Origin of the sequence: Kibdelosporangium aridum (genome assembly GCF_900176515.1) — a bacterium.
In the GTDB taxonomy this organism is placed as follows: Bacteria; Actinomycetota; Actinomycetes; order Mycobacteriales; family Pseudonocardiaceae; genus Kibdelosporangium; species Kibdelosporangium aridum.
Window position 1 is genome coordinate 303,703 of the sequence record NZ_FWXV01000005.1, and the last position, 57,671, is coordinate 361,373.

Below are 57,671 nucleotides of genomic sequence, written 5' to 3' on the forward strand. Positions count from 1 at the left end.
CGTCACCAGGGGAGTCGAGGGCGTGGCGGCGGTCGAGCAGCGGCCCAAGGTCGTCGACGGCATGGTTGTGCTGGAAGCGACGCTGCACGACGACCCGTCGTCGAACACGGCCCAGCAGGCCATCGAACGCCTGCGAACCGCCGTGCACGCCGTGCCCGGCGCGCAAGCCCTGGTCGGCGGGATGACCGCGGAATTCCTGGACATCCACGACACGTCGGTCCGCGACTTGCAGGTGATCATCCCGGTGGTGCTCGTGGTGATCCTGTTCGTACTGGCCCTGCTGTTGCGGTCGCTGGTCGCGCCGGTCCTGCTGACGTTGACGGTGGCGGTGTCGTACGCGGCCACGATCGGCGTCGGCGCGTTGGTGTTCAACAACGTGTTCGACTTCGCCAACTCGGATCCGAGCCTGCCGATGCTCGCGTTCGTGTTCCTGGTCGCCCTGGGCATCGACTACAACATCTTCCTGATGACCCGAGTCCGTGAGGAAGCGCTGCGGATCGGCACCAGACGCGGCACGCTCAAGGGCCTCGCGGTCACCGGTGGGGTGATCACGTCGGCCGGTGTCGTGCTCGCGGCGACGTTCGGGGCGCTGGCGCTGCTGCCGATGGTGACGCTCGTGCAGATGGCGTTCCTGGTGGCGTTCGGTGTGTTGCTTGACACGTTGATCGTCCGATCGCTGCTGGTCCCGGCGATGACGTTGCAGATCGGCCGCAAGATCTGGTGGCCGAGCGCTTTGTCGCGAGGTACGCCCTAGTTGGGTATCGGGCACGCGGGATGCGACGATGACCTGTAGTGCGATCGCGGAGGAAGCCGGTGCGAGTCCGGCGCGGTCCCGCCACTGTGACCTGGCCTGACGGCTGGGGAGCCAGATACTCCGCCCGCACTCGGGTACGCGCCCGCGTGCCCGTGGCCTCGACTTCGGGCGTGGACACCCGGGGAAGGATCTCGCCGTGCGCTTCCCGTTCTCCGCCATCGTCGGACACGACGACCTGCGGATGGCCCTTCTGCTCAACGCGGTGCATCCGGGCATCGGGGGAGTGCTGGTCAGAGGCGAGAAAGGCACCGCGAAGTCGACGATCGTCCGAGCGCTGGCGGCCTTGCTGCCCGCTGTGGACGTGGTCCCGGGCTGCCGCTTCGCCTGCGATCCAGCCAACCCAGACCCCGCGTGCCCGGACGCCCCGCACACCGGCGCCGACCAGCGCCCGGCGCGTCTGGTGGAACTGCCGGTCGGCGCGACGGAGGACCGTCTGGTCGGGTCGCTTGACCTGGAGCGAGCGCTGACCGAGGGCGTGCGCGCGTACCAGCCCGGTCTGCTCGCCGCTGCCCATCGTGGGGTTTTGTACGTCGACGAGGTCAACCTCCTGCACGACCACCTGGTGGACCTGCTGCTCGACGCGGCCGCGATGGGCCGCGCCCACGTCGAGCGGGAAGGCGTCTCGGTCTCCCACGCGGCGAGCTTCCTGCTGGTCGGGACGATGAACCCGGAAGAGGGCGAGTTGCGGCCGCAGCTGCTGGACCGGTTCGGGCTGACCGTGCACGTGGTGTCGTCGCGGGACGTGGCGATCCGGACCGAGGTGATCCGCCGCCGCCTCGCGTTCGAGGCCGACCCATCAGGTTTCGCCGCCAAGTGGACCGCGGCCGACGCGGAGCTGGCGGCGCAGATTGTCAAGGCACGTACGGCTTTGCCTGGTGTCGCGTTGCCTGACTCAGAGCTCCGCCGGATCGCTTCGGTGTGTGCTTCGTTCGAAGTGGACGGTATGCGGGCCGACCTTGTCGTGGCTCGGACGGCAGTCGCGCACGCTGCCTGGCGTGGCGGCGACGCCGTCAACGCCGATGACGTCGAAGTCGCCGTGCGGCTTGCGTTGCCGCACCGCCGCCGTCGGGATCCCTTTGACGAGCCAGGAATTGACGAACAGCAGCTCCAGGACGCTCTGCAGAACGCGGCGGAGCAAGAGAACGAAGGGCCCGACGACGACCCGGACGGTCCAGACGGTCCAGATGATGGTGGTGGTGAGCTGCCTCGTAACGCCGAGCAGCCACAGGGTTCCCCCGGCGGCGGTGACCAGCCGCCAGTGCCGCCCGCGCCCGCGTTCAAAGCCAGGCTGTTGCAGGTCCCGGGCATCGGTGAAGGTGCTCCCGGCCGTCGATCCCGTGCGACGGCCCGTAACGGTTACATAGTCCGACCATCCACTGTGGAGGGCAACGGGCTGCATCTCGTGGGGACGTTGTCGGCCGCCGCGCCGCACCAGTCCGCACGTGGCCGCGATGGCGCCGGATTGGTGTTGCGCGGGCAGGACCTGCGGTTGGCTGTCCGTGAGGGCAAGGAAAGCAACCTCGTTCTGTTTTGTGTGGACGCTTCCGGGTCGATGGCTGCTCGCAAGCGAATGTCCGCGGTGACTGGTGCTGTGTTGTCCTTGTTGCGTGACGCCTACCAGCGGCGTGACAAGGTTGGTGTGGTCACGTTCCGCGGGAACTCCGCTGAGGTGACGTTGCCGCCGACGTCCTCTGTGGACGCGGCTGCCGCACGGCTCAAAGGGCTGCGGACCGGTGGTCGTACGCCGCTCGCCGACGGATTGTTGAGGGTACGCCGAGTGCTTGCGGCCGAACGGCTCCGCGACCCGCGCAGGCGCCCTCTGCTCGTGCTGCTGACCGACGGCAGGGCCACGCAGAGCGCGGGCGGGCGTGACCCGATGGACGACGCGATGCGCGCGGCCGGAATGCTTGCCGCGGACGGTATCCCGAACATCGTGGTCGACTGCGAGCAGGGCTACGTCAAGCTCGGGCTGGCATCCCGGCTGGCCGCGGTGCTGGGCGGGACCTGCCTGCGGCTGGCCGAGCTGTCGGCCGACCAGGTCACCGGCGTGGTCCGGGCAGCGCGAGCGGCATAAGGAGAAACGGCGTGCCACAAGGAAAACCGGTCGCGGTTCCGCAAGACGGCCTGACCACGCGGCAGCGCCGCAACCGGCCGCTGCTGATGCTGCACACCGGTGAGATGAAGGGCAAGTCCACGGCGGCGTTCGGGCTGGCGCTGCGGGCGTGGAACCAGGGCTGGCCGATCGGCGTGTTCCAGTTCGTCAAGTCCGCCAAGTGGAAAGTCGGCGAGGAGAACGCGTTCAAGGCCCTCGGCAGGCTGCACGACGAGACCGGCGAGGGCGCGCCGGTCGAATGGCACAAGATGGGCGAAGGCTGGTCCTGGAGCCGCAAACAGGGCACCGAGGAGGACCACGCCGCGGCTGCGCTGGAAGGCTGGCGGGAGATCGCGCGCCGCCTCGCCGCCGAGCAGCACGGGTTGTACGTCCTTGACGAGTTCACGTATCCCATGCACTGGGGCTGGGTCGATGTCGAGGAGGTCGTGGCGACCTTGCGCGACCGGCCAGGACACCAGCACGTCGTGATCACCGGGCGGCACGCCCCGCAGGCTCTGATCGACGCCGCCGACCTCGTGGTGGCCATGACGAAGGTGAAGCACCCGATGGACGCGGGGCAAAAGGGCCAGCGAGGCATCGAGTGGTGATTCCGCGGGTGGTCATCGCGGCCCCGGCGTCCGGCAGCGGCAAGACCACGGTGGCGACCGGGCTGATGGCGGCGTTGCGGCGGCGTGGCGACAAGGTCGCACCGTTCAAGGTCGGCCCTGACTACATCGACCCCGGTTATCACACGCTCGCGGCCGGCAGGCCCGGCCGGAACCTCGACCCGGTCCTGGTCGGCGAGTCCACGATCGAGCCGCTGTTCCTGCGTGGGGCGCAGGGCGCGGACATCGCGGTGATCGAGGGCGTGATGGGCATGTTCGACGGCCGTGACCCGGCCTCGGACTTCGGCTCGACCGCGCACATCGCCAAGCTCCTGCACGCGCCGGTGATCCTGGTGGTCGACGCGTGGGGCCAGGCCCGCAGCATGGCCGCGCTGGTGCATGGGTTCCGGGCCTTCGACACCTCGATCCGGCTGGCCGGCGTGATCGCCAACCGGGTGGGCTCGTCGTACCACGCCTCGATCCTGGAGCGCGCCTGCGAGGAAGTCGGCTTGCCGCTGCTCGGTGCGTTGCGGCGGGCGGAGAGCCTGCAGGTCCCGTCCCGGCATCTCGGCTTGGTGACCGCTGCCGAGCACGGCCCGGAGGCCACCCGGGTGATCGACTCGATGGCTCATCTCGTGGCAGGTGGAGTCGACCTGGATGCCGTGACCGCGGTGGCCCGTTCCGCTGGGCCGCTTGACGGGAGTGCGTGGCAGCCGGACATCGAAGAGGCAGGCCGGCCGGTGATCGGGGTGGCCGGGGGACCAGCGTTCACCTTCGGATACGCCGAGCACGCCGAGTTGCTGGCCGCGGCCGGAGCCGATGTGGCCGTGTTCGACCCCCTGCACGACTCTGCCTTGCCTGACGGGGCCCGTGGCCTGGTGTTGCCGGGCGGTTTTCCCGAGCAGCACGCGGAGGCGCTGTCGGCCAACTCGGGACTCCGCCGTGCGGTCGCGGAGTTCCGCGGTCCGGTGCACGCCGAGTGCGGCGGGCTGTTGTTCCTGGTCAAAAGCCTGGACGGGCACCCGATGTGCGGAGTTCTGGACGCTACCGCCGAGATGACCCCGTCGCTGTCGCTGGGCTACCGCGATGCCGTCGCCGCTGCTGATTCGCCTCTGGGCACTGAAGGCATGCGGTGGACCGGGCACGAGTTCCACCGGACAGTCGTGCAGCCGGTGCACGGCGCGAAAGCCGCGTGGATCTGGCGTGACCGGGAGGCGAACGTGGTCCGCGAGGGCTTCGTGTCGGGCCGGGTGCACGCCTCCTACCTGCACACTCACCCCGTCGCAAACCCCGCGGCGATCGCCCGTTTCGTCGCTTGCGCCTCTGCTTGAACAAGATGTGGCAGGGTATGGCTCGGCTCTCATGAAACGGGGTGAGCTGACCGATGACGGTGACGGTGATCGGGGTCGACGGCAAGACCCTGCCCGCAGGTGCCTCGGCCGCGTTGGATGAGGCCGACCTGGTGGTCGGCACCCGGCGGCAGCTGGACGCGCACGCGCCGGACCGGGCCAGGACCATCGAACTGGGGTCGATCGAGTCGATGGTGACCGACTTGACCGTCGCGGCGCACGCCGTGGTGCTCGCGGACGGTGATCCCGGATTCTTCGGCGTGGTCCGATCGCTGCGGGAGAACAACGTCCGGCTGACCGTACTGCCCGCGGTGTCGAGCGTGCAGCGGGTGCTGGCCGCGATCGGGCGCCCCTCCGACGACGTGGTCGTCGTCAACGCCGTCGACGAGGACACCGTGCGCGCCTTGAACGTCTGCCGAGCACGTCCCGCGGTGGCTGTCTTGGGTCTCGGACCCGCTGCCCTGGCGCTTGCTCTGCGCGGCTGGCGGCGGACCCTGGTCGTGGCCGAGGACCTGGGCGGCCCGGACGAGAAGGTGTCCACTGTGGACCTCGCCGAGGCCGCCGCGCGGCCGTGGGGCGAGGTGAACGTCGTGGTATGCCTCGCCGAGGCCGAGCGGGTGCCGCCGCGCGGCTGGATCGCTGGTGCGCAACCAATTTCCGGCGGATGGGCGCTGCCGGAGGACGATTTCTCGCACCGCGACGGCATGGTGACGTCGGCCGAACTGCGTGCCCTTGCCCTGGCCCGTGTCGCTCCCGCACCGGGAACGTTGGTGTGGGACGTCGGCGCCGGATCGGGTGCGCTGGGCGTGGAGTGCGCGCGGCTGGGCGCGGCCGTGCTGGCGGTGGAACGGGATCCCATGCAGTGCCTGCGGATTCTCGCCAACGCCAGCAAGTACGGTGTGGACGTCCGCGTGGTGGAGGCCGAGTTGCTGGCCGCGATCAGCGGCCTGCCGGCGCCGGACGCGGTGTTCATCGGCGGTGGCGGCGAGGCCGTGATCCGCGCGTGCACGACCGTTGGCGCGTCGCGCATTGTGGTCGCACTGGCGTCGATTGACCGTGTGGGCCCTACCCATGCAGCCCTGAAGGCGGCCGACTATCGTGTTGACGGCTGCCAATTGAGCGTGGCGCGGATGACAGAACACTCCGACGGCTCGACCCGGCTGGCAGCGGATGATCCGGTGACACTGGTTTGGGGCGTTAGGTGATCGGTCTTTTCACGGCGACAGCGCAAGGGAAGAAAGCTGCCGCCTCGCTGTCCCTGGGGCCCGACGCGGTTCTGGTGGACGGTCCCGTCAAGCCTGCGCTGCAACGCTTGTGGCCCTCCTTGGGAACAGCGGTGTTCTTCATGGGCGCGGGTGCGGTCACGCGGCTTGTGGCTCCACTGCTGGAAAATCGGCGTGACGACCCAGGCATCGTCTGCGTGCACGACGGTTTCGTGATCGCGTTGACGAGTGCCGGAAACGTCCTCGCCACGGAAATCGCCGACACACTGAACATCACGGCCGTGCCCACATCGGACTACGTCGGCGAATCACCGCTCGACGAGATCGTGGAGTCCCTCGACACCGCGATCGACGGCGACATCGCGGCCTGCGGCGCGGCGGTCCTCGCAGGTGACCCCATCCGCCTGCTCAACCCTCTTGGCTTCGTACTGCCGGACATGCCCGCCAACCTGCAGCCGGACAACTACGGTACAGAGTGGACAGTCCTGATCGACGACCGGCTGCCCGCGTTGCGGCCCAAGGGAAAACTGCTCCGGCTGATCCCGAAGACCCTGGTCGTCGGGGTCGGATCGAGCCGTGGCGTGACACAGGAAGCAGTCCAGGCGGCGTTCGCCCTGCTCGAATCGGAGCACGACCTCGACCCTCGTGCGGTCAAATCCTTCGCCACGATCGACGTGAAGGCCGACGAAGCCGGAATCCAGGACGCCGTGGCAGACTGGGGCTTCTGGCACGGCGAGGACGACGGCTGCACACCGCCGATCACCATTCACACCGCCGCTGAACTGGCCGCCGTGGAGGTGCCGAACCCGTCGGCCACGGTCGCCGATGAACTCGGCACCGCCAGCGTCGCCGAGGCCGCGGCCCTGCTGACCGCCCGCGAGCTCGGCGGTCGTGTCGAGCTGGCCGCGCCGAAGACGAACAGCGCCAACGTCACCATCGCGGCCGCCCGGATCCTGCCGGACTGAACCGGAAATGTCGGTGGGTGCCGATAACGTGTCCGCATGGCGCTGTTGGGGACCTACCACGAAGACGAATACCTGCCCGAGTACGGGCTGATCGTCCTCAGGGACACACCGGTCGAGGGTTCGTGGCCGGAGTGGCCCGAGTCCGTGTTGAACGAGGGCGCGTCGGCGGCCGCCCGGTGCGGCACGTTCGCCGGCGGTGGAAATGCCTGGTTCGAGGCGTCGGCGGGCGACGGCTACCACGTGATCACCATGGAGAGCCACGACTCGGAGCCACCGGAGGACGGCGAGTGGGACGACGTCGCGGAGACGCTGTACCGGTCGTGGTCCGGAATCGTGGGACTGACGATCCTCACCGGCGCCCAAATGCGGCCAGACCTTCGGCTCGGCGGTCGCGGCCTGTACCGAGTCCGGGTGGCGCGCCAGAAAGGCGAGGACTTCGGGGACACATGGCGACTGCAGTTCTGGCCACAGCCCGAGCCAGTGGCACCGCCGAGATGGCTGAAGCGCGGCACTCCACCCGTTCCCAGCCCAGATCCGGGATGGGACACCGTGATCGGCTCGCATGCCTGGGAACTGCCGTACATCGTTTCGCAGGCCGGTGACCAGGACGGAGCGACAATCGACGATGTGGCCGCGTGGGCGGTGGCGCACCACCGGCCCGCGGACTGGCTTGACGAACGCTTGTTTCCCGTGCCCGCACCGGCATTGCCAACCGGCCACGCGGATCTCGACGAGCAAGCCACCCAGTCGCGTTCGTCGCGGATCGCCGAAGCGGCGGCCGAGGAAGCCAAATTGGCGAGTTACGCCGCCCAGTTAGGCGTGCCCGCGCCGACCACACGCCGTGGACTGCTGACTTTCTTCGTGGCTGCTGGGCTTGTGACGTACGACGGCCGCAAGTATCGGCGGGTGTCCTCGCCGCCGCTCGCGCGGGAGGTCTTGAGGTTACCGGCTGATCTGGTCACCCAACTGGCCATGCAGAGCGATCGTCGGCAATACCAGTCGTTTGCCACCGACATCGCGTCTGTGGCCGCATGGCTGGACGGACGCGCCGTCACAGTCGGCTGGCTGGCTGACCAGTTGCTGGCAACACAGGAGGAGGTCCGCGCGACACTTCACTACGCTCAGACCCAGGCCATGCTTGAGGTCACCGGCGATACCGAACTGCGGATGGATGTGCTGCGCGGTGGTCGCCTCCCTGCTGGTGGGTCAACGCCACCACCCGCGCAGGTGAAGTCGCCCCCGAAGCCCGCGCCGGTGCAGGTGTCCGAAGCGGGCGCTCCGCCGCGCGCGGGCGTGCTCGCCGCGGGCCATATCGTCGGCGACGAAACGGTCGAACTTCCGCCGCTGGAGTCGCGGATCAGCCGTGCCTTGCAGTCCGCGTACGGCATTCTGTTGATCACCTATGGCGATCCGATCACTCTTGTCCAACCGGGCGGAGAGAGCGTGTCGTTCGGAACTGACCTGATGCCACACGTGGTGCTCAGCCCAGACGGTCGTCGACTGGCCACAGTGGAGGCAAGATTGGGCCGTGACTCCAGTTACGCCTTGCAGCTCTACGATCTGGCTGATCTTTCCCACCAGACCATGCCGTGGGATGACACCCTCAGCATCGGCGTGATCGGCATATACCGCGACACGGTGTACTTCTCCGGCGAGTACAAACCCATGAGCTGGACCCCAGGGAGCGACCCCGTGCAGCTCGACCGGCAGGTCAGGGAAATCGATCCGATCAGCGGCCGGACTCTGGCCGCCGACTCGACCGGCCTGATCATCACCGACCAGGACGGCACAACCCACCAAGTGCCCCTGGACCAACAGTGCCAACTCGTCCCGGGCGGCGCCGGCGTATACCGGGTCCGGAACTTCCCCAACGCCATCACGGTCTTTCCCCTCGAGGACATCCAGAATCCGCAAACCCATTGGCTGCCCGACGATTCGATACTGAGCCCGTCAATGGCATTAGGTCCCGTATGGGAAAGCCCGACAACGTTGCTGGTTCCGTCGAAGACAGGAGCACCCGTGCACCGCCTTGACCTCACAACGGGAGCCCTCGAACGCGTGCCGACACCGCCGCGTCTCCAGGCATTGGTCGAACCCTTGCTCGCAGCTGGCTGATCGGTCTGGCCACACTTCGTAGTCAGGCTGCCCGCTGTTCGTCATAGTGTGTACACGAACCGGTCATCGTCACGGCTGAGGCTGCATGCCGTTGATCGAGGAGGCACGGATGCGTTGGCTCACCCCGCTCGTAGTGGCGGTTTTGGTTCTGGCCGGTATCACGGCCCCGGCTTCGGCCGCGCTGGACGGCACGCTGGCATTGGCGTCGCCGACCGTGCGCGTGGGCGAGCCGATTACGGCGACTTACAGCACTCCTCGGCCGCACGCGACCAACTGGCTCGGGCTCTACACCGATCCGGGCAATGGGCCGGTGGATGAGAAGTACGTCGGCCCGTCGCTGCGTTGGGTCTACATCACGGCAGGCAGCGGTACGGCGACACTGCCGACCGACGGACTGGAACCGGGCAACTACATCGTCTTCGCGTTGGCCCAGGACGGCTACCAATGGCTGGCGGCACCGGTGAAGCTGCGCATCACCAGCAACGCGCCGCTGCACTTCGTCACCGATACGTTCGACCTGCGCAATGCACGTGCTCTGGCGCCGTACCGGGCGACTGTGCGGGGTGTGGTCCGTGGAGACGTCGAAGGACTGACCTTCCGCAAGATCGGCGGCCCGCAGTGGATCAACGTGGCGGCGAGCGGTGATATCACCGGGACGCCGAGGTCGAGCGACGTGTCGATGCCGTTGCGTGTCGAGGCTCGTAACGCCCTTGGCGAGACCAGTACGGCGACGGTGGGTATCGAGGTCCGGTTGCCGGGGACGCCGCTGGTGCCGGATCTCAAGACGATGAGCTTCAACCTGTGGCACGGCGGCAGCCAGGTCGACAATGGCAGGGAGAAGCAGCTCAGGGTGCTGCTTCAGTCTGATGTGGACATTGTCGGGCTGCAGGAGACGTCGGCGACGTCCACCCGTGAGCTGGCCGAGGCGCTCGGGTGGGACTACCACCAGACCGGTTCCGACCTCGGTGTGATCAGCCGGTACCCGATCGTCGAACGCAAGGACGGGCCGTTGTCGGTCGCGACGAAGGTCCGGGTGCGGTTCGACGAACAGCACGAGACCGTGGTGTGGAACGTCCACCTCGGCTACACCCCATATGGACCGTACGACGCGTGCTTCGGCAAGATGACCCAGGAGCAATTGCTGGCCAACGAAGAGAAGTCCGGTCGCACTCCGCAGATCAAGGCTGTCCTGCAGCAGATGCGGCCCGACCTGGCGGCGGCAGGGCGGACGCCGGTGCTGCTGACCGGTGACTTCAACGCACCGTCCCACTTGGACTGGACGCCGCAGACCCCGCACTGTGGCTACGGAGCGGTTGCGTGGCCGACGTCCGTACTGCCCACGCAGGCCGGGCTGCGCGACTCGTATCGCGCGGTGAATCGGGACCCCGGCACCACCTGGTCGCCTGTCTACCCGGTGTTCACCGGTGGCTACGGCTACGACTCGCACAAGGGCGAGCCGGAGCCGCAGGACCGGATCGACTTCGTCTACTATGCCGGTCCGCTCAGCGTCACGGGGTCGAAGACCGTGGTCGAGGGCAGGCCGGCGGCCGTGCCCAATCACCGTGCCAACGCGTGGCCGTCGGATCACGCGGCCGTCCTCACCACGTTCCGGGTCAGCGGTACACGCTGGGGTGCTGGCCTGTGACACGGCGGAACGCCTCAGCGAACGCGCCTGGCTTGTGGTAGCCGACGGCACGGGCAGTGGCTCCGACTGAACTGCCTTGTGCCAAGTGGATGAGCGCGGCCCGGACGCGTGCATGGGTACGCCACTGCGCGAACGTCATCCCGGTCTCCCGCGTGAACAAACGAGTGATTGTCCGGACGCTGGAATGGGTGTGCGCGGCCCACATCGCGAGGTCCCGCTGATCGGCGGGATCCGCGATGAGGGCTTCGGCGATCGCGCGAGTCCGGGGATCGTCGGGCAGCGGCACATGGAAAGTCGTGTCGGGCACCGGTTCGAGCAAACTCAGCAGCAGGGACACGGCGGCCGTACGGGTGTGGTGCGGCCGCTGGTGCTGATCGAGGTGCACGATCAGTTCCCGGATCAGTGGCGTGACCAGGACACCGGTGGGCTCGGTCCACGTGATCGGGCAGTTCTCGGGGCTCACCACCACCGCGTAGCCGCGCCCGGAGCGGAACACCTCGACCGAGTGGGGACATCCGGCGGGCATCCACAGTGCATGGGTCGGTGGGACCAGCCAGTCCCGGTGCCGCGTGCGCAGTGACACGGTCGTCGTCGCAGACCACGACAGCAGGTGCTCGGCGTGCTCGTGCAGGCCAGCGAGTACGCCTCGAGTGAACTGCCCGCCGATCGCGATCACACCGTTGGCCATTTCAGGGTCAATGTTGGCCACATGCCGCATGCTGGCCATCCTACGGTCGAGGCATGCACAAGCTGACGACTGTGGCCGACGTGGAAGCGACGGTCGGGAAACCATCTCCGATGGTGCTGCAGAAGACGACCCGCACTCTCGACGACGGGTGCCGGACGGTGTTGGCGCACGCTCCTCTTGCCGGGTTTGGATTTCGTGACGGCGAAGGCATCGCACGCACCACAGTTGTCGGTGGCGCACCAGGGTTCGCTGAGGTGGACTCGCCGACCCGGCTGTCCTTCGAAGCGCCTCCCGCGATGCCGGGCAGTGGCGCGTCGATGGTGTTCCTGCTGCCGGGCGTCGGAGAGACATTGCGCCTCAACGGTTCCGTCACAGATGCAGCGGACAACCGGGTCACCATCGAGCTGGACGAGAGTTGGGTGCATTGCGCGAGATGCGTGCTGAGGTCGAAGCTATGGAGCGTGGCACCCCGAAGCACCGAGGTACCGGGTTCGACGCAGGACTTCCTGGCATTGTCGTCGTTCGCGGTAGTTTCCACATGGGATGCCGACGGCCGCGGGGACTCGAGTCCCAAAGGCGATCTGCCCGGGTTCATCCGAGTCCTGGATGGACACACGGTCGCGATACCGGATCGGCGGGGCAACAAACGGGCCGACACGTTTCGCAACCTCGTGACATGTGACCACGTCGCCATCGCCGCGCTCATCCCGGGCATCGACGAGGTCCTGCACATGAGCGGCACCGGCTACATGACCGATGATCCACAGTTGCTTTCCACCATGGCTGTGCAGGACAAACCGCCTCACGCAGCTCTGGTCGCACACATCGAGCACGCCTCGATCGAACACAGTGACGCGGTGGCGAAGTCGAGGATCTGGGACCGGTCGGCCGACCCGTCGGACGCTCCCGACCTGATGAAAGTCGCCGCACAGCACCTCGCGCAGAACCGTGACACCGCGTCGATGACCCGGATTCTGTCCAAAGGCCTTGCCGCATCCCCAAAGTTGGCGCGGCGCGCGATCGACGCGAGTTACCGCAAGGAACTCAGGGACGAAGGCTACGGATCCGACCGCTGAGGCATAATCGCGGCTGATGAGCGCCACACTTGTTGCCAAAGACCTTGCCGCGGGCCACGGTGATCGGGTCCTTTTCGCCGGGCTTGACCTGGTTGTCGCGCCTGGTGACGTGGTCGGCCTTGTCGGCGTCAACGGCGCGGGGAAATCGACCTTGCTGCGCACGCTGGCCGGTCTGATACCGGCCGAGCAGGGTTCGGTGCGGCTGAGCCCGGCGTCGGCGAACGTCGGATATTTGCCGCAGGAACCGGAGCGCCGGGCTGGTGAGACGGTCAGGGCGTTCCTTGGCAGGCGCACAGGTGTCACGGAAGCTCAGCGCGCGATGGACGCGGCGGCCGAGGCGCTTGGCGGGGACGATCCGGCCGCCGATGACGCGTATGCCGAAAGCCTGGAGCGCTGGCTGGCGCTCGGCGGCGCTGACCTGGACGAACGCATCGAAGAAGTAGGTATGGAGGTGAGCTTGGACCAGCCGATGACCTCGTTGTCCGGTGGCCAGGCCGCCCGGGTCGGGATGGCGTCGTTGCTGCTCAGCCGGTACGACGTCTTCCTGCTCGACGAGCCGACCAACGATCTCGACCTGGACGGCCTCGAGCGGCTGGAGAAGTTCGTGACCGAGCTGCGCGCGGGCACGGTCCTGGTCAGCCACGACCGGGAGTTTCTCAACCGGACCGTGACCAGGGTCGTCGAACTGGACCTCGCCCAGCAGCAGATTCGCAGCTACGGCGGCGGCTATTCGGCGTACTTGACCGAACGCGAAGTCGCCCGGCGGCACGCCCGTCAGCAGTACGACGAATACGCCGGCACAGTCACCGCACTGCAGTCGCGGGCGCAGACGCAACGGTCCTGGATGGACAAAGGCGTGCGCAACGCCCGGCGCAAGTCGAGCGACAACGACAAGATCGGCCGCAAGTTCCGCTCGGAGGCCAGCGAGAAGCAGGCGGCCAAGGTCCGGCAGACCGAGCGGATGATCGAACGGCTCGACGAGGTCGAGGAGCCGCGCAAGGAGTGGGAGCTGCGGATGACCATCGCCGCCGCGCCACGGGCCGGTGCGGTGGTGGCCACCTTGAGCGGCGCGGTGGTTCGGCGCGGCTCGTTCACCCTCGGACCGGTCACTGTGCAGATCGACTGGGCGGACCGGGTCGCGATCACCGGCGCGAACGGCTCCGGCAAGTCGACCCTGCTTGCCGCCCTGCTCGGCCGCACACCCCTGGATTCCGGAACCGGCGCGCTTGGGCCTGGCGTGGTGGTGGGCGAAGTGGATCAGGCACGCGCGCTGTTCGACGGCGACGAGAACCTGATCGACGCCTTCAACGCCGCGATTCCAGAGTGGACACCCGCGGACGTCCGCACGCTGCTGGCGAAGTTCGGCCTCAAGGCAGCGCACGTGACCCGCTCGGCCCGGACGTTGTCGCCCGGCGAGCGCACTCGCGCGGCGCTGGCATTGTTGCAGGCCAGGGGCGTGAACCTGCTCGTGCTGGACGAGCCGACGAACCACCTGGACCTGCCCGCGATCGAGCAACTGGAATCCGCTTTGACCTCGTACAACGGAACACTGCTGCTCGTCACACACGACCGCCGGATGCTGGCCGCGGTGTCGACCAACCGGCACATCGAGGTGGCGAACGGCAAGGTCACCGACCGCTGAATCCCGTGTCGGCGATCACGCGCTCAACGGCCCTTTCGGGAACACCGCTGTGAAACTCGTGATCACCGTTCCGTCTGGACCTTTCCGTCCTCCTTGGTTGACCGACAACTGTGCCCCGATCACGCAGGCGATGTGGCTCGCGAGTGCGAGCCCGAAGCCTGTCCCTTCAACGGATTGAGCTTGCGCTGCTTCCCCGCGGAAGAACAAGTCGAAGACCTGCGTGAACTCGTGCGGTCGGATAGGCGGGCCGAACGATTCGACTTCGAACGTGATGTGTTCTTCATCCTCGGCGAACCACAGGGTGATTGTGGTTCCTGGCGGTGCGTACTTCGCGGCGTTGTCCAGGAAAGCGTGGGGTATCACGCCGACCGCGTCCGGATTCGCGTGCAGGGATCCCCAGCTTCCGCCCGCGGTCACCACCTTCAGATCCTTGGACTGGAAGGTTGACCCGTATATTCGTGAATACTTCGTGACCAGGCCGTGCAGGCGGAAGTTCTTCTTGGACTTCGGGTCGTCGATCTTCTCCGGGTACATGAGGTACAACGCCGCTTCGAGTTTGCTCTCCAGCAGGCGGGCGGCCCAGTATATCGCTCGAAGTTCCGGTGCGGCCGACGAAAGCGCCACCTCGAATTCTGTGCCCGGCTCTGCGGTTTCGACGATGACATTGACATTCTGCACGATTTGGGTGATCAGTTGTCGATAGTCGTGCACTTGAGCGAGCGAACGTTGCACGTCAGGGCGAAGCGCCCGGACAATGTCGTCGAGGTAACCCGCGCTTGCCTTGTATTCCTCGATAATTGCTCGCTTGGCGTCATCGACTTCGCTGGCGAACCTCGCGTCCGCGGCTGACGCGGCATCGATGACGGCACGGAGGTCGGTGAGCACGATCGTCTTCTTGCCGAGTTTCTTGACCATGCGCCTATGCGCGGCCAAGTGCGTCGGGTAGTCGCGCGCGACAACGCCGGCAACCAAGAGATCGTCGTCGATCCGGGCGTAGTTGAGGCCGTACGAGCAGAGGCCCACCCCTGAGGAGGCTGCTGACTCGCACTGCCGGTTGCATGATCCGCATCTGTCTGGCCACGGGATGTGGATTCCGTCGCGGCGTTCGCCACGGAAGACATGCGGGTACGGCAGGAACTGCAGCGCTACTGGGTCCATAGTCGGGTTACGTTGATCGCGAGTTGGGCAATGGAAACGATCTTTTCAACCGTCACATTGTCCAACGTCCGGGAAAGATGCTGTCGCAGCGCGGAGGTGTCTCCTCGCCGTACTGCCTTCTTGGCCAGCTTCAGGTCCTTGCGGCCGCTCAGGCCTACCTCGTTGAGCGCGGTGCTGATTCGCTCCATGTGGAACCCGAGCGAGAAGTTGTTGCGGAGCAGGTCGTCCACTTTGCGTTTGAAGTCGAAGTAGTCGGCACTCTTCGGTAGCACGCCGTCCGCGAGTTCGAAGAAGGACTGATATTTGACCGGGAACTCGGCGTTCGAGTAGGCGATCACGAGCTGCGATGGGCGAACCTGCTTGATGTGCTTCAGTACGCCGAGGCCTTGGTCCTCGATCGAGACGCGTGCACCGACGCCTTGCAGATCGAGCAGGATCAGATCGTACTGCCCCTGTTCGAGAGCTTTGATGCTGGTGACGTCACGCCATTTTTCGATGGTGTAGCCGTCGCGCTTGAACAGCTTGATGTAAGGGAAGTCCTGGTCGTCGATGACGAGGATTCGGACACGTAATATTATTTCGCTCAGTGGCAGCTCTGGTCGATTCTTCTTTCTGGTGAGCACCCAAACCCCGCCCTCGCTGCACCAACTGTGGTCGGTGCGGATGTATTTGGACGTGCAAGATACACCACCGGGCAACGGCGTGGCCGGAAGGTGCGGGCGAGTTGCTCGTGAAATGAATTCACTTTCTATCGTGAATCCGTAGAAATGCGGGTTCACGATAGAAAGTTGCCAAAACTATTGTGTGTCGTACTATCCGCGAGGAGTGTGGATTTCGGCTGGTAGCGGCCGGTGCGGGACGGTCAGCGGCCGGTCCAGCGGGGTTTGCGGCCCGCGGTCCACGCGGCGTAGAACTCGGCGTGGTCCTCGGACTTCATCAGCAGTGCCTGGGTGATGGCTTCCAGTTCGATCGACGAGCCGAGGTCCATGTCGAGTTCCCGGGTGAGCAGGACCTTCGTGGTCGAGTACGCCAGCGCCGGGCCCGAAGCCAGCCTCGTGGCCAGCGCGGATGTCTCGTCGGCGAGTGCTGAGTCCTCGACGACCTTGGTGGCCAGGCCGATCCCCAACGCGGTCGAAGCGTCTACCTTGTCGCCCAACAGCAGCAACTCGGTAGCCCGGCCGAGGCCGACAAGGCGAGGCAGGAGATACGCCGAACCCATGTCGGCGCCGGCTAGGCCGACTTTGGTGAACAGGAAGGCAAAGGACGCCGACGAGGCAAGCAACCGGAAGTCGCTGGCGAGGGCGATCACTGAGCCCGCGCCCGCGGCGATGCCGTTGACGGCCGCGATCACGGGCAGGGGGCACTCGCGCAACGCTTTCACGACCGCGCCGGTCATCCGGGTGAATTCGAGCAGCTGCGCGGGTTCCATTTTCTGCAGTTCGCCGATGATCTCCTCGACGTCACCGCCCGAACAGAAACCCCTGCCCTCACCGGTGATCACGAGCACGCGGGCGTCACCCCGGTGCGGTAGTTCGGTGATCAGATCACGCAAGTCGGCGTACACGTCGAAGGTCAGCGCGTTCAGCTTGTCGGGACGGGAGAACTTCACCGTCGCCACGCCGTCCGCCACCGAGAAGTCGAAGTGTTCCCATGACGACGTGATCCCCGCGGATGCCCGGAAGACCATCAGTTCGCTCCTTTCAGGGCACGGCGATCCAGCTTGCCCGAGGCGGTTTTCGGCAGCGCGGACACGAATCGCACGTCCCGCGGGTACTTGTGCGGCGCGAGCCGCGCCCGGACGAAGTCCTGCAGCTCAGTGCCGGAGACCTCGGACGAGACAACAACAAACGCGCGCGGCCGGGTCAATCCGTCCTCTTGATACCCGACCACCGCGCACTCGAGCACCGCCTCGTGGGACAGCAGGCAGTTCTCGATCTCCGCCGGTGCCACCCACACCCCGCCGACCTTCAACAGGTCGTCCGCCCGGCCTTGGTAGTAGAAGAAGCCGTCGGCGTCGCGCGTCACGAGGTCGCCCGACCGGACCGTGTGCGCACGCGGGAAAGTCTCGGCGGACTTCTCCGGTGCCTGCCAGTATTCCAAGGCCACTGTTTCGCCGGTGATCTCCAGCCGTCCGACTTCGCCGTCGGGCACGGGCACACCGTCCAGATCCACCACCTGTGCCTGGTAGCCCGGCACGACCTGGCCGAGACTGCCTTGCCGGGACTGCCCTGGCCGGTTCGACAGGTAGATGTGGTACGCCTCCGACGACCCGATCCCGTCGACGACCTCCACGCCGAACGTGTCCATCCAGCGCCGGTACAGCTCGCCAGGCAGTGCCTCACCGGCCGAAGTGCACAGCCGCAGCGAGCTGAAGTCCTGTTCGGACGCCGCGGGATGGGACACCATCGCACTCATCATGGTCGGCACGTTCACCAGGATGGTCGGCCGGTGTTCGGCGATGAGCTCGAACAGCTTCTCGACCGTGGTTCGCTCCGGGAACACGATTCCAGCCGCGCCGACGCCGAAGGGGAACAACGCGGTGAGATCCCTGGCGTACCCGAAGAACAACTTCGGCACGGGCAGAACGATGTCGGACGGCTGAATGTCCAGCACGCCCTGGGCGTACCACGAGAAGCTCAACAGAGGGCTTCGCGCGGTCAGGACGCACGCCTTGGGCGCACCTGTACTCCCAGTGGTGAACTTCCAGATCGCCACGTCGTCCTTCGTGGTCGGCGCTGCCTCCAAAGTAGACGGCTGGCGGCCGAACACCGGATCGTCCAGTGAGACCAGGTTGGGCGCACCGGCTTCGCGGAGCTTGTCGGCAGTCGTGGCGTCCGCCAGCACAACCGCGGGCGAAACGTAGTCCACGTAGTACTTGTAGTCCTTGACCTGAAGGAACGTGTACACCTCGGCCGTGATCGCGCCGATCTTCTGCGCGCCATACCAAGCGGCCACGAAGTCCACGCTGTCGCTCAGCGCGAGCAGGACGCGATCACCTTGGCGCACACCGAGTTCCAGCAGGGCGTTGCCCATCTGGTTGACCCGCGCCGCCAACTCGCCGTACGTCACCGGGCCGGAAGCCGTCAGCAAAGCCGTGCGTTCGCCTGGGTTGCGGTCGACGAAGTACGAAGCGATGTTGAACGACGAAGGAATGTCCGAGTACCGCATCAGACCTCCCCGATCAGTTCGAGGACCATCTCCACGAGCACCGCGTAGGTCTGCTCGCCTTCCTCGGCGGTGGCTGAAGCAGGTGAGCCGCAGTACGCCTGATCCATCCCCATCGCCATGAAGTCCTTGTGCCCGGCGGACATCGCGGCGGGCAGGTCGACGTGCAGCGGGGGCAGCGACGCCATCCGTTCCTGGTCGACCAGGTCGGGACGGTCAGCGAGCACCAATGAGGTCTCGTACTGCCCGGCGTGGCACGAACCGGACTGGAACTCGGGTGTCAGACGGGCCGCGTTCGCCCTGCGGACAAGATCGAGGTATCCCACGCCGGCAGCCGCTGTCGCCCGGCGCAAAGTCGCCACATGCTCCGGCTCGAAGTGGTTGTTCACCACGATGATGTCCACGAAACCCTGCTTGGTCAGCGACGAGCACACGTCCGTGACGATCGCGTACAGCGTGTCCTCGCTGACGTGCACAGCGCCAGGGAAAGCCGATGCGTACCGGGTGACGCCGTAGGGAAGAGGCGGCAGGATCAGCGCCCGGATCGACGGATGGCCGGCCAGCCGCCGAGCCACTCGTTCGCAGACGCCGATCGAGATCATCGGGTCGGTGTCCAGTGGCGCATGCGGGCCGTGTGGCTCGATTGCGCCAACCGGCAGCAGCAGGACAGGCCGTCGCGGTGCCGTCAACAGCCCGGCGACCTGCGGTGAGGTCAGCTCGGCGAAGTAGAGCACCCGCGAAACATTACGGTTGACCCCGCTGATGAGTCAACTATGCTCGCGGCATGCCCGAGGCCCCGCAGGACCTGGTGATGACGCTGCTCGGCGCGCACCTGCGCCCGCGCGACCGCCAGGCATGGTCGGGCGGCCTGGTCGAACTGCTCGGCGACTTCGGGTTCTCCGAAGGCGCGGCCAGGGTGGCGCTGACCAGACTGGTCCGCCGCGAGCTGCTGGCCAAGGTGAAAGACGGCCGCCTCGTGCACTACACCGTCACACCCCGCAGCGCGGCCGTGTTCGAAGAGGGCGACACCCGCATCTTCGCGCTCGGCCGGGGTGACGACGACGAGCTGACGCAGTGGACGGTGCTGTGGCACGCGATCCCCGAAGACCAGAAAGTCGCCAGGACAAGGCTGGTGCGCAGGCTGCGGTTCCTCGGCTTCGGCCCGGTCCAGGACGGTACGTGGATCGCGCCACGCGACCGGGAACGCGAGGTCACGGCCCTGCTCAAGGACCAGGGCGTGGAGAAGCACGCCGGGCTGATGCTCGGCAGGCCGGCCGGTTCACTTGACTTCAGCACGTTCGTCGGCCGGGTGTGGGACTTCGACGAACTGGCCGCCCGGTACCGCGCGTTCGTCGAGGAGTTCAGCGGGCACGATCCCGGCACGCTGTCCGGCCGGGCCGCTTTGCTGCTGCGCACCAAGATGACGCATCAGTTCCGGCAGTTCCCGTTCCTCGACCCGGACCTGCCCGCGCGTCTGATGACGCCACCGGCTCACCGCGCGCAAGCCGTGCGGTTGTTCCATGATCTCTACACAGCGCTGGCCCCCGCGGCGATGCGCCATTTCGACGAGGTGATGCAGCCTTGACCGAGCACAACGCCGCCCTGACGTACTCCTCCTACCTGGCGCTCGACGAGATCCTCGGCGCGCAGAAGCCGCGGTCGGACGAGCACGACGAGATGCTGTTCATCGTCATCCACCAGGTCTACGAGCTCTGGTTCAAACAGCTGCTGCACGAATTCGGCCGCGCGCAGCAGGTCCTGTCCAACGGCGAGACCGCGCACGCACTGCACACACTGCGCCGGGCACTGACGATCCTCAAGGTCGTGGTGGCCCAGATCGACGTGCTCGAGACGATGACACCGCGCCAGTTCACCAGCTTCCGTGAGCGGCTCGACGCGTCAAGCGGGTTCCAGTCCGCGCAGTTCCGTGAGGTCGAGGCAGTGCTCGGGCGCAGGGATACGCGGGTGTTCAAACACTATCCGCCGGGTGAGCAACGTGACCGGATCGAGGCGGCGATGAACCGTCCGTCCCTTTTCGACTCTTTCCTGACTTACCTTTCGCTGCACGACTACGATGTGCCAAGCAAGTGCTTGCACCGGGACGTCTCGGCACCGGTGGAGCCGTCCAAGGACCTGCAACAGGTTCTCTTGCGGGTCTACCAGGACGACACGGGCCCGGCGCAGGTCTGTGAGCGGCTCGTGGACTTGGACGAGGGCCTGCAGGAATGGCGGTACCGGCACGTGAAGATGGTCGAGCGGGTGATCGGGCACAAGGTGGGCACCGGCGGCTCGGCCGGCGCGGCGTATCTGAAGACCACGCTGTTCACCCCGATGTTCCCGGACCTGTGGGAAGTTCGGAGCGAGCTGTGACCATGGAGGCGGGCACCGACCAGTCGGCGAGACTCGCGCCGCACTACTCCAACTTCGGTGTGTCCCACCGGTTGCTGTTGTCCGGGCACTCCCACCAGGCCTGGCCGGACGTCGCGATGGAAGGCATCGCCGAGGCCTTCGACGATGCCGCGCAACAGGTCGACGAGAAGTGGAACCGCGCTTTCGTCAAAGCAGAGCGGTTGCGCAACGGGTTCCGGGTGTTCCTCGGCGAGCCGGACGCGGAGATAGCGTTGGCGCCCAACACCCACGAGCTCGTGCTCCGCTTCCTGTCCTGTTTGGACCTTCGAGCCAGGCCGCGACTGATCACGTCGGACGGTGAGTTCCACACCCTGCGCAGGCAACTGGCCAGGCTCGCCGAGGAAGGCCTTGATGTCGTCCGGTTGCCCGCGGCACCGGCGGACACGTTGGCCGAGCGGATGGCCGACGCGCTGGACGACCGGACGAGCGCGGTGCTCGTGTCGGCTGTCCTGTTCGAAACGTCCAGAATCGTGCCTGGGCTGGACTTCCTGGCCGAGGAGTGCCGGCTGCGCGGCGTCGAGTTGCTTGTGGACGCTTACCACGCGCTCGGCCCGGTGCCGTTCTCCACCGCCGGAATCCCCAACGCGTGGGTGGTCGGTGGCGGCTACAAGTACCTCCAGCTCGGTGAGGGCAACTGCTTCATGCGGCTGCCACGGCACGCCGACACCTTCCGGCCGGTGATCACGGGGTGGTACGCGGAGTTCGCCGAACTGGCCGATCACCACGACGGGCTGGTGGGCTACCCGCTTGGCAGCGCCAGGTTCGCGGGTTCGACCTACGACCCGACCAGCCATTACCGGGGTGCGCGGGTGTTCGACTTCTTCGCCGAGCACGGCCTGACCCCGGACCTGTTGCGCAAGGTCGCGTTGCACCAGGTCGGCCTGCTGGCGTCGTTGTTCGACCAGATCGGCGCGCCGGACGACATGATCACCCGCGATCGCGCGCCGGGTGAGAACTTCGGCGGGTTTCTGTCCCTGCGCACGCCGCACGCGCAGCGGCTGCAGGCACAGCTCACCGAACGAGGCGTGCTGACCGACGCCCGCGGCGACTATCTGCGGTTCGGGCCGGCTCCCTATCTGTCCGACAGGCAGCTGGAGGCCGCGATGGACGTGCTGGCCAGGCTGGTCACGTAGGAATCACGGGGATCCGAGCAACCGCATGGCCCGCAGCGAGATCTCCATCCGGAACCGGTCGTCGGGATCGGTCAGCCGGTCACCGAACAGCGCTTCCAGCTGGTGCAGCCGGTAGCGCACGGTCTGCGGGTGCACGTTCAGCCTGCCCGCGATCTCCGGCGCGCTGCCGCTGGTCTCCAGCCAGGCCAGGAGCGTCTCGCTGAGCCGGGCGCGCTGCTTGACAGTCAGGTCCGCCAGCGGTTTCAACGCCCGCTCGGCCAGTTCGCGGGCCAGGAACTCGTCGGTGAGCAGCCACAACGTCGACAGGTGGTCCTCGCACCAGATCACCGGCTCGTCCGGGATCAGCTCGCGGTGCACGTACGACAGCGCCCGCCTGGCCAGCCGCAACGAAGTCGGGGCATCGGCGAGTTTCACCCGGGGACCGACCACAGCGCGCCATCCGGGCAGGTGGTCCCGCAGGGTGTGCAGATGGTCGTGGCCGGCCGCCATCAGCAGGCACGGCTCGGCAGCGTCGAAGTCATCGAGGACGCCTTCGTCGAACGACGGGACATCGGGATCGTCTTCGCGGCGTTCCATCGCGACAACGACGACGTGATCCGGAACGGTCCAGCCCGCGGTGGCGGCGAGCTCGGTGAGAGTCTGGGCGGCGACAGGGGTTTCCGACAGCAGGAGTTCCAGCAGGCGTCTGCGTCTGCGTTCGAGCGCGCCTGCCGCCTTGGCCTGCGCGGCCGCGAAGCCTTCGAGCGACAGCACGGAAATCTCGTCGACGTAGTCGAACACCGCCTCGGCGAGCTGGCAGATCGTCACCGTCGGCAGGTTGACCGACTGGCCGAACTCGGCGATCCGGCGCCACGCCACCCGCGCGCCGATCCGGTACGCGCTTTGCAACGTGTCGATGTTGCGGCCTTGTGCGACTTCGAGTTTGCCCAGATGCCGGAAGATCTTGGCGCGGTCCTCGCGGGGCGCCGACGGATCGGCTAGCCGGTCGATGAACTGGGCGATCGTCTCCTCGACGCCCCCGGTCACGATCGGGCCGAAGGGCCCTTCGAGCAGCCGGGCGTACTCCGGGATGGATCGCCGGATTTCCTGCACGACAGCCACCGCGACGTCGGCCGCGCGTGGCCGGAACATGCTCGCCAGCTCACGCGGGAGGGTGGACCAGATCCGGGTGGACGCCGCCGCCGAGCGTGGCGGCACTAAGGACTCGAGGCGTGGCGGAGGAACGGTGGTCGTCCGGCGGGCACTCGACTCGGTCACGGCGACATCCTTGTGAGCGTTAACAGAAACCTGTCGTATCATCGTGCATATCGCTCAATACTTATAACCCGCGCACTATATTTTGACGGAACCTTTGCTGTCAACGGGTCACCGGACGTTACGGCAGGTCGTGAAGGCTATTCGGGTTAACCCTCTCGGGGTTATCACGTGGGTGACAACTTCTGCCCATGTGGCTGTCTTCCGGCCGACAAGTGTGGTCTGAACGGCCGGTATCGGTTTACTCCTGAGTCGATCGCGCGCAGCGCCGTGACAACCGGGTTCGGGGGTTTTCGCAATGCGATGACAAGTTTCCACGCCCCGCTCGTCTTATGTGACAACCACTTGTTACCCGCGAGTCTCTGGAAGTAACCTACTCGGCGGTAGGTCTGCCGTGTGAATCCAACCCACCTGTTCTCGCTGCCCTGTGAGGCGAGAGCCCGAGGAGGTAGGTAAATGAAGTCACGGTTTTCCGGGAGACGCGGTGCCGCCGTGGTCGCCGTCGCCGTAATGGCCGCCGGAGGGTTCGTGGCCAGCGCGCAAGCGGCGACTCCGCTAGGTGATGTGACCAAGGACCTCACCTATCGATGTGCCTTCCCGCTGGTCGGACAGCAGGACGTCAATGCGACCGTGAATATCACGATCCCTGACACAGGCACGACCGGCACCCGTATCGTCAATGGTGATCTGAAGATCACGGCGACCTTGAGCGCCAATATCGTGAACGCGTTGCGTGCGTTCCAGACGGCCACCACCGAAGGAACGGCTGTCGCGGATGTGGACGCCGCATACGACAGCAAAAACATGACGCTTGGAATTCCTGGACTGAAAATCGCAAAACAGACCGTGCCGCCGTCCGGCACGATGCCTGTCGACATTTCTGGACCGGTTCCGAGCCTGATCGTATACAAAGCAGGCGGCGTCAGCCTGGCCGCGGGCGCTGTATTCACTGCCAAAGTCGACACCCGCAAAGCGGACGGAACGCCCACCGCACTCGGTGTTCTGAACGTCCCGTGCTCGGTGAAGGCGACCACGCCGCCGCAGGACCGGTCGCTGGCGACAATCGCAGTCAGCGGCAGTGACGTCCCCCCGCCCGTTCCCGGCACGCCACCGTCGCAGCCCATTGACAAGTCCTTGACGTACAACTGCGTGTTCCCCGAGACCGGAGCGGTGGACGTGGCGGGACGGATCACCGGCACGATCCCGGCGACGGGCACGGTCAACAACCGGGTCCAGCCGTCCCTGTCGGTCACCGCGACACTGCCCACTTCGGTCGTTGACGTGCTGCGGAACAACAGCGCGGCAACGGTTTCCGGCAAGGGCGTCGCCGACGCGGACAACGCCTACAACGGAACGTCCATCACTGTGGGGATCCCGGGACCGGTTCCGTCGGTGAACGTGCCCGCCTCCGGTGAACTGACCGCGACGTTGGCGCCCGCGGTGCCCAGTGTGACCGTCGGCGCGCCCGGAACGGTCACGATCAGTGCGGGCCAGCAGCTCAACGGCACCTTCACGCCGCTGAAGGCGGACGGCACGCCGACCGCACTCGGCACTTTCGATGTTCCGTGCACGCTGAACGCCGGGCAGGACCCGACGCTCGGCGCGATCGCTTTCAGCTGACCACCTCGGCGGCGTGACCACTCAGGGCACGGGGTGGTCACGCCGCCCATCCTCAGGAGCCGCCACGTTGTCGCACCGTAAGCGCGTAGCACTCGCCATATCGCTGGCGGCGGTGACTCTCGCTGTGCCTGCCGCGGCAGGTTCCGCCCAGCCCACTTCGAATTCCCACGTGGTCAAGGCGATCCGCGGCACGTGCGACATCGAGCCGATCGGCAAGCAAGCGGTCACTGCCGAGCTGGCGATGACCTTGCCCGCGTCGGTCCCGGCCGGCACTCCGGTCCGAGCCAAGGACGTCAAGCTCAAGGTCTTGTTCTCGGCACAGACCGTGCAAGCGTTCAAGGACAAGCAGATCACCAGCTTCGAAGGGGCGCTTGGCGTCCAGCTCAAGGCGAACGACAAGCAGTTCCCCAGCCGAGGACCGCTGGAAAGGACCGCGGTGCCCGAGACCGGCGAGCTGACCGTCGAATTGCCCCTGAAGTCCACTGTGGAAGTCCCCACTCCACAGCCCGGCAAGGTCGTCTTCACCGTCGGCCCGTTGGAAATGCTGCTGGCCCAGGTCAAGGCACTGCAGGAACCGACGGGTGAGGCGACCCCGGTCGCCTGTGTGCCGGACGAAGGCCAGGACACGGCCCTCGGCACGGTCCGGGTGCTGGACCCGGTATCGACAAAGGTGCCGGCGAAGCCTTCCCCGACAGTCTCCTCCTCGACATCCGCCCCGGCGCAGTCGTCCTCGTCTCATGCCGCTCCACCGCCGAAGGAGCGGAAGAAACAGCAGGCAGAACCGGAGCCGTGCCAGACCATCCCGCCGGACGCGTACAACTTCTGGTCCTACTACGACCTGTCCGGCCATGCCGAGGTGCGGAAACTCAAGTCCGGTATCGACTTCGGGCCCGGCTACCTCAGTGCGCAGCTGTTCTTCTGGTTCGAGAACGAAATCGCCTGCGGCGCGGTCTTCGGTGATCTGCTGTGGCCACCGGCCAGTGGCTCGTTCGTGGCCTTCGGGTTCATGCCGACAACCGCTGTGGTCACGGTGGTTCCTGTCGAGCGGGCGGAAGGCCGGTTGCAGGACGGCATCTTCACCGGCACCGCCAAGGTCCACTTGGTGCTCAGCAACGTCAAGGTGAACGGGACTCCGCTGCCGGTCGGCCCGAAATGCCAGACGGCAGAACCTGTCGTGATGCCGCTGAAGTCCGTGCCGGGGGAGTGGGACGTGTTCGCGGGCGGCACGATCGAGACCGACGTGACGATTCCGCCGTTCCAGGGGTGTTTCGGCACGGAGAACCTGGATCCGCTGTTCACCGGGCTGATCTCCGGCCCCGGCAACCACGTCAAGCTGAAGTTCGGCGAGATCCACTTCTGCGAACCGCCGGACAAGCCGTGTGTCCCGCCGCTGCCGGGAAGGCGGTGAGCAGGTGACCACACCGCAGTTCGCCGCCCGAGGCCTGGCCGGTCTCCGGGAAGTCGGCAAGCTCTGCTCGCTCGGCCTCGACGTGTTCCGGCTGACCTTCCGGCGGCCGTTCCAAGTGCGCGAGTTCGTCCAGCAGTGCTGGTTCATCGTCTCGGTGACGATCCTGCCCGCGGCACTGGTCGCGATCCCGTTCGGTGGCGTGATCGCGTTGCAGCTCGGGTCGTTGACCAGGCAGATCGGCGCGCAGTCGTTCACCGGGTCGGCGAGTGTGCTCGCGGTGATCCAGCAGGCCAGCCCGATCATCACGGCGTTGCTGATCGCGGGCGCGGGTGGCTCGGCGATGTGCGCGGATCTCGGCTCGCGCAAGATCCGCGAGGAAATCGACGCGATGGAAGCGCTGGCTGTCTCGCCGATCCACCGGCTGGTGGTCCCCAGGGTGTACGCGGCGATCGTGATCTGCGTGCTGCTCAACGGCATGGTCAGCGTGGTCGGCGTGCTCGGCGGGTACTTCTTCAACGTCATCCTGCAAGGCGGCACCCCGGGCGCCTATCTGGCCACGTTCTCCGCGCTGGCGCAGCTGCCGGACCTGTGGATCAGTGAGATCAAGGCCGTGCTGTTCGGGTTCGTGGCCGGCGTGGTCGCGGCATACCGCGGGCTCAACCCGAAGGGCGGCCCGAAAGGCGTCGGCGACGCGGTCAACCAGGCCGTGGTGATCACGTTCCTGCTGCTGTTCTTCCTCAACTTCGTGCTGACCACCATTTACCTGCAGGTCGTTCCGCGGAAGGGGCTGTAGCGATGGTGATGGAGCGGCAGCTCGACCAGTTCGGCAAGCTCGGCGACCAGCTTTCTTTCTACGTCAAGGCATTGCTGTGGATCCCGCGGGCGTCCCGCCGGTACATCAGGGAGATCGTCCGGCTGCTGTCCGAGGTCAGCTTCGGCACAGGCGCGCTCGCGGTGATCGGCGGGACCATCGGCGTGATGGTCGGCATGTCCGTGTTCACCGGCACAGTCGTGGGCCTGCAAGGGTTCTCGGCGTTGAACCAGGTCGGCACGTCGGCCTTCGCCGGGTTCCTGTCGGCGTACTTCAACACGCGGGAAATCGCGCCACTTGTCGCGGGGCTCGCGCTGTCAGCCACCGTCGGCGCGGGCTTCACCGCGCAACTCGGCGCGATGCGGATCTCCGAGGAGATCGACGCCCTGGAGACGATGGGGGTACCGAGCCTTCCGTACCTCGTCACATGCCGCGTGATCGCTGGATTTATCGCGATCATTCCGCTGTACGTGATCGGCCTGCTGACCTCCTACCTGGCCGCGCGCACGATCACGGTCGAGTTCTACGAGCAGTCGGCCGGTACCTATGACCACTACTTCACGCTGTTCCTGCCGCCCGAGGACGTCATCTGGTCGTTCGTCAAGGTGATCATCTTCAGCGTCGCGGTCATCCTGGCGCACTGCTACTACGGCTACCGCGCCACCGGCGGACCCGCGGGCGTCGGCATGGCAGTCGGCCGCGCGGTGCGCTGGTCGATCGTGGCGATCAGCATCCTCGACTTCTTCCTGAGCCTGGCGATCTGGGGCACGGAGACGACAGTGAGGATCGCCGGATGACCGAGGAGCGCTACCAGAAGACCAGCATGCGCTTGCTGGGGCTGGTGTACGTCGTGATCGTCGCCGCGTTCCTCAGTTTGACAGTCGCGATCTACACCGACGCCTTCGCTGACGACCCGACTGTCACCCTGCGTACGACCCAAGTGGGCAACCAGATGCAGGCCGATGCCGACGTGAAGTTGCGTGGCATCAACGTGGGCAGGGTCGTGTCGGTGGAAACCCGCGGCGACGGAGCCGTTCTCTCGCTGGCGATGAACCCGGCCACGATCGACCGGATACCCGCCAACGTCACCGCCCGGCTGTTGCCGAAGACGCTGTTCGGCGAACGGTACGTGAGTCTGACGCTGCCTGAGCGGCCGAACGGCAAGCTGGCGACGGGTGACGTGATCGCCCATGACAGCTCAGCCGCCGGCGTGGAGATGGAACGGGTGCTGAACAACCTGTTGCCGTTGTTGCAGTCCGTTCGCCCGGAGAAGCTCGCCGAGATGCTGACCGTGTTGTCGCAGGCACTGGACGGACGCGGCGAGAAGCTCGGCGACACGCTGGTCCAAGTCGGACAGTACGTCGGTGAGCTGAACCCGAAGCTGCCGCAGATCAAGGACGACATCAGCCGGTTCGCCTCGGTCGCGGACACCTACAACGCCGCGGCGAGCGACTTCCTGTCCGCACTGTCCGACTTCACCGTGACCAGCAAGACCATTGTGGACCAACGCACCTCGTTGCTGAGCCTCTACAACACCGCGGGCACGGCGAGCGCCGACCTGACAGCGTTCCTGTCGGCGAACCAGAACACGATCATTTCACTGGCCGACACCAGCCGGGGAACCTTGGAGCTGCTGGCGAAGTACGCGCCGTCGTATGCGTGCATGCTGACGGCCGTCGCGAATTTCAAGCCCAGGGTGGACAAGGCGTTCGCCAATGGCGGATTGCGCGTCAAGTTGAAAGTCGTGCCTGGCCGAGGTCCGTACGTGCCCGGCCGTGACGATCCGGTGTACAAGGACAAGCCGGGGCCGCGGTGTGCCGGGCCCGAGGCGCCCAAGTTCCGGCCGGCCGGGATCGAGCCGTTGCCGAATTCGCCCGCTGAGCAGGAGATGCTGACCGCTCTGACCGGGGACATGCCCGCGTGGGGCAGCTTGCTCGTCGGTCCGCTGTATCGCGGGGCGGAGGTGACCGTGGAATGAGAAGCCTCTTCGCGCCGCTGGTCAAGCTGATCCTGTTCGCCGTCGTGACGGTCACGTCGACCGGATTGCTGGGACTGACCATCGCGAACGTCGACTTGCGACCGTCTTCGGAGTACTCGGCACGGTTCGAGGACGTGACCTCGTTGTCGGTCGGTGACGACGTCCGGATCGCGGGTGTCCGTGTCGGGCAGGTGGAAACCATTGACCTGGTGGACAAACGGGTCGCCCGGGTGGCGTTCACGGTGGACGCCCGCCGCAAGCTGCCGGTCTCGGTGAAAGCGGCCATCAAGTACCGCAACATGATCGGTCAACGATACATCTCGTTGGAGCGTGGCGTTGATCCGCTTGACCAAGTGCTCGCTCCCGGCGCGGAGATCCCGTTGGACCGGACCAAGTCCGCGCTGGACCTGACGGTGTTGTTCAACGGCTTCAAGCCGCTGTTCCAAGCCCTGTCGCCGCAGGACGTGAACACGCTGTCGCACGAGATCATCCAGGTCCTTCAGGGCGAAGGCGGGACAGTGGAGAACCTGTTGCGGCACACCGCCTCGCTGACGTCCACATTGGCGGAGAAGGACAAGGTGATCGGCGAGGTGATCGGCAACCTCAACCAGGTACTGGACACCGTGAACACCCACAGCGACCAGCTCGGTGGCCTGATCACCACGCTGCAGCAGTTCGTGACCGGGTTCGCCAAGGACCGTGAACCCATCGGCGCGGCGATTTCCTCTTTGGACGAACTGGCCGGTGCGACCGCCGGACTGGTCGACGAAAGCCGCGCGCCGCTGAAGGAGAGCATCACGGCGCTCGGTCAGGTGTCCAAGAACCTGGCGGACAACGACAAGATCGTCGACACCGCGTTGCGGAACCTGCCGGTGAAGATGGAGAGCATCGGCCGGACCGTCAGCTACGGGTCGTGGCTGAACACCTTCCTGTGTTCGGCGGAGGCCGGGACTCCGGCCCCGATGCCGTTCGCGGGTATCCCTGTCACGCAGCCGAGGTGCAAGCCATGAGGTCGTTCCAAGAACGAAATCAAGTAATGGTCGGCTCGATCAGCCTGGTCGTGCTGACCCTGGTCGGCCTGATGGCGTTCTACTCGGACGAACTGCCGATCATCGGTGGCGGCACGACGTACACGGCCGACTTCAGCGAGGCGGCCGGGCTGATCTCCGGGACCGAGGTGCGGGCCGCGGGCGTGAAGATCGGGACGGTCAAAGAGGTCGGCCTGGACGGCGATCACGTCCGGGTCCGGTTCCGGGTGAAGGACGCGTGGATCGGTGACCAGAGCAGGGTCGAGATCCGGATCAAGACGCTGCTCGGCTCGAAGTACCTGGCCGTTGACCCGCAAGGCAGCGCGCAACAGGATCCGGGCACGCCGATCCCGATGAGCCGCACGACCGCGCCGTACGACATCAACCAGGTCTTCGACCAGCTGGCGAACACCGTCACCGAGATCGACACGAACAAGCTGGCCGGCGCGCTCGGAGTGCTCGCCGACACGTTCGCCGACTCCCCGCAGGAGATCCGGTCGGCCCTGCAAGGGCTTTCGGCGCTGTCGAAGACGATCTCCACGCGTGACCAGGAGCTGGCGACGCTGTTCGCGAACACCCACGAGATCAGCCGGACGTTCGCCGACCGCAACGCCGATGTGGAAAAGCTCCTGCGGGACGGCGAATTGCTGCTTGCCGAGATCCACAAACGACGTGACTCGATCAGTTCGCTGCTCGCCGGGACGCGTGAGCTCGCAACGCAGTTGTCCGGTTTGGTCGCAGACAACACCGACAGGCTGCGTCCGGCTTTGGCACAGCTGGATCGCGTGAACGCGGTGCTGCAACGCAATCGGGACAACCTCAACCGCAGCCTTCAGCTGGCTGGGCCGTACTACCGGTTGCTCGGCAACGCGGGCGGGAACGGCCGGTGGATGGACATGTACGTGTGCGGCCTGATCACGCCGCCGGACCCGGCCGACTGCATGCCACCGAGGAGGCCGCGATGAATCGGGGGCTGCGCGCGATCACTGTGTTGTCGGTTGTCGCGCTGGCTTTGACCGCCGTGACGTACTTGGTGTTCCGGCCTTCCGGCGGGTTACGTGTGACGGCATACTTCTCGTCGGCTGTTGGGTTGTACGAAGGGTCGACTGTCCGCGTCCTGGGTGTGCCGGTCGGTACGGTCGACTCTGTCGTTCCGGCCGGGCGGCTCGTGCGCGTGGAACTGTCGGTGGACTCCGCGCGTGCTATCCCGGCGTCGGCCTCGGCTGTCGTGGTCGCACCGAGCCTGGTCAGCGACCGGTTCGTGCAGCTGTCGCCCGTTTACGCGGGCGGCGCCCGGATGTCGAGCGGTGCCGTGATCCCGGTCGAGCGCACGGTCACCCCGGTCGAACTGGACGAGCTGTACAAGAGCCTCAGCCAGTTGTCGATCGCACTGGGGCCGGACGGCGCGAACTCCAAGGGTGAGCTGTCGCGGCTGCTGGACGTGATGGCGGCGAACACCAAGGGCAACGGCGCCCTGATCGGCGAGACGATCAAGCAGTTCGCCGACGCCTCGCGGACATTGGCTGCCGCCAAGGACCAGCTGTTCGGCACGGTCGACGGACTCCAGCAGTTCACATCGATGCTGGCGCGCAACGACAACACGGTTGTCCGGTTCACCAACCAGTTGCGTGACGTCTCGGCGTCGCTGGCCGCCTCCCGTGCCGATCTCGGCGGTGCGTTGGCTGAACTAGCGGTTGCTTTGGAACAGGTCCGTGGGTTCGTCAAGGACAACCGCGCGGCGCTGAAGTCCAACGTGGACAAGCTGACCGACATCACCCGGGTCCTCGTGGACCAACGGAAATCGTTGGCCGAGGCGTTGGATGTCGCGCCGAACGCCGTGATGAACCTGTCCAACGCGATGGACCCGGCGACCGGGGCGCTTGAAGCCCGGGCGAACTTGTTGGAGTTCTACGATCCCGCCGGCCCGCCGCTGCCGCTGCCTCCGATGGGAGCCCGCTGATGCGTGTCTTCGTCTTGGCTTTGGTGCTGCTGGTGGCGGGTTGCGGGGCGGGCGGGTTCAACGGGGTCTACAACCTGCCGCTGCCCGGCGGCGCCGACATCGGCGATCACCCGTACCGGGTGCGGGTGCAGTTCACCGACGTCCTGGACCTGGTGCCACAAGCAGGGGTGAAGGTCAACGATGTGCCGGTCGGCCGAGTCGACCAGATCGACGTGGCCCCCGACGGCTGGACCGCCGAAGTCGTGCTGCTGGTGAACGGCGACATCGCGTTGCCCGCCAACGCCCGGGCCTCGGTCCGGCAGTCCAGCCTGCTCGGCGAGAAGTTCGTCGAACTGCGCGCACCTGACGCACCGACCGGAAGACTCGTCGACTCCGACGTGATCCCCGTCGACCGGACAAACCGCAACGCCGAAATCGAAGAGGTCTTCGGTGCGTTGTCGCTGTTGCTCAACGGCGGCGGCGTCGGCCAATTCCAGCAAATCGCCCGCGAGGTCAACAACGCGCTGTCCGGCAACGAGGCCGGGCTCCGGGCACTGTTGTCCAACATGGACCAGTTCATCGCCGAGCTGGACAACCACCGCTCGGAGATCACCCGTGCGCTGACCAGCTTGAACCGGCTCGCGGCGACCGTGGCTTCGCAGCGTGGCCGGATCAGCGGTGTTCTTCAGGACTTGGGTCCCGGCATCGACGTGCTGACCCAGCAACGGGAACAACTCGTCGGTCTGCTCAAATCGCTGGACAACTTGTCGAAGGTCGCGGTGTCGACGATCAACAAGTCCCGGGACGACATCGTCGCCGACTTGAAGGCGCTGGAACCGACGTTGCGAGCGTTGGCTTCGGCAGGGGAGAAGCTGCCGCAGTCGTTCGAGTTGCTGCTGACGTATCCGTTCACGGACACCGCGGCACAGGCGATCAAGGGCGACTACCTGAACGTGTTCATCGGACTGGCACCGCCACCGGCCGCGGACCCCGACGCACCGGTTGTCCCGCTCCGACCGATGGACCCACCGGTGCTTACCTCGGGAGGCCGCTGATGCTGACCCGGCGGATCAAGGTGCAGGTGGCCATCTTCGTGGTGATCGCCTTGGTGGGCGTGAGCTACGTCGGCGCCAGCTACGCGGGCCTCGACCAGTTCTTCGGCGGCAGGGGCATGCTCGTCACCGCCAGGATGCCGGAGTCCGGTGGTCTGTTCACCAATTCCGAGGTCACCTACCGGGGCGTGCGCGTCGGCCGTGTCGGGCCGATGCACCTGACTGACGACGGGATCGAAGCCGAACTGCGCCTCGAGCCCGGTGCACCCGACATCCCGGCGGATCTCGTTGCGGTGGTGGCCAACAGGTCCGCGGTCGGTGAGCAGTACATCGATCTCAGACCTCGTCGCGATGATGGGCCGTATCTTGAGAACGGGTCGGTGATCACGGGTGTGCACCTGCCGATGCCCGTGCAGGCTGTTCTTTCCGATTTGGACAGTCTGGTCGCGTCGGTGCCGATCGAGTCGCTGCAGACCGTCGTGGACGAGATGAGCGACGCGTTCCGTGGCCGGGGCACCGACTTGCAGACCCTGCTGGACAACCAAGGTGAGTTCGTTCGGACAGCCACACAGTTTTTGCCGCAGACCCACCAGTTGATCGACGACGGCGGCGCTGTTCTGCTGACCCAGCAGGAGCTTTCGTCGTCGATCAAGGGGTTCAGCGAGGACGCGCGCCTTTTGGCCGAACAGCTCAAGAAGTCCGACGGCGACCTTCGTAAACTGATCAAGGCGACGCCTGAGGTGTCCGCTGAGGTCAGCGGGCTACTCAGGGAATCCGGTACGGGCATTGGCGTCATACTCGCGAACCTGCTGACGCCCGCGCAGATCTTCGCCACCCGTGGCGACGCGTTCGAGCAGTTGCTGGGCACGTATCCCAAGGCCATCGGCGACGGGTATCGGGTGATCGGGCCGGACGGGTCGACGAACATGGCCCTGGTCCTCAACTTCAACAACCCGCCGCCCTGCCGTGCCGGTTACGAAAGCACGGAATACCGGCCAGGCAAGGATGTCAGTCCGGCGCCGTTCAACACCAACGCCCGGTGTACGTTGCCGCGCGGCAACCCGAGTTCGGTGCGTGGATCACAGAACGTCCCCAAAGGCGGCCCGGTTCCGGGTGAGCCGGCGATCGTCGGGCTGGCGCCCGTGCCGCAAGGCCCGAAAACCCTGACCGAGGTTCTTGGAGGTGGCCGGTGAAGGTATTCGCCATCGTCCTGGTGGTCGCGGCCGCCGCGTTCGCCGGGTGGTTCGGCTGGCAGTGGCTGCGTGCCAGCGACAGCGCCGAAGCGTACGCCGAAACCAGGCAGGAGGTGCTGCGGGTCGGCGAGCAGGGCATCGCCAATCTGACCACTTTGGACCACCAGCGGATCGACGACGGCCTGGACCGCTGGCTCGAGTCCTCGACCGGGACGCTGCGCGACAGCCTGCTGCAGAGCCGGGACGACAGCCGCAAACGGCTCGAGGAAGGCAAGTCCACGACGGTCGGCAAGGTCGTCGACGCCGCCGTGACCGAGCTCGACCAGGAGAACGCACAGGTCATCGCGGCCGTCGAGGTCACGGTTACGCCGGCGGGCAGCGAGCCGGTGGTCAAGCGCAACAGGTTCGAGGCCGGGCTGAGCCGCACCGACTCCGGCTGGAAGCTCAGTTCGCTGCGAGCAGTGGAGGTGGGGACATCATGACTGTCAAACAACGACCGGTTCGCAAGCCCAAGGTCGCCGGGCACAACCGCCGCCGCCCCACAGTCGCCGACCCTCACGACGAGCCCCAGGTCGAATCTCAGGTCGAGCCCGCCGTGGAGTCGGAAAACCCGGAGGAGACGCACACCGAGGTGCGCCCCAAGTTCCCCCGAGTCCTCGTGATCGCCGCGGCGGTGTTGGTCGGCGCGGGCGTGTTCTTCCTGGTCAAAGCACAGTCCGTGGACACCGGCGTGGACACCAAGGCGATGACCGAGGTCAACGGCCAGGTCAAGGCGGGCCTGGAGAAGATCTTCTCCTTCAGCTACGACAACGTCGACGCGACCGGGGCACACGACGTGCTGGCCGGGCAGGCCGTCGGAGAGTACGACAAGCTGATCGAACAGGTCCGCGCGCAGGCCCCGGCGCAGAAGCTGGTGCTCGCGACCAGGGTGACGACCACCGGCGTGAAGTCGATCGACGGCGACAAAGCCGAACTGCTCGTGTTCCTCGACCAGGTCGCCACCCGTGTCGACACCGGCAAGACCAACGGCAGCGCGGCCGCGTTGAGCGTTACCGCGCACAAGCAGGACGGTGTCTGGAAAATCGTTTCGCTGATCCCGAGGTAAAGCCTCGTGGGCGTCGTCGGGGGACGTCCACGAGGCTTTTCTTCACCCTACCACTTGATGGCGAGGGTGAGTCCGAGTGTATTTCCGGGACCCGGGATGAGGCCGTTCAAAATCCCGGTCGAAAGGCCGCAGTCGGTGAATTCCGGAATGGTGTACGGGGCGGCGGTGAGTTCGCCGCCTTCCAGCGGGTTGAAGCCCGGTTCGGAGACCAGGTCGATGGACGCGGGCTTGGCTGTACGGCAGTTGTCGCCGACGAACAGCGGGAACCCGATCGCCTTGACGTCGGTCAGCCGGATGACCACGTCGGAGTGCGCGGTGACCGCGCCGTCGGTCAGCGTCCCGGTCACCTTGCCGACCTGCTGCATGGTCACGGTCGCGGTGGTCGGGAAGACGCCGAAGATCTTGAAGCTGCCCTGCGACGGCGGCAGTTGCATGTCCGCGGTGAACCGGCCGGTCGCCCCTTCCAGGTCGACGACGAGCGAGCCGGGCCCCAGCGGCAGGGTCGCGTTCAGTTTCTTGATGGTCGACGAGCCTTTGGTGATGTCGTAGGTGAAGACGGGATCCGCGGCGGCGGTACCGGCACCGAGCAATGTGGCGGTCAACGCGATAGCGCCGATGAGGACGGGTCTGAGCATGGGTCGATCTCCTTGTCGAAAATCGCACTCCTCAGGTTCGTGAAATCAAACCTACTCGCGAGTACATTACGCCACAAGGCGGTGGCCGACAAGGCTCTCAAATTGTCATGCGAGTGAGCGTTCTACTGCTTGGGTCTCGCGCGGATGTGCATTTTCTCGCCTTGTTTGCCGAACAGGCTCAGAATTTCGACCGGACGGCGGTCCGCGCTGCCGAACCAGTGGGGCAATCGGGTGTCGAACTCCGCCGCCTCGCCGGTCTTGAGCACCACGTCCTTGTCCGCGAGCAGCATCCGCAGCTGTCCGGACAGGACGTAGAGCCACTCGTAGCCCTCGTGGGTGACCATTTTCGGCTCGCACCGCTCGCCGGGAAGGATCATCTTGTACGCCTGCAGCCCGCCCGGTTGCTTGGTCAACGGCAGAATGGTGATGTAGCTGCCGTCGCGTTGCTTGACGCGTCGTGGCGCGATGCGCACGCGCGGGTCGCCCACTTCCGGCGCGCCGACGAGCTCGTCGAGCGGCACCTGGTGGGCCTGCGCGATCGGCAGCAGCAGCTCGAGGCTGGGTTTTCGCAGGCCCGACTCGAGCCTGGACAATGTGCTCTTCGAAATGCCTGTCACCCTGGCCAGCTCGGTCAGCGTGACGCCGCGTTCGGTGCGTACGCGCTTGAGGCGCGGCCCGACCTCGGCCAGTGTGTCCGCGAGATCCATGCTCCCAGTGTTGCAGAAACGGCAACAAAAGTTGTCGCTCCGGCATCGGGCTGGGCAACCTCGCGGTATGAACACATATGACGTCGTCGTTATCGGGGCCGGTGTGGCCGGTCTCAACGCTGCCCTGGTGCTGACCAGGGCCCGCCGCTCGGTCCTGGTCTTGGACTCGGGCCAGCCGCGCAACAAGCCCGCTGCGCACTCCCACGGCTTCCTCACCCGGGACGGAATTCCCCCGAGTGAGCTCAACGAACTCGGGCGTAAGGAGGTGGAAGGCTACGGCGGCGAGTTCATCCAAGGCGAGGTGACCGCGATCTCCCGTGGGTTCACTGTGGACCTTGCCGACGGCACGCAAGTCAAGGCGCGCCGCGTGTTGGTCGCCACAGGTCTGCGCGACGAACTGCCCAACATCCCCGGCCTGGCTGAGCGGTGGGGAAAGGACGCGATCGCGTGCCCGTACTGCCACGGCTACGAGTTCGCGGACCGGCCAATCGGCGTGCTGTACGACGCCCATCACGCGTTGCTGCTGCGGCAATGGTCGTCCGACATCGTCTTCTTCGCGCAGTCCCAAGATGTTCCGGAGCGGGTGAAGCTGGAATCGAGGGGCATCCGGATCGTCGAAGGCACGGTCAGCGGACTGCTGGTGGAGAACGACCGGCTGCGGGGCGTCGAGTTGACCGACGGCCGTTGCATCCCAAGGGAAGCGCTGTTCTTGAAGCCGAACTTCGTGCCACGGGACGACTTCCTCAAGCCGCTCGGCTACGACCCGGCACTCACCGGGCCCAACGGGAAGACGAACGTCGACGGCATTTGGGTCGCTGGCAACGTGGGCAACCTGATGGCGAACTTGATCGCCTCGGCCGCCGAAGGTTCGACCGCGGCCGCGATGATCAACTTTGACCTGGTGCAAGCCGACACCGACAACGCTGTGATGTTTTCGCACGCCGCAGAACGCGAAGCACACGTCATGAGGCACCGTCACAGCCCGGTATGACATCGGGTCGTCCGCGCGAAGGATGTGGTCGTCCCGGCTTTCGCACTAACTTTCCCCGCACGGTGGATTTTCCACGAGGGGAGAACAGATGCGAAGACCCCTGTCGATGATGCTGGTCGTCGCCGCGGTGCTGGCTGTGCTGGCGCCGCAGGCCACGGCCGAGCCGAGGGGACCAGACCTGACGTGGGGCAAGTGCCCGCCGTCGCTGATCGGTATCGACGATCCCAGACTGCTCTGTGCGACCTTGCCGGTCCCGTTGGACTACCGCGATCCCAAGGGGCACACGATCGACATCCAGGTCTCGAAGCTGGAGACCGCCAAGCCGGACAAGCGCCGGGGGGTCCTGCTGCACAACGCGGGCGGGCCAGGTGGACCGAGCCTGCACCTGCCCGCTGCGTATGCGGGCTTCTATCCGCAGGAGGTGCTCGACCAGTACGACCTGGTGAGCTTCGATCCGCGTGGCGTGGGGTACAGCGCGCCCGTCACGTGTGGCCGTACGCCGCAGGCAATCCCGTCCGACAGGTACTTCCCGTTCCCCACGGCGGACGGGTCGATCACCAGGAACGTGGAGTTCGCCCAAGAGTTGGCGCGTGATTGTGTGCGGCACAGCGGCGATCTCATGCCGTTCATCACGACCGCGAACACCGCGCGGGACATGGACAGACTGCGGATCGCTTTGGGGGAGAAGAAGATCTCCTACAACAGTGGTTCGTACGGCAGCTACCTCGGCGCGGTGTACGCGACGTTGTTCGCGGACAAGACAGACCGGTTCGTCATGGGTGCCAATGTCGACCCGAATCGGGTATGGCACAAGCAATGGGCGTTGTGGGACCACGGCTTCGAGCTGAGGTTCGCGGACGTGGCGACGTGGCTGGCCGAGCGGAACGCGACGTACGGGCTTGGCGCCACGCCGGACGCGGTCCGGGCCAAGTACTTCGAGCTGGTGGCGAAGCTGGACGCGAAGCCCGTGACACACCCGCAGGCCGGGCCGATCAACGGGAATCTCTTCCGGTTCATCGTGTTCGCGTTGTCGTATCACACGGTGCAGTTCCCGCAGCAGGCGCAGTGGTGGGTGTTCGCTGATGGCGGTACACCGCCGAGCGCTGCGGCAACCGCCGTACCTGAGGTTCCCGCGGACAACCCCCGGGCATCGCAGCTGGCTGTGCTCTGTGGTGATGGCGGCTTCCCGCGCGACATCCAGCACTACCAGAGGGAAGTCAACGTCCACCGCAAGCTTTTCCCGTTGCTCAACGGCATGGGCACGAACATCTGGCCGTGCGCGTTCACGCCCGGCTCGGCCGAGCCGCCGGTGAAGGTCACCGGCAAGGGCCCGGCCAACATCCTGTTGGTCCAGACGCTGCGGGACCATGTCACGCCGTACATCGGTGCGCTGGGAATGCGGTATGCCCTGGGGCAACGCAGCAAGATGGTGACGGTCAACACCGGCAACCATGGTGCATACGACCGGAGCACGCCGTCCTGCGCGACGCGTGCGGCCGACCAGTTCCTGGCCACAGGTGTCCTGCCCGCACGGGACATGTTCTGCGAACCAGACTCGGTACCTCCGACTGCTACCGACAAGGTCAACCCGCTGCTGCTGAACTGGTAGCGGGAATCTTCATGAGGGGAGAAGGAATGCGAAGATCATTGCCTGTGCTGGTGGCCGCGGTCACGCTCGCGGCGCTTGCGCCGCAAGCGAGTGCCGAGCCGCGGCCACCCGAGCTGGCGTGGGGCAAGTGTCCGCCATCGCTGATCGGCGTCGACGACCCGAGAATGGTCTGTACGACCATGCCGGTCCCAATGGACTACCGCAACCCGAAGGGCCGCACGATCGACGTCGTGGTGTCGAAGTTGCCGACGGCCAAGCCGGAGAAGCGACGGGGAGTGTTGCTGCACAACGGTGGCGGGCCGGGTGTGGCGAGCCTGCACTATCCCGCTGCCTACGCGCGGATCTACCCGCAGGAGGTGCTCGATCAGTACGACCTGATCGGCTTCGACCCGCGTGGGGTCGGCTACAGCACGCCGGTCACCTGCGGCCGGCCGCTGGAGGGCTACCCGCCGGACTTGTACTTCCCGTTCCCGTCGACCGACGGGTCGATCGCGCGGAACATCGAGTTCGGCAAGGCATTGGCGCGGGACTGCGAGCTGCACGGCGGCGAGGTCCGGCCCCACATCACCACGGCCAACACCGCGCGTGACATGGACCGGATCCGGATCGCGTTGGGGGAGAAGAAGATCTCCTACAACAGCGGTTCGTACGGCAGCTATCTCGGCGCGGTGTACGCGACGATGTTCGCGGACAGGTCCGACCGGTTCGTCATCGATTCCAATGTGGACCCGAACCGGGCCTGGCACGACCAGTTCGCGTTGTGGGACCCCGGCTTCGAGCTGCGGTTCCCCGATATCGCCGCGTGGTTCGCCGAACGGCACGAGACGTACAAGTTCGGCGCCACCCCGGCCGAGGTGCGCAAGAAGTACGAGGCACTGCTGGCCAAGCTGGACGCGAACCCGATCATCGACCCGGTGTTCGGCCGGTTCGACGGCAACGTGCTGCGGATCGCCACGTTCGGCGTCTCGTACCACACGATCCAGTTCCCGCAGATGGCCCAGTACTGGGCGTTCGCGGACACCGGGGTGTACCCGCCCGACGGGCTCGCCAAGGACGCACTTGCCAGCGCGGTACCAACGGTGCTGACGGTGCCCGCGGACAACCTCCGGGCGTCACAGTTGGCTGTCTTGTGCGGGGATGCGGAAGCTCCGCGCGACATGCGGCACTACCAAAGGGAAGTGACGATCCACCGCAAGTTGTTCCCGCTGATGGCTGGGGCGGGGACGAACGTGTGGTCGTGCGCGTTCGGGCGTGGCCCGGTCGAGCCGCCGGTCAAGGTCACCAGCAAGGGGCCGGCCAACGTCCTGATGATCCAGACCCTTCGGGACCCGGCGACGCCGTACATCGGCGCCTTGGGCATGCGGCACGCCCTGGGCCAGCGGGCCAAGATGGTCTCCGTGGACTCCGGCAACCACGGCGCGTTCGACCCGAGCAGCCCGTCGTGCGCGTTGCGGGAGAGCATGCGGTTCCTGGCAACGGGTGTCCTGCCCGCGCGGGACATGTTCTGCAAGCCTGACCCGGCGCCGTCGGCCACCGGCCAGGTCAGCCCACTGCTCCTGAACCGGTAGCGGCGAAGGCGTGATCGGTCGCCGACCAAGCGGCACCGATCACGCCGGCCATTTCGCCCAATTCGGACAGCACTATCGGCAGGTTGCCGGTGGCCAACGGAAGCGAGCGGCGGTAGACCGCGCTGCGGACCTCGGCGAGCAGCTGGTGGCCGAGGCGCGAGACACCGCCGCCGATCACGACCATGCCCGGGTTGAGGAAGCTGACCAGCGACGCGACCACGTGCCCGAGCCGCCTGCCGCCTTCCCTGACCAGGTTGGCCGCGGCGAAATCCCCGGCACTCGCGGCGGAGGCCACGTCGCGTGCGGACAGTTCGCCCTTGTGCCCGAGCAGATCAGCCAGGAACGTCGAGCGTCCGCTGCGGGCGAGCGTCAACGCATCCCGTGCCAGCGCGGCGCCGCCGAAGTACGCCTCGAGACAACCGACCTCGCCACACGCGCATGCGGGGCCGTAATCGTCCAGTTTGATATGTCCGATGTCGCCTGCCGTACCGGCCACGCCACGGTAGACCCGTCCGCCGAGGACGATCCCGCAGCCGATGCCCGTACCGACTTTGACGAAGATCAGCTCGTTCAGCGACCGCGCGACACCGGCGTGCCGCTCACCGAGAGCCATCACGTTCACGTCATTGTCGACAGTGACCGGGCAACCCCACGCGCTGGCCAGCCGGTCACGTACCGGGAAACGGTCCCAGCCAGGCATGATCGGCGGGGCCACCGGCATACCGTCACGGAAGCTGACCGGGCCCGGCAGGCCGACACCGGCGCCGATCACCCGTCCGGTGACCTCGCCGAGGACCTTGCCGGACAGCTGGGTCAGCCGTTCGAGGACCGACACCGGGCCCTTGCGGATGTCGTAGTCCTCCACGATGTGCGCCAGCACTTCGCAGCGGGCGTCCGTGACGGCGACACCGATCGACGTCGCACCGATATCGGCGGCGAGAAACCGCAGGTCATCCGCGAGTTTGACGAGCGTGGACCGTCTCCCGCCGCGGCTGGCCGCAGGCCCGCCGGACTCGACCAGGTTCCACTCGAACAGTTTCGCGATCTCGGTCGCCAGCCTCGCCCTGGGCAGTTCCAGACGTTCACCCAGTTCGACTTTGGCCAGCGGGCCTTCGTCACGCAGCAGGGCGAGCAACTGGGACTGCTGCCTGGTCTCGACCCGAGGCGTATCGGCTGCGGCTTGCACGGTCACCCTTACATTGAACCTCACCCGCGTTCGTTTTCAGTACTCACCGACTTCGGCTTCGTTCGCGTGCGTTCGTCACGGACGGTCTTTTTCTGGCTGTGCTCCCAGCCGGACCAACAATTCACCGCGACCATGGCCAGGTTTTTGTTCGATCCGTCAAGGCAATCGGCCACATGGCCTGCGCCGCAGTCGGCCAGGATGCCCGTGGTGACGGCGACGAACGTGATGGCAGTGAAGATTCGGTGGATCGCCCACATGGTTCACGTTCCTTCCGCTGTGTCCTGCCGGAGAGTTCCTCCGGTGCACCAAGCGTGTGACCGGGCCGGCACTATCGGTGGAATCCCGTATACGGGACGGGCCGGGACGTGCGTATTCGCCCTAACGTGAGGTAATGGCCAGAGCTGCGAGGGGCGGTCAGCCGGATCCGTGGGCAGCAGCTGATCAAGCGGAATTCCGGCAGGGATTGCGTGATCTGATCCGCTGGGCGGGATACGGCTCGTTGCAGCAACTCGAAGTGGGCGCGGCCAGCCGCGGCACGAGCATGCCGGTGTCGACGGCGAACAGAGCGTTGAACAACGATCGATTGCCCACCGCGGAGTTCGTTGAACGAATCGCGCAGGCGTGCGGTGTTCCAGCACAGCCGTGGCTCTCAGCTCGCGACGCGCTGGCGGATCGGCCGTACCTACGCGACGTACAACCGCCTGAGTCTGTGCACGACAGCGTCTGCCCCTATCCGGGCCTGGCGGCGTTCACGTCCGACCAGGCGCAGTGGTTTTTCGGGCGCGAGGAAACCACGGCCGACCTGCTCGACCAGCTTGCCGCGGCGAACGGTCCGCTGCTGGTCTCGGGCCCGTCCGGCACGGGCAAATCGTCCCTGCTGCACGCCGGTTTGCTGCCCGCGTTGCGGGCGGACAGGCTCCCAGGGTCGGCGCAGTGGTCCTGCGTGGCGTTCACGCCGACCGGCAAGCTTCCCGCGACGCTCGCCGAGTGCGACTTGGTGGTGGTCGACCAGTTCGAGGAGGTCTTCACCCTCTGCACCGACGAGGCACAGCGCCGGCAGTTCATCGAGACGTTGTGCGCCCACCCCAGGGTTGTGCTGGGGATGCGGGCCGACTTCCTCGGGCATTGCGCGGCGTATCCGGGATTGGTCAAGGCGTTGAAGCACGGGCAGGTGCTGCTCGGCCCGATGACCGACGAGCAGTTGCGTGCGGCGATGGAGAAACCGGCCGCGGCGGCTGGCCTTGACCTGCAGCCGGGCCTGGTCGAAGTCGTGCTCGGTGACCTTGGGTGTGGCGCTTTGCCGTTGCTGGCGCACACGTTGATGGCGACGTGGCGGCATCGTTGTGGCCGGATGCTCACCATTGAGGGATACCGGCTGACGGGTGGTGTCGCGGGCGCGGTGGCCAAGACAGCCGAACGGGCCTATCAACGGCTCAGCGCCGAGCAGCAAGAGCGCACGAGAACCCTGATGTCACGGATGATCCAGTTCGGCGACGGCAACGCCGACACCCGCAGGCAGCTCGACCGGGCCCGGCTCAACGACGAAGACCAGGAAGTGCTGGACGCACTGGTGGACGCCCGTCTCGTCACGGCTCATGAGTCCACTGTGGTGCTCGCGCACGAGGCGATCCTGCAGGCCTGGCCGAGATTGCGGGACTGGATCCAAGCCGACCGCGCCCGCTTGCTGGTCGAACAGCGTCTGCTGGAAGCGGCCGAAGCCTGGGAACGCGACGGCCGCCACGATTCCGACCTGTATCGAGGTCACCGGCTTGCGGCCGTGTTGGAGTTGCCGAACCCGCCTGCCAAGGAGTTCGTGCGCGCGAGCGTGGAGCGGGAACGCGCCGAGCAACGCGCAGCCGCCCGGCGGACAAGGCGGCTGAGGCAAATGGTCGCGGTGCTCAGTTGCCTGGTTCTCATCGCAGCGGCGATGACGGTGATCACGGTCGTGTCCAGGCAGGACATCGCGGCGCAGCGGGACATTGGGGTGTCACGCCAGGTCGCCAGCACGGCGATTGCTTTGCGTAGTGCGGATCTCTGGCTGGCCGGGCAACTGGCGGTCGCGGCGTACAAATTGTTCCCGACCGCGGAGGCCAGGGGAGCTGTGATGACGACATTGGCCAATTTGGACCCCGTTGACCACATCGACGTCAGCAGCGGGGATGTCGTGCAAACCGTGGCGTTCAGCCACGACAAGAAGTACCTCGTCTCGGCCAGCCGGGACGGTTACGTCCGCGTCTGGCCGCTCGGCGATCCGCCGAGCCTGGCAGTCACCCCTTTCCAGCTGGCCAAACAGCCCGATCAGGTCCGGGCCGCGGTGTTCGACCCCACCGGTCGGTACCTGGCGACCTCGGGCCGCGACGGTGTGGTGCGCCTGTGGCCGATGAAGGATCTCGGCCCGGCGGCGGTGCCGGCGCTGCAAGTGACAGGGTCGACAGGCGAGCGCGGCCCATTGGCGTTCAGCGGTGACGGGACCTTGCTCGTGACCGGCGCACAACACGGCGGGAACGTCACGCTGTGGGATCTCGCCAAGGCGAACGACTCGATCGCCACGTTCGGTGCTCACCGGGGCGAAGTCCTGGCGGTCGCGTTCAGCAAAGCCGGACGGCTTGTCGCGACAGGGGCATCGGACGGCACGGTGAAGGTGTGGAACCTCGCCGACTCGCGAAACCCAGTGCTGGTGTGGCAGGACAATCGCAACGCCGGACCCATCCACGCGGTCGCGTTCGGCAACTCGGACCGGCTGCTCGTGACCGCGAACGATGACGCGACGGCGACAATCTGGGATGTCGGCGAAGCTGCTGAGCTCGCCACACTCAGCGGTCACCTCGGCGTGGTCTATGGCGTTGCCTTCGATCCGTCCGGCAGGTTGCTGGCCACGGCGACCATCGACACGGCGGCCCGGATCTGGGATGTCAGCGACCCCAGGAACCCGACAAGCTGGGCGGTTCCGCTCGCGGCCGACTCCGACAACGCCTATTGGGTGGCATTCCACCCGGACGGCCGGACGCTCGCATCCGCCAGTTTCGGTAACGCAGTCCGGTTGTGGGACATGGACATCGACCGTGCCGTTGCACGGATATGCGCCATCACGCCGACCATCTCACCGGAACAGTGGGCCGAACACCTTGCCGACTACACGTACAGACCGCCTTGTCCCAACGGATATGTTCCAGTACCGGCGAGCGCGGAGGCCAGAAGTTCGAAGCTGATCGCCTTGCACAGCGGGAAGTGCCTTGCCAGCCGGGCAGCGGTGAACTCCTCGGCCACACCGGTCTACCAGTTCCGGTGCGGCGAACTGCACACAGGCCTGTGGACGTTCGGCAAAACAGGAACCGACTACCGGATCCGCAACACGACAACGAACATGTGCCTCGATTCTCGCCCCGACGAGAGCAGGAACGGCGACGCGTACCTCGTGGTCCAGCGGCAGTGCTCGGACGCGGTCAGTCAATTGTGGACGTTGCAGGTGATCGGCGAGACCGAGAACGAGGTCGAGGCACAACTCAAGCAGCGCACATCCCGCGAATGCCTGGACGTCAACCATTCCAACAGCCTGGACGGCGCGCTGGCCATCCGCTGGCAGTGCGCCGAAGCTGCCAACCAGGTGTTCCGCGTGTCGAGGGCGGCACTAAATTAGGAACGGTGACGAGATACGCCCGGTTGGTGACCGAGTTGCTGGCGCCGTGGATCTGGGTTTTCGGGTTGCCGTTCGTGGTCGCCGCGCAAGCGACCCGAGACGTGGGCGAGACGTTGTTGTGGGGCGCGGTCGTCGGTGTCACCGGCTCCTTGATCCCGATGGCGGTCGTGCTGCGCGGGGTCAAACAGGGCAAGTACGACAGTCACCACGTGACCATCAGGGAACACCGGCTCATCCCGTTCCTGGTCACGATCGTCTCGGTCGGCAGCGGCTGGCTGATCCTCGGCCTGGGTGGCGCGCCGCCGCAGATGCTCGCACTGTCGGTCAGCCTGTTCGTGAGTCTGCTGGTGATGCTGGGAATCACGTTCGGGCTGTCGTGGAAAGTCTCGATGCACTCGGGCGTGACCGCCGGGGCGATGGTCGTGCTGGCGGTCACGTTCGGGCCGTGGCTGGCGTTGGCGGTCGGGATCCTGGTGGCGCTGGTGGCGTGGTCGCGGGTGGCGCTCGGCGATCACACGACCGGCCAGGTCATCGGTGGCGTGCTGGTCGGCGCGGGCGTCGGCGGGATGCTGTTCTGGGCGCTGAGCTGAATCTTCTCGCGAGTAACCCGGCCGGCCGGGCATGATGCCGGATCGTGGTCATCAAAGGGCTGGAGCTGTCCCGCCGGTTCTCCGTCGAGGTTGTGCAGCCGTTGGTGCGCAAGCATTTCGGGGATTTGCCGCACACCGCTGCCCGGATCGGCTCGGGCTCGGAGGTGCTGGGCTTCGACACCGAACGCTCCGCCGACCATGAATGGGGCCCTCGGCTGCAACTGTTCGTGAACCACAAGGCCGCGGACATCAGCCAGATGCCCGGGAGCGCCTGCGCTGGTACCCGGACCGTGAGTGGGGCGAGATCCTAGCGCGGCACTGGCGACGGATCGCGAAGAAGGAGGCCTTCGTCGGCCGCTGCGGTGAAGTGGGCTCGGCGGTGGTCGCGGCGCACCAGGTACGGCTCCTGATGAGGTTGTGCCTGCTCATACATCGCCGCTATCCGCCGTAGGCCAAATGGCTGGGAAGCGCGTTCGCGCAGCTCTCGATGGACATCGACTTCCGTTCCAAGTCCTTAGGGCGGAACGGTTCGCCGACGCGCTTTAGGCGCCGTGGTGCTGGTACGCCGCCCACATGGACGGCAGGTGCGGGATGTCCGTGCGGACCCCGCGAATCGCCTGGTGCAGCGCGAGGGCCGAGTCGCTCGTCGTGGTCATCGCGCTGTAGAAGTCGGCCGCGACGAACGACGTGACACCGGAGTCCTTGACCTCCCACAGTGTCCCGATCACGTGGGGATACCCGGCCAGCTGGAACGCGGTCGGCAGGTGGATCGGATCGGCGGAGATCGCAGGCGTGCGGCACGCCGACAGGTAGGCCAGCCGCGCCCGGGTCAACTGCACCGGGACCAGGCTGGCGATGCGCAGTGGCGCGTCGTCGAGGACCAGCGATGTTCCCGTGCCCTGGCAGGCGAAGTGGGCGATCGCGCAGTTGTCTATGTGGGACAGGACATTGCCCCTGGTCGGCCAGTGCGCGGCCGGTGTCCCCTCGGCGTTGGTCAGTAACGTCGAATTGGGGACGTGCTGGCGGACGGCATCGGCTTCGGCCACGGCGTGCGGGAGGTTGGCCACGACGAGCGCGTCGGACACCGGGACGGGCAACGAATAGTCCCTGGCGTGACCGAGGGCCTGGATCGTCGGTGTGTACGAGGAGATCACGCGGTCCAGCACGGACTCACCGTGGGAATAGTGGTATCCGGCGGCGTGCAGCGGCAGCAGGCTCAGCGGGCCGTGCGCGACCCACCACATGCGGGGCCACCCTGCCCGGGGCGTGTCCACGAAGCCGAGGGCCGCCACGACGGGCGCCGCGGCGACGTCCCACAACCACTCGAGGATCGCGTGCAGGTGTTCCTGGTTGGACGACTCCACCGCGGCGTGGAACTCCGCGACCCGCGCCGCGACCGCGCGGGGAGTCAGATGGGGCAACGGCACCGACGAGATGCCCGAGGTCGTGACCAGGATGGCGTCGCTGCGGTACCTGCTGACGTTCAGCACGGCGATCGGCCCGTCCAACGCCGCGGAAAGATCGACCTCCACGGGCAGCAGGAACGTCTCGAAGCCCGGCAACGCCCGGATCGCGGCGAGCGTCGCGTCGAACGTGGCGGCGAGGCTCGCGCGGTCGGCGTGCCCGGCGGACAACGGGTCGGCGGGCAGGCTGAGCTGGTCGCGCAGGTCGATGAACTGCCTGGCGAAGTCCGGGTATTCGGCGCGCAGGTCGACGACGTCCCCGCGGGTGCCGAGGGTTTGGCTCAGCCGCGCGCCGTGGCCCAGTTCCAGCAGGCTCAACGCGCGGCTGGGCGATCCCGCGGCCAACGCGAGCGAAGCGGCTTCGACTACGAGGTCATCGGGTTGCGACGGAGACAACGCGGCCATCCGGACCGCGGTCTCCATGAGGTTCGCGGCCCGGCCTGGGCTGGAATCGGCGATCAGCGAACCCGCGGCCCAGCACGAATCGACCACAATGGACGGCAGCGCCAGCGGAACCGAGGCGGACTCGACGAACCGCGTGAACGCTTCGTCCTGCTCATCCGCCTCGAGCAGGAGGTATCCCAGGTCGGACAGTCTTAAGGCCAGCTCGGTGTCGTGTGGATCGGTCGCCTGCACCGCGGCCCGGCTGAACGAGATCACCTCGTCGAGATCCGAGGTCTCCCGCAGCACCTGCGCGAGGTCGGCCAGGGACTGCGCGTTGTGCGGATCGGCGCTGTCCTCGGCGATCGCGAGCGCCTCGGTCAGGTCCGCTCGGATCCCGCGCAGGCGATACCGTTCCAGCAACGCGGGGCCGAGTGCGGGGCTGGCGGCGCCACGGAACGCGCTGATCGCGCCGTCGAGGTCGGTGGTCGAGCCGGAGTGTTCGTACCGGGCCAGCAGAACCTGACCGACCACATTGGACACATGGGTGCGTTCGGTGAGCGGGACGACCGCGTGCGCCTCACGGGCGAGCGTGAGGGCCTGGTCCAGGTCGGCCTGGGTGCCGGTCCTTCCGTGCCGTCGCAGCAACGCCTGTGCCAGGTTGCTGAGGTGTTCGTGGTTCGCCTTGGTCGTGGCCACGGCTTCCCAGCCGGTCGCGATGGCTTCGTCCAGGTCGGCCAGCGCGCCGGTCCGCTCGAACCGGACCCGCAACGCGCCCATCAGATGTGCGAGCATCCGGGCCCGGTCGTTGCGCGCGGCGCCCGCGGCCGACCTGATCAGGCCGATGGCCTCGTCGAGGTCGGCAGGTTCGTTGAGCAGTGCGTACCGGCTCATCAACGCCGAGCCCAAGGTATAGAGGTGCTCGGCTCGCGCGGGGTCGTCCTGGGTGGCGACCTCGACCGCCGCCTGCGCGGTGTCCAGGGCGCTCTGCAAATCCGCGGGCGAACCCGTCGACTCGTACAAGACGTGCAGCGCCACCGCGAGGTCACCGAGGGTCGACGCGGACGGGCGTGCCTCGACCGCGGCCCGCCCGTACCCGATGGACCGATCCAAATCGGACCGGTTGCGGGCGTGCTCGAACCGAACCCGGAAAGACGTGCACAAGCCGGACACGGCGCGCACCCACTCGGGATGCCCGTGCGGGAAGGCGTCCGCCGCGGTGAGACCCGCGGCGATGGCTTCGTCAAGGTCGGCCGGATCACCGCTGGACTCGAAGCGTGTGAGCAAAGCGGTGCTCAGGTTGGACAACAGCGCGGGCTGGCTGACCGCCGACCGGATCAGCGAGATCGCTTCGTCCAGATCCGGCTTGCTGCCCGACAACTTGTACCGGCTGTACAGCGCGAGCCCAAGGACCGTGAGGCAGAGCGTCCGGCCGGGTTCGCCGCCCGCCATGCCACGCCGTGCGATCCCGATGGCTTCGGCGAGATCCTCACGGCGTTGGCTGCGGCCGAACCTCAACCACAGGGACATTCCCAAGTTGTGCCGGTACGCGCTGAGGTTGGGATCCCCACCGGACGCGGTCTCCAAGGCACGGCGGCTCGTGGCGATCGCGTGCTCGAGATCCTCGGTCGTACCGGCACGTTCGAACCGCAGCCGCAGAGCGAGACTGAGATTGTGCAGGTACACCGGCCGGTCGATGTCATCGTGCGGGACCGAATCCGCCACCTGACGGCAGAGATCCACGGCGGCATCGACCACGTCGAGGTCCGTACTGCCCTGTGCTTGACTGCTTTGGGCTTGATCAAGATAGCTCAGGGCCTGCTCGACATGACTCGCCACCACAGGTGCAAAAGGTACCTATAAAGGAGTCGAATCCGGTGTCAGGGGAGCCCTCCGGCGTGGTGCCGGTTACTCCTCGGTGATGTCCCACCCGGCCGCCAGGTCAATGAGCCTGCCCAGCAGGTTCGATATTTCGGCGTCCGTCCGGGTGCGGTACCCGGCATTGTCGGTGGTCTCGACCACTGCGGCGACGGCGCGCCACCCGTCCTCGGCGCGCTCGAACTCGACCGCGAAGATCGACTGGTCGATCTCCATGTGCCCAGTCTCCTGGAGCCGCAGGAGCTAGCTCGCGAATACCCGGGCCCGGGCTTGGGTCGGGTTTCGGGGTTCGCTCTAAGCACAGTCAGTGTCGGTGGGGACGTCGGGCGAGGTGATCTCTGTCAGAAGCACCCGTGTCCACGTCCGGACCGGGTGCTTCTTGACGTTCGGGCATCTGTTCCATCACGGGGTGAACAAAGGGTTCAACTCCGCGTTACTTCGCGCTAGACTCGCCCCACTTTTGTCGGAGCTGAGCAAAAGGTAGCCCGAAGTATTGGTACTTTTGGCGGATTGCGATACAAGTACCCCAGAATCCAGGGTTACGTGTGAGCTAGGGCACCTTAGTTCGGCTAGTTACCCAACGAAGTGGAGCTGGTGTGCCGGTCATGCCGGAGCAGCCGACCGACCGCGCCGCATTGCGCAGGGCAAACCTCGCATGGGTCATCCGCGTGCTCAGAGAGCAGGGCGGGTTGAGCAGGGCGCAGTTGGCGGTTTTGTCTGGGCTGAGCAAGGCGACCGTGTCCACGTTGGTGGCTGAACTGACCTCACGACGTCTCGTTCGCGCGGGCGGTGTCGCCGCCGGTGGGCAAGGGCGGCCCGGGCAGATCGTCGAATTGGACACGGACGGTGTTCGCGGCGTCGGTCTTGAGGTCGGGGTTGACCATCTCGCGGCGACGTCTGTGGACACCGCGGGCAACGTGGTCGCCGACCGGCAGGTTCCCTTCGACGTCCTGTCCGCTGGTGTCGAGCGGACCATCGACAAGCTCGCCGAGATCGCCGGCAAGGAACTCGCCGACGTCGTGGGCGCCTATCCGGCTGGCATCACCGTGTCGGTGCCTGGCCTGGTGGACACCGGCCGTGGCGTCGTCCGGCTCGCCCCGCGGCTGCGGTGGCGTGAGGTTCCCTTGGCAGACGGCCTCGCCGGGCGGCTCGGCTTCCCGCTGGACCGCATCTCCGTCGACAACGACGCCAACTTGTCCGCGACCGCCGAATTCGAGGCCGGTGGTATGCGTGGAACCGCCGACCTCGTCTATGTCACGGGTGACTTCGGCATCGGCGCCGGCGTGATCGCCGGTGGGCGCCTGGTTCGCGGCTCCATCGGGTACGCGGGCGAAGTCGGCCACATGTCGATGGACCCGATGGGACCTCAGTGCTCGTGCGGCCGGCGTGGCTGCTGGGAGACCCAGGTCGGGCTGGCCGCGCTGTTCCACGCGCTGACCGCGCCCGGCGATCCGGTTTCCGATCCCCACCGGCCGATCGAGGAACGGATGGCCCTCATCCGCTCACGGGCCGAGCACGGCGATCAGCGCACGCTCGGCGCCCTGCACCAGATCGGCGCCGCACTCGGCGTCGGAGTGTCCATTGTGGTCAACGTGCTGAGCCCGGCCGTCGTGGTACTCGGCGGCTACTTCGCGGCTCTGCCGGACTGGCTGATCGAGCCCGCCCGCATCGAGGTGGCCGCCCGCGCTGTCGTGGCCGAGGCCGCGACCGTCCGGGTGGTCGGCTCGGAACTGGGTTTCACCGCCGCACGGACCGGCGGTGCGTTGGCCGCGTTGAGCCGGGTCTTCGACGACCCGACTCAAGTACCGGAACGAAGTGAAAAGACGGAGGCACCCGCTTGACCGCCGAAGCGAGTACAGCGCTGTTGCAGATGACCGGGATCGTCAAGACGTTCCCGGGAGTTCGTGCGCTCGACGGCGTCGACCTGACGGTCCGCGCCGGGGAGGTGCACTGCCTGCTCGGCCAGAACGGCGCGGGCAAGTCCACCCTGATCAAGGTGCTGGCCGGGGCGCACCAGCCGGACGAGGGCGAGATCCGCTGGCAGGGCGAGAAGACCACCCTGTCCACACCGGTCGCCGCGCTGCGGATGGGTGTCGCGACCATGTACCAGGAACTCGACCTGATCCCTGGGCTTTCCGTCGCCGACAACATCTTCCTCGGCCACGAACGCGCCAGCTACGGCTTCACCCGTGACCGGCAGGCACGCAAGGAGGCCACCGCGCTGCTCAAGCGCCTCGGCCACCCGGAGATCCCGCCGGACCGCGAGGTCGGCGACCTGTCCGCGGCCGGGCAGCAGCTCGTGTCGATGGCACGAGCGCTCGCGCACGACGCCAAGCTGATCGTGATGGACGAGCCGACCGCCGCGTTGGCCGCCGACGAGGTCACCAACCTGTTCCGGGTCGTGGCCGACCTGACCGCGGAAGGCGTCGCGGTCGTCTACATCTCCCACCGCCTCGAGGAGATCCGCGAGATCGGTCATCGCGTCACGGTCCTCAAGGACGGCAAGACCGTCGCACGCGACCTCGCCGCGGACACGCCGACCTCGGATCTGGTCGCGCTGATGTCGGGCAAGCGGGTCGAGACGGTGTACCCGACCCGTGAAGAGTCCACAGTGGACGAGTCGACCGAGGTTCTCAGGGTGGAGAAGCTCGGCCGCGACAACGAGTTCGCGGACATCAACTTCACCGTGCACGCCGGCGAGATCCTCGGCATCGCCGGTCTGGTCGGCGCCGGCCGCAGCGAGATCCTCGAGACGATCTTCGGCGCGCGGAAAGCCGACGAGGGCACGGTGTACGTCAACGGCAAGAAGCTGCGCAACGGCGACGTGCGCTCCGCGGTCGACGCGGGTGTCGGCCTGGCGCCCGAGGAGCGCAAGAGCCAGGCGCTGTTGATGGACATGACGGTGGCGCAGAACGTGACCCTGGCGAGCATGCGCTCGTACAGCAGCTTCGGCTTCACCGACCGGGCGAAGGAACTCAAGGACTCACGCGCCAAGCTGGAGGACCTGGATCTGCGCCCGTCCGATCCGCGCCGCAACATCAGCACACTGTCCGGTGGCAACCAGCAGAAAGCCGTTGTCGCGCGGTGGCTCGTGCACGGGTGCCGTGTGTTGCTTTTGGACGAACCGACCCGAGGCGTCGACGTGGGCGCGCGGGCGGAGCTGTACCGGTTGATCCGGGAACTGGCCGCGGACGGTGTCGCGCTGGTGCTGGTCTCCAGCGAGATGCCCGAGGTGCTCGGTCTGGCCGACCGGGTGCTGGTGGTGCGCGACGGACGGGTGATCCATGAGGCGCCCGCCGACGAGCTGACCGAGGCGGACGTGTTGGACATGGTGATGGAGGGAAGTGCGGCGTGACCCAGTTGGAACCCGCGGCCAAGCGGGACACCGATGTGCCGGAGCCGCCGGCACCGCGAGCCAAGCGGGGGTTCCCGGTGGACCTTCGGCTGGCCAGCCTGTTCGGTGTGCTGGTGCTGTTGGTCATCATCGGCACGATCACCTCGGACAACTTCTTGACCGGCGGCAACCTCGACACCATCCTGCGGCTGGCCGCACCGTCCGGTGTGGTCGCGGTCGGGATGACGTTCGTGATCATCTCCGGCGGCATCGACCTGTCGGTCGGGTCGGTCGTCGGCCTGGCCAGCGTCTGGATGACCACGCTGGCAACGCAGTCCTACGGTCCGTTCATCATGGTGATCACCGGTCTGCTGGTCGGTCTCGGCGCCGGTCTGGTCAACGGCCTGCTGATCGCCTACGGCCGGATGGTCGCGTTCATCGCGACCCTCGCGATGTACATCTCGGCCCGTGGTCTGGCCGAGTACCTGAGCAACAAGCAGACCCAGGTCGTGCGTGACCAGGACTTCCTGACGTTCTTCCGAGGCGAGTTCATCGGCGTGCCGACGCTGGTCTGGATTCTGCTGATCGTGGTCACGGGCGGCTGGGTCCTGCTCAACCGCACGACCTTCGGCCGCCGCACGTTCGCCGTCGGTGGCAACCCGGAGGCGACGCGCCTGGCGGGCATCAACGTCAAGCGCCACACCGCGATGGTGTACGGCCTCGCTGGTCTGCTGGCCGGCGTCACCGCGGTCATGCTGGCCGCACGGACCACGGCCGGATCGTCCACCAACGGCATGTTCTACGAGCTGGACGCGATCGCCGCGGTCGTCATCGGCGGCACGGCGCTCACCGGCGGCCGCGGAACGATGGTCGGCACCCTGATCGGTGTGCTGATCTTCACGCTGATCACCAACATCTTCGTGCAGAACAACCTGCCGACAGAAGTTCAGAACATCGCGAAGGGCGCGATCATCGTCATCGCCGTTCTGCTGCAGTTCCGCACCAACCGGGCCCGCTCCAACACCTAGTTGCACAACCACATCAGGAGATCAAAGATGACCGACCTGCCTTCCTCCCTCGCCCGACGCGGGTTCCTCATCGGTGGAGCAGCCGTGGGAGCGGGTGCGTTACTCAGCGCGTGCACGTCCAACGAACCGCCTGCCGCACAGGGCACCAACGGCGGTGCGAACGTCGCCCAGGGCGGTGGCCAGAACTCCCAGCCAGGAAAGATGGTCACGATCGGGTTCTCCGCTCCCGCCGCCGACCACGGCTGGATCGCCGCGATCACCAAGAACGCCAAGGCACAGGCGGACAAGTTCAAGGCCGACGTCACGCTGAAGGCCACCGAGGGCACCAACGACTCGAGCCAGCAGATCGCTCAGGTCGAGACGCTGATCAACCAGAAGGTCGACGTCCTGGTGATCCTGCCGATGGACGGCAAGCAGCTCACCTCGGTCGGCCAGGCCGCGATGGACGCGGGCATCCCGGTGATCAACCTCGACCGGATCTTCGACACCCCGCTGGCGTACCGCACCTGGATCGGTGGCGACAACTACCGGATGGGTGTCAACGCGGGCGCCTACATCGCCGCGGAGATGAAGAAGAAGAACATCACCAACCCGGTCATCGGCGAGATCGCGGGCATCGACTCGCTGCCGCTGACCCAGGACCGCAGCCGGGGCTTCAAGGACGCCTTGGCCAAGGCCGGTTTCCGGGTCGGCCCGCGCCAGGCCGCCGAGTTCACCGTGGAAACCGGTGAGCGGGCGACGGCGAACCTGCTGCAGGCCGCGCCGAAGCTGGACGCGTTGTGGAACCACGACGACGACCAGGGCATCGGCGTGATGGCCGCGATCAGCGCGGCCAACCGCAAGGAGTTCATCATGGTCGGTGGCGCGGGTTCGAAGAACATGATCGACAAGATCAAGGCGGACACCGACGTCATCAAGGCCACGGTGCTCTACAGCCCGTCGATGTCGTCTTCGGCGATCGCTCTGGCCCGTCTGCTCGGCCAGGCGAAGGGCATGGGCGACTTGGCCGAGCACGAGATCCCCGCCTCCATCACCACGTACTCCGCCGTGGTGACCAAGGAGAACGCCGACCAGTACGCAGACGTGGCGTTCGACTCGTAGTGCGGGGATCTGGCCAGGGGGTGTGGAAGCTGTTGGGAAGAAAGGGTGATCGATGAGCAACGCAGGCGACGGGACTATCGGCGTCGGCATGGTGGGCCACGCCTTCATGGGGAGGGTCCACTCGCAAGCCTGGCGCACCGTGCACCACTTCTTCGACGTGCCGCAGGCGCCGCGGCTGGCCGTGCTGGGCGGCCGTGACCTCGACCGGACCAAGGCCGCGGCGGCCAAGCTGGGCTGGGACTCGGTGGAGACCGACTGGCGTGCGCTGATTGCCCGCGACGACGTGCAGATCGTGGACATCTGCACGCCGGGCGACTCGCACAAGGACATCGCGCTCGCCGCCTTGGCGGCGGGCAAGCACGTCCTGTGCGAGAAGCCGCTGGCCAACTCGGTCGAGGAGGCCGAGGAGATGGCCGAGGCCGCTGCCGCCGCCTCGGCCAAGGGCCAGCGTTCGATGGTGGCGTTCAACTACCGCCGGGTGCCGGCGATCGCGGTGGCACGGCAGATGGTCGCCGAGGGCAGGCTGGGCAAGATCCGGCACGTCCGCGCGCAGTACCTGCAGGACTGGTTGTCGGATGCGAACACGCCGATGGCGTGGCGGTTGCGCAAGGAAGAGGCGGGATCCGGTTCGCTGGGCGACATCGGCGCGCACATCATCGACGCGACCCAGTTCATCCTCGGTGAGCACCTGACCGGTGTGTCCGCGCTGACCGAGACGTTCGTCCACAAGCGACCGATCGCGGGTGACCCGGACGGCAGGCTCGACGACGTCACGGTGGACGACGCCGCGCTGTTCATCGGGAAGTTCACCTCCGGTGCGATGGCGTCGTACGAGGCGACGAGGTTCGCGCTGGGGCGCAAGAACTCCATGCGCCTGGAAGTCAACGGTGAGAAGGGCAGTCTGGCGTTCGACTTCGAGTCGATGAACGAACTGTCGTACTTCGACGGTGAGGACGCTGACGAGACGGCGGGTTTCCGGCGTGTCCTGATCACCGAGGCGACCCATCCGTATGTCGGTGCTTGGTGGCCGCCCGGTCACATCATCGGTTATGAACACACCTTCACCCACGAGGTGTTCGATTTTCTCACCGCGATTCAGAACGGCACCGATCCGGCGCCGAGCTTCGCTGACGGACTGCAGGTCCAGAAGGTGCTCGGTGCGGTGGAAGCCAGTGCGGGCAACGACTCCCGCTGGACGCCAGTTTCCTGATCGGTGAAACGACGCTGCCCGCGAGGGGTGCAGCCCGGGCGGGCAGCGTCGTCACTCACATCGAAAGGAGGACGAGCCCTTCCCTTCTCAACGGTCACCCAACCGCTGCGAGCAAGGAGAACGTACCAGTGCGACCGATCAATCGCGCGGGATTCAACAGACGCTTAACATGGCGCGCGGGCGCCGCCGCTCTTGCTCTGGCGACCGGTATGAGCATGGCCAGCGCCGTGCCCGCCGCCGCTCACCCCGATCAACCCCACATTCTTGTCTTCTCCAAGACGGCGGGTTTCCGCCACGACTCCATCCCCGACGGCATCGCCGCGATCCAGCAACTGGGGCAACAGAACAACTTCGAGGTGTTCGCGACCGAGGACGCGGGGGCGTTCACCGACGCGAACCTGAGCCAGTACGCCGCCGTGGTCTGGCTTTCCACCACGGGTGACGTGCTCAACGGCGAGCAGCAGTCGGCGTTCGAACGCTATGTCAACGGTGGCGGCGGGTACGTGGGCGTGCACGCCGCGTCAGACACCGAGTACGACTGGCCGTGGTACGGATCTCTGGTCGGGGCGTACTTCAAGTCGCACCCGCACAACCAGAACGCGACCGTCAAGATCGAGGACTCCACGCACCCGTCGACCGCGGGTATTCCGGCGTCGTGGCAGCGTTTCGACGAGTGGTACAACTACCGGACCAACCCGCGCAAGGAAGTCCGCGTACTGGCCACTTTGGACGAATCGACCTACGACCCCGGCGCGGACAGGATGGGTGACCACCCGATCGCGTGGTGTCACGGCCAGGAGCGCGGCCGCTCCTGGTACACCGGTGGCGGGCACACCAAGGAGTCGTACGGCGAGGAGAACTTCCGCAAGCACTTGCTTGGCGGAAT

The 57,671-nt window shown here is 66.6% G+C and carries 51 protein-coding genes and 1 riboswitch (2 of these 52 only partly in view); of the genes, 38 read left to right on the forward strand and 13 right to left on the reverse strand.

Annotated elements, in window-relative coordinates:
- The 8 genes from B9C43_RS28710 to B9C43_RS28745 all read left to right on the forward strand — a co-directional run.
- Positions 1–754 carry the 3' end of an MMPL family transporter gene (locus B9C43_RS28710; RefSeq protein ID WP_084430082.1) on the forward strand. It extends 1,376 nt beyond the left edge of the window, so only the last 754 of its 2,130 coding nucleotides appear in the window; its start codon lies beyond the left edge, outside the window; its stop codon occupies positions 752–754.
- 49 nt (positions 755–803) lie between these two features.
- A riboswitch (cobalamin riboswitch) is annotated at positions 804–875 on the forward strand.
- Between the two features lie 75 nt (positions 876–950).
- Positions 951–2,888, forward strand: a complete 1,938-nt coding sequence (locus B9C43_RS28715) for a putative cobaltochelatase (protein ID WP_084430083.1) — start codon at positions 951–953, stop codon at positions 2,886–2,888.
- 11 nt (positions 2,889–2,899) lie between these two features.
- Positions 2,900–3,514 (forward strand): cob(I)yrinic acid a,c-diamide adenosyltransferase, encoded by a 615-nt coding sequence (gene cobO / locus B9C43_RS28720; protein ID WP_033382766.1) that lies wholly within the window; start codon positions 2,900–2,902, stop codon positions 3,512–3,514.
- The gene (locus B9C43_RS28725; protein WP_084430391.1) at positions 3,511–4,842 is read left to right on the forward strand and encodes a cobyrinic acid a,c-diamide synthase CobB; all 1,332 of its coding nucleotides are present in this window, start codon (positions 3,511–3,513) and stop codon (positions 4,840–4,842) included. The genes cobO and B9C43_RS28725 overlap by 4 nt, the downstream gene beginning before the upstream one ends.
- Before the next feature lie 53 nt (positions 4,843–4,895).
- The gene (locus B9C43_RS28730; protein ID WP_084430084.1) at positions 4,896–6,065 is read left to right on the forward strand and encodes a bifunctional cobalt-precorrin-7 (C(5))-methyltransferase/cobalt-precorrin-6B (C(15))-methyltransferase; all 1,170 of its coding nucleotides are present in this window, start codon (positions 4,896–4,898) and stop codon (positions 6,063–6,065) included.
- Positions 6,062–7,048 (forward strand): cobalamin biosynthesis protein, encoded by a 987-nt coding sequence (locus tag B9C43_RS28735; protein ID WP_051895313.1) that lies wholly within the window; start codon positions 6,062–6,064, stop codon positions 7,046–7,048. Before B9C43_RS28730 ends, B9C43_RS28735 begins: the two co-directional genes overlap by 4 nt.
- 36 nt (positions 7,049–7,084) lie before the next feature.
- Positions 7,085–9,163, forward strand: a complete 2,079-nt coding sequence (locus tag B9C43_RS28740; RefSeq protein ID WP_084430085.1) for a DUF6042 family protein — start codon at positions 7,085–7,087, stop codon at positions 9,161–9,163.
- Between the two features lie 85 nt (positions 9,164–9,248).
- Positions 9,249–10,808, forward strand: coding sequence for an endonuclease/exonuclease/phosphatase family protein (locus B9C43_RS28745; protein ID WP_084430086.1), 1,560 nt, complete (start codon positions 9,249–9,251; stop codon positions 10,806–10,808).
- Here the strand turns inward: B9C43_RS28745 and B9C43_RS28750 are convergent.
- Positions 10,777–11,526: a helix-turn-helix transcriptional regulator gene (locus tag B9C43_RS28750; RefSeq protein ID WP_160096753.1), complete on the reverse strand. Its 750-nt coding sequence runs from the start codon at positions 11,524–11,526 to the stop codon at positions 10,777–10,779. The genes B9C43_RS28745 and B9C43_RS28750 overlap by 32 nt on opposite strands.
- Positions 11,527–11,549: 23 nt before the next feature.
- Here B9C43_RS28750 and B9C43_RS28755 point away from each other — a divergent pair, with 23 nt between their 5' ends.
- Together B9C43_RS28755 and B9C43_RS28760 are read left to right on the forward strand one after the other, a co-directional pair.
- Positions 11,550–12,572 (forward strand): pyridoxamine 5'-phosphate oxidase family protein, encoded by a 1,023-nt coding sequence (locus tag B9C43_RS28755; RefSeq protein WP_084430088.1) that lies wholly within the window; start codon positions 11,550–11,552, stop codon positions 12,570–12,572.
- Between the two features lie 16 nt (positions 12,573–12,588).
- On the forward strand, positions 12,589–14,214 hold the full coding sequence (locus tag B9C43_RS28760) for an ABC-F family ATP-binding cassette domain-containing protein (RefSeq protein ID WP_084430089.1): 1,626 nt from the start codon (positions 12,589–12,591) through the stop codon (positions 14,212–14,214).
- 15 nt (positions 14,215–14,229) lie between these two features.
- On the opposite strand, the gene B9C43_RS28765 is transcribed toward B9C43_RS28760, so the two are convergent.
- The 5 genes from B9C43_RS28765 to B9C43_RS28785 form a co-directional block, all read right to left on the reverse strand.
- A complete protein-coding gene (locus B9C43_RS28765) occupies positions 14,230–15,372 on the reverse strand; it encodes a sensor histidine kinase (RefSeq protein ID WP_084430090.1) in 1,143 nt (380 codons plus the stop codon).
- Positions 15,360–16,151 carry a DNA-binding transcriptional response regulator gene (locus B9C43_RS28770; RefSeq protein WP_143446652.1) on the reverse strand — a complete coding sequence of 264 codons (792 nt, stop codon included), beginning with the start codon at positions 16,149–16,151 and terminating at the stop codon, positions 15,360–15,362. Before B9C43_RS28770 ends, B9C43_RS28765 begins: the two co-directional genes overlap by 13 nt.
- An 83-nt stretch (positions 16,152–16,234) precedes the next feature.
- The gene (locus B9C43_RS28775; RefSeq protein WP_143446653.1) at positions 16,235–17,062 is read right to left on the reverse strand and encodes an enoyl-CoA hydratase family protein; all 828 of its coding nucleotides are present in this window, start codon (positions 17,060–17,062) and stop codon (positions 16,235–16,237) included.
- Entirely contained in the window at positions 17,059–18,540 is a 1,482-nt protein-coding gene (locus B9C43_RS28780) for a benzoate-CoA ligase family protein (protein WP_084430092.1), read from the reverse strand. The genes B9C43_RS28775 and B9C43_RS28780 overlap by 4 nt, the downstream gene beginning before the upstream one ends.
- Complete coding sequence (locus tag B9C43_RS28785; protein ID WP_033382783.1) at positions 18,540–19,271, reverse strand: creatininase family protein; 732 nt, start codon at positions 19,269–19,271, stop codon at positions 18,540–18,542. Before B9C43_RS28785 ends, B9C43_RS28780 begins: the two co-directional genes overlap by 1 nt.
- 50 nt (positions 19,272–19,321) lie before the next feature.
- On the opposite strand from B9C43_RS28785, the gene B9C43_RS28790 reads away from it, so the two are divergent.
- Genes B9C43_RS28790 through B9C43_RS28800 form a run of 3 tightly spaced genes read left to right on the forward strand, consistent with a single transcriptional unit; the run spans position 19,322 to position 22,079 of the window.
- Positions 19,322–20,122, forward strand: coding sequence for a PaaX family transcriptional regulator (locus tag B9C43_RS28790; RefSeq protein WP_033382784.1), 801 nt, complete (start codon positions 19,322–19,324; stop codon positions 20,120–20,122).
- A complete protein-coding gene (locus tag B9C43_RS28795; protein WP_033382785.1) occupies positions 20,119–20,907 on the forward strand; it encodes a tryptophan 2,3-dioxygenase in 789 nt (262 codons plus the stop codon). The genes B9C43_RS28790 and B9C43_RS28795 overlap by 4 nt, the downstream gene beginning before the upstream one ends.
- A gap of 2 nt (positions 20,908–20,909) precedes the next feature.
- Positions 20,910–22,079: a kynureninase/PvdN C-terminal domain-containing protein gene (locus B9C43_RS28800; protein ID WP_084430093.1), complete on the forward strand. Its 1,170-nt coding sequence runs from the start codon at positions 20,910–20,912 to the stop codon at positions 22,077–22,079.
- A gap of 3 nt (positions 22,080–22,082) precedes the next feature.
- Here the strand turns inward: B9C43_RS28800 and B9C43_RS28805 are convergent, their stop codons facing one another.
- Positions 22,083–23,336, reverse strand: coding sequence for a PucR-like N-terminal domain-containing protein (locus B9C43_RS28805; protein WP_235038887.1), 1,254 nt, complete (start codon positions 23,334–23,336; stop codon positions 22,083–22,085).
- A gap of 453 nt (positions 23,337–23,789) precedes the next feature.
- Here B9C43_RS28805 and B9C43_RS28810 point away from each other — a divergent pair, with 453 nt between their 5' ends.
- The 12 genes from B9C43_RS28810 (at position 23,790) to B9C43_RS28865 (ending at position 35,467) form a co-directional block, all read left to right on the forward strand.
- Positions 23,790–24,953, forward strand: coding sequence for a DUF6801 domain-containing protein (locus B9C43_RS28810; protein WP_143446654.1), 1,164 nt, complete (start codon positions 23,790–23,792; stop codon positions 24,951–24,953).
- A 112-nt stretch (positions 24,954–25,065) separates the two neighbouring features.
- Positions 25,066–26,361, forward strand: coding sequence for a DUF6801 domain-containing protein (locus tag B9C43_RS28815; protein ID WP_143446655.1), 1,296 nt, complete (start codon positions 25,066–25,068; stop codon positions 26,359–26,361).
- A 4-nt stretch (positions 26,362–26,365) separates the two neighbouring features.
- Positions 26,366–27,154 carry an MlaE family ABC transporter permease gene (locus B9C43_RS28820; protein WP_051895319.1) on the forward strand — a complete coding sequence of 263 codons (789 nt, stop codon included), beginning with the start codon at positions 26,366–26,368 and terminating at the stop codon, positions 27,152–27,154.
- Positions 27,155–27,156: 2 nt separating this feature from the next.
- On the forward strand, positions 27,157–27,969 hold the full coding sequence (locus tag B9C43_RS28825; protein ID WP_084430097.1) for an MlaE family ABC transporter permease: 813 nt from the start codon (positions 27,157–27,159) through the stop codon (positions 27,967–27,969).
- Positions 27,966–29,150, forward strand: coding sequence for an MCE family protein (locus B9C43_RS28830; protein WP_143446656.1), 1,185 nt, complete (start codon positions 27,966–27,968; stop codon positions 29,148–29,150). The genes B9C43_RS28825 and B9C43_RS28830 overlap by 4 nt, the downstream gene beginning before the upstream one ends.
- Positions 29,147–30,160, forward strand: coding sequence for an MCE family protein (locus B9C43_RS28835; RefSeq protein WP_084430098.1), 1,014 nt, complete (start codon positions 29,147–29,149; stop codon positions 30,158–30,160). Before B9C43_RS28830 ends, B9C43_RS28835 begins: the two co-directional genes overlap by 4 nt.
- On the forward strand, positions 30,157–31,143 hold the full coding sequence (locus tag B9C43_RS28840; RefSeq protein WP_084430099.1) for an MCE family protein: 987 nt from the start codon (positions 30,157–30,159) through the stop codon (positions 31,141–31,143). The genes B9C43_RS28835 and B9C43_RS28840 overlap by 4 nt, the downstream gene beginning before the upstream one ends.
- Entirely contained in the window at positions 31,140–32,138 is a 999-nt protein-coding gene (locus tag B9C43_RS28845; protein ID WP_084430393.1) for an MCE family protein, read from the forward strand. The genes B9C43_RS28840 and B9C43_RS28845 overlap by 4 nt, the downstream gene beginning before the upstream one ends.
- Complete coding sequence (locus B9C43_RS28850) at positions 32,138–33,172, forward strand: MCE family protein (RefSeq protein ID WP_084430100.1); 1,035 nt, start codon at positions 32,138–32,140, stop codon at positions 33,170–33,172. The genes B9C43_RS28845 and B9C43_RS28850 overlap by 1 nt, the downstream gene beginning before the upstream one ends.
- A complete protein-coding gene (locus B9C43_RS28855) occupies positions 33,172–34,362 on the forward strand; it encodes an MlaD family protein (RefSeq protein ID WP_084430101.1) in 1,191 nt (396 codons plus the stop codon). Before B9C43_RS28850 ends, B9C43_RS28855 begins: the two co-directional genes overlap by 1 nt.
- Positions 34,359–34,844 carry a hypothetical protein gene (locus B9C43_RS28860; RefSeq protein WP_084430102.1) on the forward strand — a complete coding sequence of 162 codons (486 nt, stop codon included), beginning with the start codon at positions 34,359–34,361 and terminating at the stop codon, positions 34,842–34,844. Before B9C43_RS28855 ends, B9C43_RS28860 begins: the two co-directional genes overlap by 4 nt.
- On the forward strand, positions 34,841–35,467 hold the full coding sequence (locus B9C43_RS28865) for a hypothetical protein (RefSeq protein ID WP_084430103.1): 627 nt from the start codon (positions 34,841–34,843) through the stop codon (positions 35,465–35,467). Before B9C43_RS28860 ends, B9C43_RS28865 begins: the two co-directional genes overlap by 4 nt.
- Positions 35,468–35,514: 47 nt before the next feature.
- Here B9C43_RS28865 and B9C43_RS28870 read toward each other — a convergent pair whose 3' ends face one another.
- Together B9C43_RS28870 and B9C43_RS28875 are read right to left on the reverse strand one after the other, a co-directional pair.
- The gene (locus B9C43_RS28870) at positions 35,515–36,102 is read right to left on the reverse strand and encodes a hypothetical protein (protein ID WP_084430104.1); all 588 of its coding nucleotides are present in this window, start codon (positions 36,100–36,102) and stop codon (positions 35,515–35,517) included.
- A 122-nt stretch (positions 36,103–36,224) separates the two neighbouring features.
- Positions 36,225–36,809: a helix-turn-helix domain-containing protein gene (locus B9C43_RS28875; RefSeq protein WP_084430105.1), complete on the reverse strand. Its 585-nt coding sequence runs from the start codon at positions 36,807–36,809 to the stop codon at positions 36,225–36,227.
- On the opposite strand from B9C43_RS28875, the gene B9C43_RS28880 reads away from it, so the two are divergent.
- From B9C43_RS28880 to B9C43_RS28890, 3 genes are all read left to right on the forward strand, one after another.
- Positions 36,808–37,800 (forward strand): NAD(P)/FAD-dependent oxidoreductase, encoded by a 993-nt coding sequence (locus tag B9C43_RS28880; protein WP_143446657.1) that lies wholly within the window; start codon positions 36,808–36,810, stop codon positions 37,798–37,800. The genes B9C43_RS28875 and B9C43_RS28880 overlap by 2 nt on opposite strands.
- Before the next feature lie 88 nt (positions 37,801–37,888).
- A complete protein-coding gene (locus B9C43_RS28885; RefSeq protein ID WP_084430107.1) occupies positions 37,889–39,409 on the forward strand; it encodes an alpha/beta hydrolase in 1,521 nt (506 codons plus the stop codon).
- Positions 39,410–39,435: 26 nt separating this feature from the next.
- Positions 39,436–40,977 carry an alpha/beta hydrolase gene (locus tag B9C43_RS28890; RefSeq protein WP_084430108.1) on the forward strand — a complete coding sequence of 514 codons (1,542 nt, stop codon included), beginning with the start codon at positions 39,436–39,438 and terminating at the stop codon, positions 40,975–40,977.
- Here B9C43_RS28890 and B9C43_RS28895 read toward each other — a convergent pair.
- Complete coding sequence (locus B9C43_RS28895; RefSeq protein ID WP_235038888.1) at positions 40,952–42,169, reverse strand: ROK family transcriptional regulator; 1,218 nt, start codon at positions 42,167–42,169, stop codon at positions 40,952–40,954. The two genes, B9C43_RS28890 and B9C43_RS28895, sit on opposite strands and share 26 nt — an antisense overlap.
- 14 nt (positions 42,170–42,183) lie before the next feature.
- Positions 42,184–42,420, reverse strand: coding sequence for a hypothetical protein (locus B9C43_RS28900; RefSeq protein ID WP_084430109.1), 237 nt, complete (start codon positions 42,418–42,420; stop codon positions 42,184–42,186).
- 134 nt (positions 42,421–42,554) lie between these two features.
- Between B9C43_RS28900 and B9C43_RS28905 the strand changes: the two genes are divergently transcribed.
- Genes B9C43_RS28905 through B9C43_RS28915 form a run of 4 tightly spaced genes read left to right on the forward strand, consistent with a single transcriptional unit; the run spans position 42,555 to position 46,841 of the window.
- Positions 42,555–45,800, forward strand: a complete 3,246-nt coding sequence (locus tag B9C43_RS28905) for an nSTAND1 domain-containing NTPase (RefSeq protein ID WP_084430110.1) — start codon at positions 42,555–42,557, stop codon at positions 45,798–45,800.
- A gap of 5 nt (positions 45,801–45,805) precedes the next feature.
- Positions 45,806–46,390 carry a phosphatase PAP2 family protein gene (locus B9C43_RS28910; protein ID WP_033382804.1) on the forward strand — a complete coding sequence of 195 codons (585 nt, stop codon included), beginning with the start codon at positions 45,806–45,808 and terminating at the stop codon, positions 46,388–46,390.
- Positions 46,391–46,434: 44 nt separating this feature from the next.
- Complete coding sequence (locus B9C43_RS58695) at positions 46,435–46,701, forward strand: hypothetical protein (protein ID WP_235038940.1); 267 nt, start codon at positions 46,435–46,437, stop codon at positions 46,699–46,701.
- Entirely contained in the window at positions 46,593–46,841 is a 249-nt protein-coding gene (locus tag B9C43_RS28915; RefSeq protein WP_235038889.1) for a DUF4037 domain-containing protein, read from the forward strand. The genes B9C43_RS58695 and B9C43_RS28915 overlap by 109 nt, the downstream gene beginning before the upstream one ends.
- Positions 46,842–46,932: 91 nt before the next feature.
- Here the strand turns inward: B9C43_RS28915 and B9C43_RS28920 are convergent, their stop codons facing one another.
- Positions 46,933–50,076, reverse strand: a complete 3,144-nt coding sequence (locus B9C43_RS28920; protein ID WP_084430111.1) for a CHAT domain-containing protein — start codon at positions 50,074–50,076, stop codon at positions 46,933–46,935.
- A gap of 66 nt (positions 50,077–50,142) precedes the next feature.
- Entirely contained in the window at positions 50,143–50,328 is a 186-nt protein-coding gene (locus B9C43_RS28925; RefSeq protein ID WP_084430112.1) for a hypothetical protein, read from the reverse strand.
- A 389-nt stretch (positions 50,329–50,717) separates the two neighbouring features.
- Here B9C43_RS28925 and B9C43_RS28930 point away from each other — a divergent pair, with 389 nt between their 5' ends.
- The 6 genes from B9C43_RS28930 to B9C43_RS28955 form a co-directional block, all read left to right on the forward strand.
- Positions 50,718–51,953, forward strand: a complete 1,236-nt coding sequence (locus B9C43_RS28930; protein ID WP_235038937.1) for an ROK family transcriptional regulator — start codon at positions 50,718–50,720, stop codon at positions 51,951–51,953.
- Positions 51,954–51,982: 29 nt separating this feature from the next.
- Entirely contained in the window at positions 51,983–53,467 is a 1,485-nt protein-coding gene (locus B9C43_RS28935; RefSeq protein WP_084430395.1) for a sugar ABC transporter ATP-binding protein, read from the forward strand.
- A gap of 5 nt (positions 53,468–53,472) precedes the next feature.
- Entirely contained in the window at positions 53,473–54,474 is a 1,002-nt protein-coding gene (locus B9C43_RS28940; protein WP_380142713.1) for an ABC transporter permease, read from the forward strand.
- A gap of 27 nt (positions 54,475–54,501) precedes the next feature.
- A complete protein-coding gene (locus B9C43_RS28945; protein WP_033382810.1) occupies positions 54,502–55,575 on the forward strand; it encodes a substrate-binding domain-containing protein in 1,074 nt (357 codons plus the stop codon).
- Positions 55,576–55,627: 52 nt separating this feature from the next.
- Positions 55,628–56,785 (forward strand): Gfo/Idh/MocA family protein, encoded by a 1,158-nt coding sequence (locus tag B9C43_RS28950; protein WP_084430114.1) that lies wholly within the window; start codon positions 55,628–55,630, stop codon positions 56,783–56,785.
- Between the two features lie 209 nt (positions 56,786–56,994).
- On the forward strand, positions 56,995–57,671 hold the 5' portion of the coding sequence (locus B9C43_RS28955; protein ID WP_084430115.1) for a ThuA domain-containing protein. Its footprint extends 3,826 nt past the window's final position; the window shows 677 of its 4,503 coding nt (coding positions 1–677); the start codon lies at positions 56,995–56,997; its stop codon lies beyond the right edge, outside the window.

Coding starts and splice junctions, on each gene's coding strand:
- B9C43_RS28730 (WP_084430084.1), top strand. CDS start 4,896: ATGACGGTGACGGTGATCGGGGTCGACGGCAAGACCCTGCCCGCAGGT.
- B9C43_RS28740 (WP_084430085.1), top strand. CDS start 7,085: ATGGCGCTGTTGGGGACCTACCACGAAGACGAATACCTGCCCGAGTAC.
- B9C43_RS28745 (WP_084430086.1), top strand. CDS start 9,249: ATGCCGTTGATCGAGGAGGCACGGATGCGTTGGCTCACCCCGCTCGTA.
- B9C43_RS28750 (WP_160096753.1), bottom strand. CDS start 11,526: ATGCGGCATGTGGCCAACATTGACCCTGAAATGGCCAACGGTGTGATC.
- B9C43_RS28755 (WP_084430088.1), top strand. CDS start 11,550: ATGCACAAGCTGACGACTGTGGCCGACGTGGAAGCGACGGTCGGGAAA.
- B9C43_RS28760 (WP_084430089.1), top strand. CDS start 12,589: ATGAGCGCCACACTTGTTGCCAAAGACCTTGCCGCGGGCCACGGTGAT.
- B9C43_RS28765 (WP_084430090.1), bottom strand. CDS start 15,372: ATGGACCCAGTAGCGCTGCAGTTCCTGCCGTACCCGCATGTCTTCCGT.
- B9C43_RS28780 (WP_084430092.1), bottom strand. CDS start 18,540: ATGCGGTACTCGGACATTCCTTCGTCGTTCAACATCGCTTCGTACTTC.
- B9C43_RS28790 (WP_033382784.1), top strand. CDS start 19,322: ATGCCCGAGGCCCCGCAGGACCTGGTGATGACGCTGCTCGGCGCGCAC.
- B9C43_RS28800 (WP_084430093.1), top strand. CDS start 20,910: ATGGAGGCGGGCACCGACCAGTCGGCGAGACTCGCGCCGCACTACTCC.
- B9C43_RS28810 (WP_143446654.1), top strand. CDS start 23,790: ATGAAGTCACGGTTTTCCGGGAGACGCGGTGCCGCCGTGGTCGCCGTC.
- B9C43_RS28825 (WP_084430097.1), top strand. CDS start 27,157: ATGGTGATGGAGCGGCAGCTCGACCAGTTCGGCAAGCTCGGCGACCAG.
- B9C43_RS28830 (WP_143446656.1), top strand. CDS start 27,966: ATGACCGAGGAGCGCTACCAGAAGACCAGCATGCGCTTGCTGGGGCTG.
- B9C43_RS28835 (WP_084430098.1), top strand. CDS start 29,147: ATGAGAAGCCTCTTCGCGCCGCTGGTCAAGCTGATCCTGTTCGCCGTC.
- B9C43_RS28840 (WP_084430099.1), top strand. CDS start 30,157: ATGAGGTCGTTCCAAGAACGAAATCAAGTAATGGTCGGCTCGATCAGC.
- B9C43_RS28845 (WP_084430393.1), top strand. CDS start 31,140: ATGAATCGGGGGCTGCGCGCGATCACTGTGTTGTCGGTTGTCGCGCTG.
- B9C43_RS28850 (WP_084430100.1), top strand. CDS start 32,138: ATGCGTGTCTTCGTCTTGGCTTTGGTGCTGCTGGTGGCGGGTTGCGGG.
- B9C43_RS28855 (WP_084430101.1), top strand. CDS start 33,172: ATGCTGACCCGGCGGATCAAGGTGCAGGTGGCCATCTTCGTGGTGATC.
- B9C43_RS28865 (WP_084430103.1), top strand. CDS start 34,841: ATGACTGTCAAACAACGACCGGTTCGCAAGCCCAAGGTCGCCGGGCAC.
- B9C43_RS28870 (WP_084430104.1), bottom strand. CDS start 36,102: ATGCTCAGACCCGTCCTCATCGGCGCTATCGCGTTGACCGCCACATTG.
- B9C43_RS28880 (WP_143446657.1), top strand. CDS start 36,808: ATGCTCCCAGTGTTGCAGAAACGGCAACAAAAGTTGTCGCTCCGGCAT.
- B9C43_RS28875 (WP_084430105.1), bottom strand. CDS start 36,809: ATGGATCTCGCGGACACACTGGCCGAGGTCGGGCCGCGCCTCAAGCGC.
- B9C43_RS28885 (WP_084430107.1), top strand. CDS start 37,889: ATGCGAAGACCCCTGTCGATGATGCTGGTCGTCGCCGCGGTGCTGGCT.
- B9C43_RS28890 (WP_084430108.1), top strand. CDS start 39,436: ATGCGAAGATCATTGCCTGTGCTGGTGGCCGCGGTCACGCTCGCGGCG.
- B9C43_RS28900 (WP_084430109.1), bottom strand. CDS start 42,420: ATGTGGGCGATCCACCGAATCTTCACTGCCATCACGTTCGTCGCCGTC.
- B9C43_RS28905 (WP_084430110.1), top strand. CDS start 42,555: ATGGCCAGAGCTGCGAGGGGCGGTCAGCCGGATCCGTGGGCAGCAGCT.
- B9C43_RS28915 (WP_235038889.1), top strand. CDS start 46,593: ATGGGGCCCTCGGCTGCAACTGTTCGTGAACCACAAGGCCGCGGACAT.
- B9C43_RS28925 (WP_084430112.1), bottom strand. CDS start 50,328: ATGGAGATCGACCAGTCGATCTTCGCGGTCGAGTTCGAGCGCGCCGAG.
- B9C43_RS28930 (WP_235038937.1), top strand. CDS start 50,718: ATGCCGGAGCAGCCGACCGACCGCGCCGCATTGCGCAGGGCAAACCTC.
- B9C43_RS28935 (WP_084430395.1), top strand. CDS start 51,983: ATGACCGGGATCGTCAAGACGTTCCCGGGAGTTCGTGCGCTCGACGGC.
- B9C43_RS28945 (WP_033382810.1), top strand. CDS start 54,502: ATGACCGACCTGCCTTCCTCCCTCGCCCGACGCGGGTTCCTCATCGGT.
- B9C43_RS28950 (WP_084430114.1), top strand. CDS start 55,628: ATGAGCAACGCAGGCGACGGGACTATCGGCGTCGGCATGGTGGGCCAC.